Annotated in this window: 36 protein-coding genes and 4 pseudogenes; 25 read left to right on the top strand and 15 right to left on the bottom strand. The window is 46.2% G+C overall.

Annotation, left to right across the window (positions count from 1 at the left end; all coding sequences use genetic code 11):
* Nucleotides 1-714: 714 nt before the first annotated feature.
* The 3 genes from HMPREF0670_RS03075 to HMPREF0670_RS03065 all read right to left on the bottom strand — a co-directional run bounded on the left by HMPREF0670_RS03075 (nucleotide 715) and on the right by HMPREF0670_RS03065 (nucleotide 5,270).
* Entirely contained in the window at nucleotides 715-2,412 is a 1,698-nt protein-coding gene (locus HMPREF0670_RS03075; protein WP_019188362.1) for a putative transporter, read from the bottom strand.
* Nucleotides 2,413-2,466: 54 nt separating this feature from the next.
* Nucleotides 2,467-4,230 carry a DUF349 domain-containing protein gene (locus tag HMPREF0670_RS03070; protein ID WP_009229696.1) on the bottom strand — a complete coding sequence of 588 codons (1,764 nt, stop codon included), beginning with the start codon at nucleotides 4,228-4,230 and terminating at the stop codon, nucleotides 2,467-2,469.
* A 113-nt stretch (nucleotides 4,231-4,343) separates the two neighbouring features.
* Nucleotides 4,344-5,270, bottom strand: a complete 927-nt coding sequence (locus HMPREF0670_RS03065) for a magnesium transporter CorA family protein (protein WP_009229695.1) — start codon at nucleotides 5,268-5,270, stop codon at nucleotides 4,344-4,346.
* A gap of 652 nt (nucleotides 5,271-5,922) precedes the next feature.
* Here HMPREF0670_RS03065 and HMPREF0670_RS03060 point away from each other — a divergent pair.
* The 12 genes from HMPREF0670_RS03060 to menA all read left to right on the top strand — a co-directional run bounded on the left by HMPREF0670_RS03060 (nucleotide 5,923) and on the right by menA (nucleotide 21,930).
* A complete protein-coding gene (locus HMPREF0670_RS03060) occupies nucleotides 5,923-7,482 on the top strand; it encodes a C10 family peptidase (RefSeq protein WP_044077649.1) in 1,560 nt (519 codons plus the stop codon).
* 659 nt (nucleotides 7,483-8,141) lie between these two features.
* Entirely contained in the window at nucleotides 8,142-9,917 is a 1,776-nt protein-coding gene (gene sppA / locus HMPREF0670_RS03055) for a signal peptide peptidase SppA (protein ID WP_009229693.1), read from the top strand.
* Nucleotides 9,918-9,925: 8 nt separating this feature from the next.
* Entirely contained in the window at nucleotides 9,926-11,104 is a 1,179-nt protein-coding gene (gene lpxK, locus HMPREF0670_RS03050; RefSeq protein ID WP_009229692.1) for a tetraacyldisaccharide 4'-kinase, read from the top strand.
* The gene (locus HMPREF0670_RS03045; RefSeq protein ID WP_009229691.1) at nucleotides 11,034-11,798 is read left to right on the top strand and encodes a purine-nucleoside phosphorylase; all 765 of its coding nucleotides are present in this window, start codon (nucleotides 11,034-11,036) and stop codon (nucleotides 11,796-11,798) included. Before lpxK ends, HMPREF0670_RS03045 begins: the two co-directional genes overlap by 71 nt.
* 210 nt (nucleotides 11,799-12,008) lie before the next feature.
* The gene (gene thiL / locus HMPREF0670_RS03040) at nucleotides 12,009-13,082 is read left to right on the top strand and encodes a thiamine-phosphate kinase (RefSeq protein WP_009229690.1); all 1,074 of its coding nucleotides are present in this window, start codon (nucleotides 12,009-12,011) and stop codon (nucleotides 13,080-13,082) included.
* Nucleotides 13,083-14,657: 1,575 nt separating this feature from the next.
* On the top strand, nucleotides 14,658-15,206 hold the full coding sequence (gene rfbC, locus HMPREF0670_RS03035; RefSeq protein ID WP_009229689.1) for a dTDP-4-dehydrorhamnose 3,5-epimerase: 549 nt from the start codon (nucleotides 14,658-14,660) through the stop codon (nucleotides 15,204-15,206).
* 41 nt (nucleotides 15,207-15,247) lie between these two features.
* Entirely contained in the window at nucleotides 15,248-16,564 is a 1,317-nt protein-coding gene (locus tag HMPREF0670_RS03030) for a UDP-glucose dehydrogenase family protein (RefSeq protein WP_009229688.1), read from the top strand.
* Between the two features lie 22 nt (nucleotides 16,565-16,586).
* On the top strand, nucleotides 16,587-17,396 hold the full coding sequence (locus tag HMPREF0670_RS03025) for a DUF4738 domain-containing protein (protein WP_009229687.1): 810 nt from the start codon (nucleotides 16,587-16,589) through the stop codon (nucleotides 17,394-17,396).
* Between the two features lie 52 nt (nucleotides 17,397-17,448).
* Nucleotides 17,449-19,446: an NAD-dependent DNA ligase LigA gene (gene ligA, locus HMPREF0670_RS03020; RefSeq protein WP_009229686.1), complete on the top strand. Its 1,998-nt coding sequence runs from the start codon at nucleotides 17,449-17,451 to the stop codon at nucleotides 19,444-19,446.
* Nucleotides 19,446-20,141: a B3/4 domain-containing protein gene (locus tag HMPREF0670_RS03015; RefSeq protein ID WP_009229685.1), complete on the top strand. Its 696-nt coding sequence runs from the start codon at nucleotides 19,446-19,448 to the stop codon at nucleotides 20,139-20,141. The genes ligA and HMPREF0670_RS03015 overlap by 1 nt, the downstream gene beginning before the upstream one ends.
* A complete protein-coding gene (gene coaW, locus HMPREF0670_RS03010) occupies nucleotides 20,132-21,004 on the top strand; it encodes a type II pantothenate kinase (RefSeq protein WP_009229684.1) in 873 nt (290 codons plus the stop codon). Before HMPREF0670_RS03015 ends, coaW begins: the two co-directional genes overlap by 10 nt.
* Nucleotides 21,004-21,930, top strand: a complete 927-nt coding sequence (menA, locus tag HMPREF0670_RS03005; RefSeq protein ID WP_009229683.1) for a 1,4-dihydroxy-2-naphthoate octaprenyltransferase — start codon at nucleotides 21,004-21,006, stop codon at nucleotides 21,928-21,930. The genes coaW and menA overlap by 1 nt, the downstream gene beginning before the upstream one ends.
* A 345-nt stretch (nucleotides 21,931-22,275) precedes the next feature.
* Here the strand turns inward: menA and HMPREF0670_RS03000 are convergent, their stop codons facing one another.
* The 5 genes from HMPREF0670_RS03000 to cobU form a co-directional block, all read right to left on the bottom strand.
* Nucleotides 22,276-23,832 carry a PAS domain-containing protein gene (locus HMPREF0670_RS03000; protein ID WP_009229682.1) on the bottom strand — a complete coding sequence of 519 codons (1,557 nt, stop codon included), beginning with the start codon at nucleotides 23,830-23,832 and terminating at the stop codon, nucleotides 22,276-22,278.
* A 189-nt stretch (nucleotides 23,833-24,021) separates the two neighbouring features.
* Nucleotides 24,022-24,552: an alpha-ribazole phosphatase gene (cobC, locus tag HMPREF0670_RS02995; protein WP_009229681.1), complete on the bottom strand. Its 531-nt coding sequence runs from the start codon at nucleotides 24,550-24,552 to the stop codon at nucleotides 24,022-24,024.
* Nucleotides 24,553-24,568: 16 nt separating this feature from the next.
* Nucleotides 24,569-25,387: an adenosylcobinamide-GDP ribazoletransferase gene (locus HMPREF0670_RS02990; protein ID WP_009229680.1), complete on the bottom strand. Its 819-nt coding sequence runs from the start codon at nucleotides 25,385-25,387 to the stop codon at nucleotides 24,569-24,571.
* On the bottom strand, nucleotides 25,362-26,408 hold the full coding sequence (gene cobT, locus HMPREF0670_RS02985) for a nicotinate-nucleotide--dimethylbenzimidazole phosphoribosyltransferase (protein ID WP_044077647.1): 1,047 nt from the start codon (nucleotides 26,406-26,408) through the stop codon (nucleotides 25,362-25,364). The genes HMPREF0670_RS02990 and cobT overlap by 26 nt, the downstream gene beginning before the upstream one ends.
* A gap of 66 nt (nucleotides 26,409-26,474) precedes the next feature.
* The gene (gene cobU / locus HMPREF0670_RS02980) at nucleotides 26,475-27,002 is read right to left on the bottom strand and encodes a bifunctional adenosylcobinamide kinase/adenosylcobinamide-phosphate guanylyltransferase (RefSeq protein ID WP_009229678.1); all 528 of its coding nucleotides are present in this window, start codon (nucleotides 27,000-27,002) and stop codon (nucleotides 26,475-26,477) included.
* 217 nt (nucleotides 27,003-27,219) lie between these two features.
* Here cobU and HMPREF0670_RS02975 point away from each other — a divergent pair, with 217 nt between their 5' ends.
* The gene (locus HMPREF0670_RS02975; protein WP_009229677.1) at nucleotides 27,220-28,371 is read left to right on the top strand and encodes an OmpA family protein; all 1,152 of its coding nucleotides are present in this window, start codon (nucleotides 27,220-27,222) and stop codon (nucleotides 28,369-28,371) included.
* 401 nt (nucleotides 28,372-28,772) lie between these two features.
* Entirely contained in the window at nucleotides 28,773-29,537 is a 765-nt protein-coding gene (locus HMPREF0670_RS02970; protein WP_009229676.1) for an acyl-[acyl-carrier-protein] thioesterase, read from the top strand.
* Between the two features lie 118 nt (nucleotides 29,538-29,655).
* Here the strand turns inward: HMPREF0670_RS02970 and HMPREF0670_RS02965 are convergent, their stop codons facing one another.
* Entirely contained in the window at nucleotides 29,656-30,516 is an 861-nt protein-coding gene (locus HMPREF0670_RS02965) for a FimB/Mfa2 family fimbrial subunit (protein WP_009229675.1), read from the bottom strand.
* Between the two features lie 1,726 nt (nucleotides 30,517-32,242).
* Here HMPREF0670_RS02965 and HMPREF0670_RS02960 point away from each other — a divergent pair.
* From HMPREF0670_RS02960 to HMPREF0670_RS02935, 6 genes and pseudogenes are all read left to right on the top strand, one after another.
* A complete protein-coding gene (locus HMPREF0670_RS02960; RefSeq protein ID WP_009229673.1) occupies nucleotides 32,243-32,659 on the top strand; it encodes a hypothetical protein in 417 nt (138 codons plus the stop codon).
* A gap of 51 nt (nucleotides 32,660-32,710) precedes the next feature.
* Nucleotides 32,711-33,109 carry a hypothetical protein gene (locus HMPREF0670_RS02955; protein ID WP_008450566.1) on the top strand — a complete coding sequence of 133 codons (399 nt, stop codon included), beginning with the start codon at nucleotides 32,711-32,713 and terminating at the stop codon, nucleotides 33,107-33,109.
* A pseudogene (locus tag HMPREF0670_RS16175) lies at nucleotides 33,106-35,169 on the top strand (AAA family ATPase). The gene HMPREF0670_RS02955 and the pseudogene HMPREF0670_RS16175 overlap by 4 nt, the downstream one beginning before the upstream one ends.
* Nucleotides 35,157-35,465 carry a helix-turn-helix domain-containing protein gene (locus HMPREF0670_RS02945; RefSeq protein WP_009229671.1) on the top strand — a complete coding sequence of 103 codons (309 nt, stop codon included), beginning with the start codon at nucleotides 35,157-35,159 and terminating at the stop codon, nucleotides 35,463-35,465. The pseudogene HMPREF0670_RS16175 and the gene HMPREF0670_RS02945 overlap by 13 nt, the downstream one beginning before the upstream one ends.
* Before the next feature lie 90 nt (nucleotides 35,466-35,555).
* Nucleotides 35,556-36,263 carry a DUF6088 family protein gene (locus HMPREF0670_RS02940; RefSeq protein WP_044077646.1) on the top strand — a complete coding sequence of 236 codons (708 nt, stop codon included), beginning with the start codon at nucleotides 35,556-35,558 and terminating at the stop codon, nucleotides 36,261-36,263.
* Nucleotides 36,248-37,252, top strand: coding sequence for a nucleotidyl transferase AbiEii/AbiGii toxin family protein (locus HMPREF0670_RS02935; RefSeq protein ID WP_044077645.1), 1,005 nt, complete (start codon nucleotides 36,248-36,250; stop codon nucleotides 37,250-37,252). The genes HMPREF0670_RS02940 and HMPREF0670_RS02935 overlap by 16 nt, the downstream gene beginning before the upstream one ends.
* Nucleotides 37,253-37,362: 110 nt before the next feature.
* On the opposite strand, the pseudogene HMPREF0670_RS02930 reads toward HMPREF0670_RS02935, so the two are convergent.
* From HMPREF0670_RS02930 to HMPREF0670_RS02915, 4 genes and pseudogenes are all read right to left on the bottom strand, one after another.
* Nucleotides 37,363-43,559, bottom strand: a pseudogene (locus HMPREF0670_RS02930) (helicase-related protein).
* A 110-nt stretch (nucleotides 43,560-43,669) separates the two neighbouring features.
* The gene (locus tag HMPREF0670_RS02925; protein WP_009229667.1) at nucleotides 43,670-45,754 is read right to left on the bottom strand and encodes a type IA DNA topoisomerase; all 2,085 of its coding nucleotides are present in this window, start codon (nucleotides 45,752-45,754) and stop codon (nucleotides 43,670-43,672) included.
* A 21-nt stretch (nucleotides 45,755-45,775) separates the two neighbouring features.
* Nucleotides 45,776-47,176, bottom strand: a complete 1,401-nt coding sequence (locus HMPREF0670_RS02920; protein ID WP_009229666.1) for a DUF4099 domain-containing protein — start codon at nucleotides 47,174-47,176, stop codon at nucleotides 45,776-45,778.
* A gap of 186 nt (nucleotides 47,177-47,362) precedes the next feature.
* Nucleotides 47,363-48,391 carry a helix-turn-helix transcriptional regulator gene (locus tag HMPREF0670_RS02915; RefSeq protein WP_009229665.1) on the bottom strand — a complete coding sequence of 343 codons (1,029 nt, stop codon included), beginning with the start codon at nucleotides 48,389-48,391 and terminating at the stop codon, nucleotides 47,363-47,365.
* Between the two features lie 563 nt (nucleotides 48,392-48,954).
* Between HMPREF0670_RS02915 and HMPREF0670_RS02910 the strand changes: the two genes are divergently transcribed.
* From HMPREF0670_RS02910 to HMPREF0670_RS02900, 3 genes and pseudogenes are all read left to right on the top strand, one after another.
* Nucleotides 48,955-50,694: an AraC family transcriptional regulator gene (locus HMPREF0670_RS02910; protein ID WP_009229664.1), complete on the top strand. Its 1,740-nt coding sequence runs from the start codon at nucleotides 48,955-48,957 to the stop codon at nucleotides 50,692-50,694.
* A gap of 127 nt (nucleotides 50,695-50,821) precedes the next feature.
* The gene (locus HMPREF0670_RS02905; protein ID WP_009229663.1) at nucleotides 50,822-51,085 is read left to right on the top strand and encodes a hypothetical protein; all 264 of its coding nucleotides are present in this window, start codon (nucleotides 50,822-50,824) and stop codon (nucleotides 51,083-51,085) included.
* A 61-nt stretch (nucleotides 51,086-51,146) separates the two neighbouring features.
* Nucleotides 51,147-51,755, top strand: a pseudogene (locus tag HMPREF0670_RS02900) (peptidase M26); the annotation flags it as partial.
* On the opposite strand, the gene HMPREF0670_RS15535 reads toward HMPREF0670_RS02900, so the two are convergent.
* Together HMPREF0670_RS15535 and HMPREF0670_RS15530 are read right to left on the bottom strand one after the other, a co-directional pair.
* On the bottom strand, nucleotides 51,746-51,973 hold the full coding sequence (locus HMPREF0670_RS15535; RefSeq protein WP_232213846.1) for a twin-arginine translocase subunit TatC: 228 nt from the start codon (nucleotides 51,971-51,973) through the stop codon (nucleotides 51,746-51,748). The pseudogene HMPREF0670_RS02900 and the gene HMPREF0670_RS15535 sit on opposite strands and share 10 nt — an antisense overlap.
* An 80-nt stretch (nucleotides 51,974-52,053) precedes the next feature.
* Nucleotides 52,054-52,170, bottom strand: a pseudogene (locus HMPREF0670_RS15530) (twin-arginine translocase TatA/TatE family subunit); the annotation flags it as partial.
* 644 nt (nucleotides 52,171-52,814) lie between these two features.
* On the opposite strand from HMPREF0670_RS15530, the gene HMPREF0670_RS02895 reads away from it, so the two are divergent.
* Both HMPREF0670_RS02895 and HMPREF0670_RS02890 read left to right on the top strand, forming a co-directional pair.
* The gene (locus tag HMPREF0670_RS02895) at nucleotides 52,815-53,699 is read left to right on the top strand and encodes a helix-turn-helix transcriptional regulator (protein WP_009229659.1); all 885 of its coding nucleotides are present in this window, start codon (nucleotides 52,815-52,817) and stop codon (nucleotides 53,697-53,699) included.
* 19 nt (nucleotides 53,700-53,718) lie between these two features.
* The coding region (locus HMPREF0670_RS02890) for a rhamnulokinase (RefSeq protein WP_009229658.1) at nucleotides 53,719-55,255 on the top strand (1,537 nt) is incomplete at its 3' end.

Here is a 55,255-nt window from a genome sequence, read left to right as displayed (position 1 = left end):
CGCAGAGTAATATGTACCAAAACGCGAGGTAAAATGCTGCAAAATGCATCAAAAAGCCATAAAAAACACCGTTTTAAGGGATATTTATAGGCATTTTGAATATTTTGAATGAAAAATTGCTTGGTGGCGTTTGGTTGATCACTTCATATCGTTTTGCACCACTAATACATGCTAAAAAGCATGTATTTGGGCCTTATTTATCGTAAACATCGATAAATCAGGAGGTTACAAACTTTAAAAATACGCGTGAAAATCCGACCGATGCCTGGAAATTTTACGGCGAGGGCACTCATAATGTTAAAATTTGGTACAAATGTTTTACAGTCTTGTGGGCGTTATTCTGAGCCAATGCATGACTTTGTTGAATTTAATCCTTGTGCCACCAAAAGAATACTTACATAGAAGAACTTTCGGGAAGAATGATAGTTTGAAAGGGGGCTTACTTTTCGAAAACGAAATCCGCAAAGCCTATTGATGGGCATTATGGATAGAGGAACTGAGCCGATTTGAAGTTTAGCGGACAGCAACAAACAGACTACCACTGCTATCGAAAAAACGAACCCGATGAACTTATCCCGAATTGGCGAAAGCAATGTAAGGCAGCTATGGCTCATTAATGAAAAAGCCTGCAACCAAAGAAGTTGGTTGCAGGCTTTTATTAGCTATAAATGTAGGACTCTTTCGCCCAAACGATGTCGCTATACAACTTTAAATTCATCCGCAGAAGAAAAGTACAATGAGCTGCGCCGTGAAAATACGCAAGAACATACTTAGCGGATAAACCGTGGAGTAGCCAATACCAGGTGCCTCGCGCGAGCAAATCTGGTTGGCGTATGCTAATGCGGGTGGGTCTGTACAGGTACCTGCAAGCATTCCCATGATGGTGAAGTAATTAAACTTGTATACCAATCGGGTGATTGTGCCGACGATGAGGATGGGAATAACTGTTATGATGAAACCAGTGTACACATATTTAATTCCATCACCTTGTATAACAGTGTCCCAAAAATGCGCACCCGCCTTTATTCCAACGCTTGCAAGGAAAAGTGCCAAGCCTATTTCTCGAAGCATTAAGTTGGCTGATGTGGTTGTGTAGGTTATCAGCTTGAATTTATAACCGAAACGCCCAATAAGAATGGCGATAACCAACGGACCGCCAGCGATACCCAACTTGAGGGCGGCAGGGATGCCTTGGATGTGCAAAGGAATGCTTCCGAAAAGTATTCCCACGATGATGCCAATGAAGATTGTGGCCACATTGGGGGCATCCAAACGGCGAGCAGAGTTGCCAAGCACTTCGGCTACACGGTCAACATGGTCTTCGGGACCGACAGCTACTACGCGGTCGCCGATTTGGAAACGGTGGCTTGGACTAGCAAAGAGGTTCATGCCTTGGCGAGTAATACGCGTGATGTTAACGCCATATACGCTAGTAAAGTGCATTTCGCGCAGCAATTTGCCATTGATGGCGGGGCGGGTAACCACAATGCGCTTAGAAACAAGGGGCTGTTCCTTGTCTTCGTAAGCCCATTCTTCTGGCAGCTTTTCGCCGATAAACACCTGAATGGCCTCCGCATCGCTCTCTGCGCAGACAATAAGAGCTTCGTCGCCTACCGAGAACACTGTATCTTGCTGAGGAATGACCACTTTCCCATCGTGATACAATCTGGTGCATACCATATCGCGGTTTAGGAACTCGGAGATTTGGCCAAGCGTTCGTCCGTCAAGATACGAGTTATTCACCCTCACGTGCATGATATGTGGCTTGGCGTGTGGGTCTTCGTTTTCTTGTTCTGCAAGTTTTTCCTCTTCCTCTTGCAGGTCAACACGGCAGATGTACCTAACGGCTATAGTTGCACCGATAATACCTAGCACACCCAAAGGATAGGCACACGCATACCCCGAAGCTATTTGCGGTAGACCATTGGGGAACGATTTCTCCATACTTGATAGAGCTTCGTTGGCTGCACCAAGACCAGGCGTGTTCGTTACTGCACCCGAAAGCGTTCCAACCATCATGGGGAGCGCATTGACGTCCGTAGTGTCGAAGAAGATGAAGTAGCAGGCAAACATCACAGCTACGTTCAACAAGATAAGGCTCACAGAAAGTAAGTTGAGCTTGATGCCGCCTTTCTTGAAACTTTCGAAGAAACCAGGGCCAACCTGCAAACCAATACAGAAGACAAAGAGGATAAGCCCAAAGTCTTGCATAAAGGTTAAAATGTTAATTGGAGCTGTGAACTTGATGTGTCCGGCAAGGATACCAACAAACAAAACGAAAGTTACTCCGAGCGATATTCCGCCAATTTTCACTTTTCCGAGTAACACACCGCCTGCAATGACGACGGAGTAGAGCAACACGATGTGCGCCACTGAGTCGTTGGTGTTAAAAAGAGCAATTAACCAGTCCATTTTTTTCGAGGATAGGGTTGTTTTTAATAGTTAAACATGTTGTTTGAGTGCAATTTAATTTTGTTCTTGTTGGTCGATGGCTTTTATCTTTTGTCGAACGAGTTCCAAGTCGTCTTTAAGTCTCGTCACTTTCCTGTTCATCTCATCAACAAGACTGTTACCTTTCTTGCTTTTGGCGGTAAGGAAGCCCAAGTTGTTTTCGTAAGTCTGGATTTCAGATTTCAAAGCCTCATACCGACGCATCAACTTGCCACGTTCGTTGTCAACCACGTCGGCACCTTTCTTTGCAAGGTTCTTCAAGTTGCTCTTAAAGTCGTCCAGTTTCTGGCTGGCTACCGAAATGTTCAGTTCCTTGTAAAGCTTGTCTACCGTATCGTGGAAATGTGCGTAAACCTTATCTTTCTCGTTGAAAGGCACATGGCCGATAGCGTTGTATTCTTCTATCAGTTGCTTGATGGTTTCGGCGGCATTGTCTGGCGTTGTTCCCATCATCTCTTTCAGCTTTGCGATAACAGCTTTCTTCTTGCTTAGGTTCTCGCGTTCTTCGCCTCTGGTACCAGCATGAGCTGCATTGCGGGCCTCGAAAAAGTGATTGCAGGCCGTGATAAAGTCGTTCCAAAGTTTATCGCCAAGCTTTCTAGGCACCATACCAATAGTTTTCCACTCCTTTTGTAGGGCAATAAGCTTGTCGGCAGTAGACTTCCAATCTGTGCTTTCAGACAATTGGCGTGCCTTTTCCACCAGTTCTTTCTTCTTTTCAGCGTTTTGTGCGTACTTCTCTTTCATGGCTTTGAAGAAGTCGGCTTTACGCGAGAAGAATACATCGCATGCAGTTCTGAAACGTTCGAATATCTTCACATTCATCTTTTGCGGAGCAAACCCGATGGTTTTCCATTCTGCTTGTATGTCGATAATCTCCTTTGTACGCTTTTCCCAGTCGGCAGCGCCTTTGTTTTCTGCTGCAACGATGGTCTCCACCTTTTCGCAAAGAGCAGTCTTTTTAGCAAGATTTTCCTCTTCGTTGGCACGCATCTCTTCGAAATGTTGTTGGTGGCGCTTGTTTATTACCGTAGAGGCAGCCTTGAAACGCGCCCATATCTGCTCGCGTAGTTCTTTGGAAACAGGGCCTATTTCCCTATATTCCTGATGCAATTCTTGTAGTTGGTGGAATGCGCTGATGATGTCTTTCTCATCAGCTAAGCGCTCTGCGTTCTCACAAAGTTTCTCTTTCAACTCCAAGTTTTTTTTGAAGTCGTATTCTCTTGCCTCGTTGTTAAGTTTGAGCAAGTCGTAGAATTGCTCAACATAGAGTTGATAATTGCGCCACAATTCGTTGGCTTTATCTGCTGGAACGGCCTTGATTTCTTTCCATTGCTGTTGCAAATCCTTAAATGCCTGATACGACTTGTTGGCTTCATCTGGCGATGTAGCCATAGCTTTTATCTTCTCTATGATTTCAGTTTTCTTCTGGAGGTTTTCTTGTTTTTCTTGTTCTTGTTCCAGAAAGAGTTTCGCCCTTCTTTCTTTTATAACGCCCATCTGTGCTTTGAACGCCTCTTCAATGGGGTCGGGTGACACTTGATAGGCCTCAGGGTCGCCGCCATTCTCCAAATATGCTTTTTGTTCGGCATCGCGTTCAGCAATGTGCAGTTTGTAGAATGTGGTTTTAAGGTTATCTATTTCCTCTTTGTCTGGTGTCTCGTTCTCGGCCACAATCTCTGTTGCTCGCCTTAGAATTTCTTCTTTAGACTTATAGGTCTTTTTGCTAGTATCGTCTGCTGCGTTCTCTAGCAGGGCTTTCTCTTGAGAGTCCATCATTTATTATGATTTAGTTGATTATAACAATTACACGTTGGTTGATTGCGGTGCAAACTTAAATAAAAAAGTCGAAAGCACCTAATTTTAGTACATCTTTTTTTACTATTCTACTTTTAAAGCAAACGTTTCGCCCGCAAAATCCACCACGACAGCCCCGAAACAAGGAACGAGAGGATGATGGCCACGGCAAATCCCCACTTGCTTTGCTCCATTCCGTTGATGAGGTTCATTCCGAAAAGCGAGGCGATGAGTGTGGGAAACATCATAATGATGCTCACCGAGGTTAGTGTACGCATCACTGTATTCATGTTGTTGTTGATGATGCTCGAATAAGTGTCCATTGTAGATTCGAGAATGTCCGAATATATGCTTGTCGTCTCTCTTGCCTGAGTCATTTCGATGCTCACATCCTCGATGAGGTCGGCATCCAATTCGTCCACTTGCAGTTTGAATTTTAGTTTCGACAGTAGGTTTTCGTTACCGCGAATGGAAGTGTTGAAATAGGTAAGCGAATCTTGTAAGCGGCTCAGTCCGATTAGCGACTCGTTGTTTACGTCTTGGTCTAGGTTATGTTTTGCTTTCTCTATGAGGATGTTTATTTGTTTAAGGCGTTTTAGATACCACACGGCGGACGAGAGAAAGAGACGGAATATCATGTCTACATGGTCGGTGAAGCCCGCTCCTCGTTTCTGCTGATAGCTTACGAAGTCTATCATCATATTGGTTTCGTAATAACAGACAGTGATGGTTACGTCGCGTTTGTGAATGACACCCAAGGGGACGGTGGTGTATGGCGTTCGCGAACGTATCTCCTTAACGTATGGTATGCGAAGGATGATGAGCATCCAGCCGTCGTCGTATTCGTAACGGGCGCGCTCGTCGGTGTCGCTGATGTCTGAAAGGAAATAGTCGGGAATGTTAAAACGTTCTTCAAGAAGGGCTTGGTCTTCTTCTGTTGGACACGTAACCTGTATCCAGCAATTGGGTTGCCACTCGTCAATGACCTTTAATGCAGAATTGAAATTCCAATATGTTCTCATAATGCTAATCTTCAAATAAAACGGAGCAGAAGATTAGCCTGTTTGAGCTTAACCTCCTACAAAAAAGATAAATCTATCCGAATGATAATCGTCCATGTATTGGGTGTTATTATTTCTATGGTGCAAAGGTAATCAAAAATAAGGAAACAACGATTGGGTTTTCTTAAAAAACTTTATCGTAAAGGGTTTGTTTGCATGACGAGGGGCATGCCTGGCTCAATGGTATGGAATTTAATTGTCAATTCATTTTCAATGAGGTTTTTGTTTTTAATATATTTCAGGCTTACCTTACCTAATCTACACCTTATATTATAAGAGGCTGTAGAAAGAGTAGGAGTTAAAGGCCTAACAAACATGATAGGTAACAATAAATGACATGCTTTTCAGAAATGTTCTTGCCATTTGAAAATCAAGTCTTTCCACCTCTCATCTATGTGCCACGGAATAACAGAAAAATAATAGGTAAATAAATGTGAATTGCAAAATAAATGCACTCCAAAGTTTGTAAAGAATAAAACTTTTCCATATCTTTGCATCAGCTAATATCTGAAAGGCAGTGCCCCATGAAACGCACCCAATAAGGGAATAGAAGGCCATGAACATCAATAGAGGGGAAACAACGCCTTGATAACATCTATTTGTACCGTGCATCATGAAAAATAATAACATCAAGAAGGCATATTGCCTCATTGCATTTTTGGTTCATTTCACCTGTGCCAATGCAGTACAGGTGAGCCAAGGAGCAGCGTTCGACATTGCAAGTAAATACTTTAAAAAGCCCGAACTCGTAACAAGAAGTACCTTAAAGCCTGAGGGCGACCCCGCATTCTATATATTCACCAACAGCGGGCACAAGGGGTTTGTTATCGTTTCAGGCGAAAGCGACCTGCCACCAATATTGGGATATGGCAATCGGTTCACGCCAAACGAGGCCAGGCTGCCCGACTATTTCTATTCGTTGCTGCGCCATTACGAGCTGTTGGTAATGGCATATCGCTGCAACAGGGTTGGATTTTCAAAGTCTGTGTTAAATGTGAAGAAAGAAATAAAGCCGCTCTTGTCGTGTACTTGGAACCAAGAAATGCCTTTCAAACTCCATACTCCAAAAGACAACAACGTGAACATGCCAACTGGCTGTGTTGCAACAGCAGTTTCTCAACTGATGTACTACAACAAATGGCCGACTAAACGTCCGCCAAAGTTTGTTGATCAGTCAGGAACGAATGCCCAAAAGAGTAGTGTTTATCTGTGGAATGAGATAAAAGACAATAGCACACAGATGGGCGAGGTGGGCAAAGATGCCGTTGGCGTGCTGCTTAGCGATGTGGGGAAGGCTGTAAACATGAAGTACGAAGCCAAAGGAAGCATATCTAACATGCAGTGGGCATTAGATGCCTTGCGCAAGAATTTTGACTATTCAGTGAAACATATTAGTAAGGAATACATGCCCAAAGGGATGTTTTATGAACTTGTAATTAACGAATTGGCCAATGGCTACCCCGTACTCATTGGCGAAAGCAGTCATTCGTTCTTGCTCGATGGCATCGACAAGCAAGGCTACATCCACGTAAATTGGGGGTGGGCAGGCGAAAACGATGGTTGGTTCGACTTTGCCACGCTCTACACTCCGCTCGACGACGAAGTCTTTGGCACCGATATCTTCGCCTTGGAAATGGAAGCGGTGCTGGCTCATCCTAAGACTGGACGCCATGTCCAATTTAAAAACATTAGGGGATTGGAGGCACAAGCTGTTGATGCATTTAAGTTCTTACAGCACGAGGTACCCAGAAACTTCCCCATCCAAGCCTGCTTGAAGAATATCGGTACATACAACGAAAGCAATGGCGACCTAGGTCTCTTTACAGGTAAGGTGGGATTGGCGGTATATGATATGAAAGGTAAGCTGATTAAAGTTGTGGAATTTAAAGACCCGGCCCTGCAATGGTCGAGCATGTTCATCACCAAGGATCTTCGGTTTAACAACATTAACCTTGCCGAACTGCCCAATGGCACGTACACGGTGAAACCTGTCTCCAACGAATTGGTGGCCAAACCCGATAAGTTTTCTGGCTGGCAACCCATTGCTTACAGCAACACACAAACGCTTGTGGTTTCTAAAAACAAGGTGAGTGTTGAGACGTATGAATGGAAAGACAAACGCATGGACTATACATTTAACGCAAATACAAGGCTAAGCGCTAAGGAAAAATAAGTTTGAAGGCTTGCAGTTGTTGTGAATATCTTTATCCACCGCCGAATAATATGGTCGAAAAACGTTCGTCAGCCTACCACGTCACACCATGTACAAGGTGTGGTGTCGAGCGGACGATGCTACTTTTGGGTACGTCCTGTTTTCACTTGGTCGTGTCAATTTTCGTTTCTCATAGCAGGAAATGCGCGTTTTCTAACCTTTGCAATGGCCAGACAAACATTGGCTTTGTACGTAGGGTATAACGAAAACGCGCCTTCCTTGGTTTAAGAATTAATTCTCCATGTCGGGCCAACTGCTCTAAGCATTTTCCAATTGGTTGTCATGTACAATGAATAACTCATTATTTGGCATTAGGTTATCCCGCATTCTTCAAACACACGCTATTAAACCTACCGCAAGGATAACATTCACAACCTAACAAAACCGATCTTACTTATCACCTCCATTAAAGAGTTGTCTCGGAATGGTTTTTATCTTGAACCCCTTAAAAAACACTAAAAAGATGATGCCTTTCGCTGTAAAATCAATAACTTTGCACAATAGCGCATACAAACACCACCATCAAGGCAATTATGCGCGTATCGCGACATGCTGAACGATAACGCGCAAGACCTTGCACGATGGTGCAACTTTCACATAACCTATTATATCATTGCTGTATGAAAGATTTCTTAAAATCCGCACTTGCATCCGCCCTCGGAGTGCTTATTTTCTGCCTCTGTTGTTTTGCTTTCATGATAATGAGCATCATTGGCATGATTGCTTCGGCCGACACAGAGACAAAACTGAAAGACAATTCCGTATTGACAATCAACCTTTCTGGTACCATCAGCGAGATGGCTGCCCCAGACGTGTTGGGCTTTTTATCGGGCAACACCATCGAAAACAATGGGCTGAACGACATGTTGCTGGCCATCAGAAAAGCAAAAAACAATGACGACATAAAAGGAATATACCTTGAAGCAGGGCCATTGGTGGCAGGATTCTCCACACTGCAAGAGTTGCGCGATGCCTTAGCCGACTTTAAGAAGAGCGGCAAATGGATTGTTGCCTATGGCGACACCTACACCCAAGGCTGCTATTACGTGGCATCCGTGGCCAACCACATTTTCCTTAACCCACAAGGGCAGGTAGATTGGCACGGATTGTCTTCGCAACCCTATTACATTAAGGACCTCGCCGCCAAGTTCGGCGTGAAATATCAAGTTGCGAAGGTGGGCACATTTAAGAGTGCAACGGAGATGTTCACCGAAACGAAGATGAGCGATGCCAACCGCCTACAAGTATCTATGTATCTCAATGGACTATGGGCCAATGTTTGTAAGGCCGTTTCCGAGAGTAGGAAGATAAGTATTCCCGCCCTTAACACATACGCTGACGAATATCAATTGTTTGCCGATGCACAGAGCCTTGTAAAGAAACGTTTCGTAGACAAATTGCTTTATGCCGACCAAGTGAAAGGCGAAGTGAAGAAACTGCTTGGCATCGATTCCGACAAAAGCATCAACCAAGTAGGCGTTACGGCGATGTGCAATGTGTCACAAGACGCTGACACCGACGACGGAACCATCGCCATCTACTACGCTGAGGGCGAAATTGTACAGATTGCACCAGGCGGAATGTTTAACAATAGCACCAATATCGTGTCGAAAGACATTTGCAAGGACCTTGAAGACCTCAAGAATGATGATGACATTAAGGCCGTTGTGCTGCGTGTTAACTCACCCGGAGGCGACGCTTATGCCTCTGAACAAATTTGGCATCAAGTGACTGAACTGCGCAAGAAGAAACCCGTAGTTGTGTCGATGGGCGACTATGCAGCCTCAGGAGGTTATTATATGAGTTGTGGAGCTAACTGGATTGTGGCCGAACCCAACACTTTAACTGGCAGTATCGGCATCTTTGGCGTGTTCCCCGACCTTAGCGGGCTAGTTACTGAAAAGCTTGGAGTGAAGTTCGACGAGGTAAAAACCAACGCCAACAGTGCCTTTGGCAACGTTGCTGCACGCCCTTTCAATACAGCAGAGATGGCTATGCTCCAAGGTTATATCAATCGTGGCTATGCAACTTTCCTTAATCGCGTATCCCAAGGGCGGAAAATGCCTGTTACCAACTTAGACAAGATAGCCCAAGGACGTGTGTGGCTAGGCGCAGATGCTTTGAAAATTAAACTTGTAGACCAACTAGGAGGTATCAAAGATGCCGTAGAAAAGGCTGCACAATTAGCTAAAATCAAGGATTACGGCGTGTCCGAATATCCTGCACCGGCTAGTTGGCAAGACCAATTGTTCAATAGTGTGGTTCCACGCAACACGCTTGACGAACAATTACGATTAACTCTTGGTGCCGCTTACGAGCCTTTCATGCTTATTCGCAAAATCAATCAGCGCGAAGCCATACAAGCTCGTCTGCCGTTAGAACTTAATATCAGATAAAAATAAACATGAGGACAGAAGGCGATTTCATCAAAATCCACGAATGGCTCACGCCTTTAAGCTGGCTCTATGGGTTAGGCGTAGGGTTTCGTAACCTGCTGTTTAGACTTGGTGTGCTCAAGTCCAGAGCGTTCGATATACCCGTAATATCAGTGGGTAACATCACCGTTGGCGGTTCAGGCAAAACCCCACACGTGGAATATCTTGTGTCGCTACTGCTGGATAAGATGAAAGTTGCCGTTCTCTCGCGAGGATATAAGCGAAAGAGTAAGGGCTATGTGTTGGCTAGCAACGAAAGCACGATGTCGCAAATTGGCGATGAACCCTACCAAATGAAGCAGAAATTCCCGACACTGTATGTGGCCGTAGATAAGAAAAGAACGCGGGGCATAGACAGATTAACGAGTGATGAACAAACAAAAGACGTTGATGTGATATTGTTAGACGATGCTTACCAGCACCGTTACGTTAAGCCAGGGGTGAACATACTCCTTGTAGACTATCACCGACTCATCATCTATGACAAGCTTTTACCTGCTGGGTGTTTGCGCGAACCACAAGAAGGCAAGTCGAGAGCCGACATTGTGATTATCACCAAATGCCCCAAAGACCTGCGACCAATGGAGTATCGGGTGCTGATGAAAGCCCTAGACCTCTATCCTTATCAGTCGCTCTACTTCACCACGTTGGTGTACGACGACCTAAAACCTGTCTACGGAAAGGGTTCCATTGCACTGAACAGCTTGCCAAAGGCATGCAATGTGTTGCTGCTCACAGGCATTGCATCGCCAAAGCAAATGCAAACCGACTTAGCTGTGTACAAATTCAACCTGCACCAGCTTGCTTTTCCCGACCATCATAACTTCTCAAAAAAGGATGTTCGCACCATTAACAACAAGTTCGCCGAACTTCCTTCGCCAAAGATAATCATCACCACAGAGAAAGATGCATCGCGCATCAAGTTCATAGAAGGATTCGAACAAGAAGTTAAGGATAACATGTACGCCTTGCCAGTACGCATCCAATTTATGCTGGAACAGGAGGAAAGCTTTAACAATAAAATTATAAACTATGTACGAAAAAATTCAAGAAACAGCATCCTGGTTAAAACAAAGGATGACAACAAGTCCCAAAACGGCAATCATTCTCGGAACGGGGCTGGGCCAATTAGCTTCAGAAATAACTGACAAATACGAGTTCCCCTACAACGAAATACCTAATTTTCCCGTTTCCACTGTCGAAGGACATGCAGGAAAACTTATCTTTGGCAAGCTGGGTGGCAAGGACATCATGGCTATGGAAGGGCGTTTCCACTTCTATGAAGGTTACGATATGAAGGAAGTTACGTTCCCCGAACGTGTGATGTACGAGCTAGGTATCGAGACACTCTTCGTTTCTAACGCATCGGGTGGCATGAATCCCAACTTCGTTATCGGCGATTTGATGATTATCGACGACCATATCAACTTCTTCCCCGAACATCCTTTGCGTGGAAAGAATTTCCCAACTGGTCCGCGTTTCCCCGACATGCACGAGGCTTACGACAAGCAGTTGCGCAACCTGGCCGACCAAATAGCCAAAGAAAAGGGCATAAGAGTGGTTCACGGTGTTTATGTTGGCGTATCTGGTCCAACCTTCGAAACCCCTGCCGAGTATAAGATGTACCACAGATTGGGCGGCGATGCCGTTGGCATGAGTACCGTTCCCGAAGTTATTGTGGCACGTCATTGCGGCATTAAGGTGTTTGGAATGAGCATCATCACCGACCTTGGACTGGAAGACCAGCCCGTGGAAGTAAGCCACGAGGAGGTTCAGGTGGCCGCAAACAAGGCACAACCGCTGATGACCGAGATAATGAGAGAGATTATCAAGCGTAGCTAAGGATTATAGTTACAATTCAATATCTACTGAATAGAGGGGCGGCATCGGCTTTTCCACAACCTTTGTGGCAATCGAGATGCCGTTCCACTCAGTATGGCAAACATCAAAACATGGTGTTTGTCCTGCCATATTGCCAGCCAAAACAAAGCAATTGCTTTTTGTAAATGCAAGTAACGGCTGGCATTCATCCCTAGAAATAAATAACAGACAATGACAGAAATATCCGCCCTTGGCGAGTTTGGACTGATAAAGCGCCTAACAAAAGACCTCAAAACCAACAACGACGCAACCCTATATGGCGTGGGCGACGATTGTGCCGTGCTGCATTATCCCGATAGCGAGGTGCTTGTCAGCACCGACATGTTGATGGAAGGCGTGCATTTCGACCTCACTTACATCGACATGTACCACTTAGGTTTCAAGTCGGCACAAGTAAACATCAGCGACATCTTCGCCATGAACGGCACTCCTCGCCAACTCATCGTAAGCTTGGCACTAAGCAAACGCTTTAAGGTGGAAGACCTTGAAGAGTTTTACGCAGGACTGCGCGCTGCTTGCGAACAATGGAAGGTAGATATTGTTGGCGGCGATACTACATCGTCTTACACGGGCTTAGCCATTAGCATCACTTGTATCGGCGAATCTCCGAGAAATGAAATTGTTTACCGCAACGGCGCAAAAGACACCGACTTGATATGTGTGTCTGGTGATTTAGGAGCGGCTTACATGGGCTTACAACTTCTCGAAAGGGAGAAAACCGTATATTACCAACAAGTAGACGAGGCCAGAAAGAAGAACGACCAACTGGCTCTACAACAGCTAAAAGCCTTCCAACCCGACTTCGCCGGTAAGGAATATCTCTTGCAAAGACAATTAAGGCCAGAGGCCAGAGGCGACATCATTAAGCGATTGCGCGAAGCTAATATCAAGCCTACCGCGATGATGGACATTTCTGATGGGCTTAGTAGCGAACTGTTGCACATCTGCGACCAAAGTAACTGTGGGTGTAGGGTTTTCGAAAAGAACATCCCCATCGACTATCAAACAGCGGTGATGGCCGAAGAGATGAATATGAACGTAACCACTTGCGCCATGAATGGTGGCGAAGACTATGAGTTGCTGTTCACCGTTCCCATTGGCGACCATTCCAAAATCGAGCAAATGGAAGGCGTCAAACTCATTGGACATATCACAAAGCCCGAGTTTGGTAAACAGCTTGTCGCTCGTGATGGTACCGAGTTCGAGATAACAGCCCAAGGTTGGAACCCTTTACAAGGGCAATAGGTCTCTAAGGCATCCCGTATGCCATTCTCTGATGAGAACAAAAGCTTTGAAATACAATTTTCAAACAGCAGGACTACCATTTGCATTCCATGTGATGGTGCTTCTTATTAAGCTCCCGATTTCACGATGAAATCGGGAGTTTTTGTTATATCCCATAGCAAGTGTGCCTTGTTCTAGTGGGTTTGTTCAAGCCGTTGCACATGCACATACATACACACATGATTGTTTTTTTTGTCTAGTTTTTAGTAAGAAATTTAACATTAAGAGTGCCCTTTTTGTCTACCAATCGTCCACCTTGGCACAAAAAATCGATTCTCGCGAAGGTTAGTTTTGATTCAAAAAGGGGGTAGCATGTGCATACGGCAAAATGAATATTTATTTAAAGGAACTGTCATTTGCACCCATTTTGGGGCTATTAGCGGCTAAATGTACCGCAATATGCCGCTAAATGCAGTGCGTTTTGGTGCTAAATGCAGTGCGTTTCGGTGCTAAATGCAAGGCGTTTTGGTGCTAAACGCAAGGCAAAATGGTGCTAAATGCAGTACAAAATGGTGCTAAATGCGATACAATACGCATAAAAATTCACTGCAAAGAGATGGATAATACCTTTTCGAACCATTAAAAACATGGCAGAAAAGGGCGAAATAGTCGCTATAAAGTGGGGTTTTAGGGGTTAAAAGCGGGCAATTGGGATTGAAAAATTACGAGATGTCGACCAAACTAGAAAGGCTAAATGGTGCAAAACGCAGGTCTTATTCTTAAAAGAAGACAAAGCGAAAGGCGTGAAAGACTAGAAATAGTATCATTTTACCTACTTTTTGGCCGATATTTTCGCTAGAATGGAGTTAAATCCTGAGTGTGTTTGTAAAATAAAAGATAATAATTTAAGTTTTGAGTTGCTGATTTTTTGAGTTTGTGACTTGATGAGGTTGTGAGCTGACAAGTTGGTGTTATTTTTGTTTTTTGAGTTGGTGTTGTTTTTTGAGTCGGTGAGTTGAGGGGGTGTGAGGTTGTGAGTTGACAAGTTGTGAGTTGATGAGTAGGTGGGCTTTTGAACTGATGAGTTGATACAATCGGGAGTTGTTGGGTTTTCAGGAGTTTACAAGCCAGTAAATTGATTTGTCAGCACTTTGCATGTGAAAGGGGTGTTTATCTTGTGTTGGCATCACAAAGATAACAAACTACTCTCAATTTATAGACAAGATAAAGATAGAGATGGCAACTTAATACGCTTTTTAAAAGAAAAATATTTTATTATAACTTATTGTTTATCAGTTATATATCTACATATTACTCAATCTGTACTTAACGCCTGTTATTTGCCTAGAAGGAAATTTTCATCTACCAGATATATAGAGAATGCACTAAAACACATCTTGGCAACATGAAGATTAAAAACAAATTGGGTATTGGCCAAGTAAGTGTCGCCACCCATTTTTATGCTTACCTGTTTATGCGTTTGGGCATTCTTTCGGCGGTCAATAGTTAACTTATCGCCAACTAAGGGCTAATTTATCAATTTTCTTTTGTCGTTTCTTTGTTTTGTACTATCTTTGTACATCAAAATAAATCACGATGGAATACATAGCAACAGAACTACAAGGCGTTTTCGTTATCCAACCAAAGGTTTTTAACGATGAGCGCGGTTATTTCTTCGAGTCCTGGAAAAAAGAAGAATTTGAAAAACATGTTGGTAAAGTAGACTTCGTTCAAGACAACGAGTCGAAATCCTCCTTTGGCGTGTTACGTGGCCTTCACTATCAGAAAGGTGAGGCATCGCAAGCCAAATTGGTACGTGTCATTAAGGGAAGGGTTCTCGATGTAGCCGTAGATTTGCGCAAGAGTTCGCCCACTTTTGGCAAATATGTGGCCGTAGAACTGAGCGACGAGAATAAAAAACAATTGTTTATACCTCGCGGTTTTGCCCATGGTTTTCTCGTGTTGAGCCCCGAGGCGGTGTTTACATATAAGGTAGATAACGTTTATTGCCCGCAAAGCGAAACCAGCATTAGGTGGAACGACGAAACATTGGGCATTGAATGGCCCATTGAGTACGACAAGATTGTAACCAGTGCGAAAGACCTAAAAGGCAAAAGCCTGGGCGAGGCAGAAGTCTTTGAGTAACAAAGGCGAACAAACTAACTAAAGAGGAGGAAAGTTAACCTATGAATATAGCTATAGTAGGAACGGGATACGTAGGACTTGTTTCGGGTGCATGCTTTGCAGACACTGGTGCGAGCGTTACTTGTGTAGACGTAGACACCGAGAAAATAGAACGAATAAAGCGCGGCGAGATACCCATCTACGAGCCAGGTCTAGACGAATTGGTGCTTAAAAACGTCAAAGCAGGTCGCCTACGTTTCACTACCTCTTTGGAAAGTGTCCTTAACGAGCAGCAAATCGTTTTTTCGGCTGTTGGAACACCGCCCGACGAAGACGGCAGTGCCGACCTTAAATATGTGTTGCAGGTGGCACGAACCATTGGCCAACACCTCAACAAATACATGGTGGTGGTAACCAAGAGTACCGTTCCGGTAGGCACGGCCAAGCTTGTACGCGAAACCATACAGGCCGAATTAGACAAGCGGCATGCCGACGTAACGTTCGATGTGGCCAGTAACCCGGAGTTCCTTAAAGAGGGAAACGCCATCAAAGACTTCATGAGTCCCGACCGCGTAGTGGTTGGCGTGGAGAGCGAAAAGGCAAAAGAACTGCTCACACGCCTGTACAAGCCTTTCCTCATCAACAATTTCAGAGTTATCTTCATGGACATCCCCAGTGCCGAAATGACAAAATATGCGGCCAACTCCATGTTGGCCACCCGAATATCGTTTATGAACGACATCGCAAACCTATGCGAACGGGTAGGGGCAGACGTGAATATGGTGCGTGCCGGCATAGGAAGTGACACCCGTATTGGCCGAAAATTCCTCTACGCAGGTTGTGGATATGGTGGCAGTTGTTTTCCCAAAGATGTCAAGGCACTTATCAAGACGGCCGACGACATGGGCTATTCTATGGAGGTTCTCAAAGCCGTTGAGCGTGTAAACGAAGCCCAGAAACACGTAGTTTTCAACAAGTTGGCCGCCGCTTTTGCCAAAGAAGGTCTTAACGGCAAGACCATCGCCCTATGGGGACTATCGTTCAAGCCCGAAACCGACGACATGCGCGAGTCTACTGCGTTAGTAACTATCGAGCTGCTTAGGCAAGCTGGTTGCCGTATTAAGGTGTACGACCCCGTGGCTATGCCCGAATGCCAAAGGCGAATTGGTACAACGGTGAACTATGCGAGCGACCTGTACGATGCCGTTAACAATGCCGACGCATTATTGTTGCTCACCGAATGGAACGAATTTAGGTTGCCCAACTGGGAGATTGTGGGCAAAGTGATGAACCGAAAGCTGCTTATCGACGGCAGAAACATATTTGAGAAGAAAGAATTAGAAAGTTACGGCTTTGACTATCACAGCATAGGCCGGTAGAATTACAGATTGTACACATAAGATGATTTTACGAACAAACAACATCCTTGCCTTGTTATGTGCCGCGACGGCTATCGTGGCCTGTGCTCCTAAAACGCCCAAGAATGAAGGGAAAGTGGAAGAAGACAAGGTAGCCAAACAAATGTTGCAAGGCATTTGGATAAATGCCGACGATGAGAGTGTGGCCTTTAAGGTGAAAGGCGACACCATCTACTATCCCGATTCGACTAGCTCTCCTGCTTATTTTCAGATATTCAGGGACACGCTAGTTATTCATGGAGCCGACGATACGGTGAAATACCCCATCGTTAAGCAGGCACCCCACCTCTTTATGTTTAACAATTCGAATGGCGAAACGGTGAAACTCACACTTAGTGAAGATGCACTCGACAAGTTTCAATTCGATAACAACAAGGCGCAAGTGCTAAACCAAAACCAGCTGATAAAAAAAGACACACTTGTTTCGTACGAGGATATGCGTTATCGATGCTACATCCAGGTTAACCCTACCACTTACAAGGTTATCAAGGCTACTTACAACGATGAGGGCGTAGAAGTGGATAACGTTTACCACGACAACATCGTCAATCTCACGGTTTACTCTGGCGCAAACCGCCTTTTCTCTCACGATTTCAGGAAAAACGACTTCAACAAGTTCGTTCCCCAAGATTTCTTGATGCAAGCTATCCTTAGCGACCTCACGCTCTATGGCGTAGATAAGTCTGGTGTGCACTTCAACGCCTTGCTGGCCATGCCCGATTCGCCCAGCTACTATGTGGTAGAAGTTAGTGTTTCGCCCACCGGCAAGCTTAAAATGCAGCTTGGCAAATAGTTAATAGTTATACGCCCACATTCTAATGTCCAACCCTAACACAACAGCGCAAATGGAAGAGATTAAACGAATTGAGGAACTGCGCGAACAGCTCCACCACCACAATTACTTGTACTATGTGCAGAACTCGCCTACGTTGTCCGACCAAGAGTTCGACCGCTTAATGCGCGAGTTACAAGACTTGGAGGCCAAGCATCCCGAAGTGTACGACCCCAATTCGCCCACCCAACGCGTGGGTAGCGACCTCAGCACGGGTTTCACACAAGTGAAACATAAATACGCCATGCTGTCGTTGGCCAACACTTATAATGAACAAGAGGTGGCTAGTTGGTACGCTACCGTCAGCAAAGACCTTGGCGGACAGCCTTTCGAGGTGTGTTGTGAACTGAAATACGACGGGCTTAGCATCTCGTTAACCTACGAGCAGGGGCGTCTTGTTAGGGCCGTTACCCGTGGTGACGGCGAACAAGGCGACGACGTAACGGCTAACGTTCGCACAATTCGTGCCATTCCACTTGTACTTCCCGGCACTGGTTACCCCAACGAATTTGAAATTCGAGGCGAAATACTGATGCCTTGGAAAGTGTTTGAACAGCTGAACGTTAAATTGGAAAAGGCTGGAGAAACATTACTTGCCAACCCACGGAATGCGGCTGTAGGTGCTCTAAAAAGCCATGATCCGAGACTTGTTGCCAAACGCAAGCTAGACGCATACTTGTACTATCTTCTTGGCGATGATTTGCCCTCCGACGGCCATTACGAAAACCTAAAAGCAGCCGAAACATGGGGTTTTAAGGTGAGCCAAGGCATGCATAAGGCCACATCGCTAGAACAAATATACGAATTTATCAACCATTGGGATACCGCACGCCACGATTTGCCCGTTGCCACCGATGGTATCGTACTAAAAGTAAATAGCTTGCGCCAGCAGCAACAGCTAGGCTTTACTGCAAAAAGCCCACGTTGGGCCATCGCTTACAAGTTTAAAGCCGAACGCGTTTGCACTCGCCTGAACGAGGTTACTTTCCAAGTGGGGCGTACAGGTGCCGTAACGCCCGTTGCCAACATGGAACCCGTATTGCTAGCAGGCACAACGGTGAAACGTGCAACCCTTAACAACGAAGACTTCATTCGCAGTCTCGACCTCCATATCGGCGATAACGTCTTCGTAGAAAAAGGTGGCGAAATCATTCCAAAGATTGTTGGCGTAGACGTTAGTCACCGTTCGCCCAATCTCCAACCAGTTCATTTTATCAGTAACTGCCCCGAATGCGGCTCCCCATTGGTGAGATACGCTGGCGAGGCAGCCTATTATTGTCCCAACGACACGGGTTGTCCACCGCAGATTAAAGGCCGTATCGAACACTTCATCGCCCGAAAAGCCATGAATATCGACTCCATCGGTCCTGAAACCGTGGACGATTACTTCCGCAGAGGAATTGTTCGCAACGTGGCCGACCTCTACGAGATACGCACAGAGCAAATAAATGGCGACGGAACACGGCAGAAGTCGGCCCAAAAAATTGTGAAAGGCATTCAAGATTCTGTGTCTACGCCTTTCGAACGTGTGCTTTTCGCACTCGGAATACGTTTCGTTGGCGAAACAACGGCCAAGCTATTGGCTAAGCACTTCAAGTCGATAGATGCGCTGATGGTTGCAACACCCGAGCAACTTGTTGAAGTTGAAGGCGTAGGCACGGTGATAGCAGAAAGCGTTGTGCGCTTTTTCCACGATGAAGTGAACCTCAACATTATCGAACGACTTCGCCAATATGGGCTGCAAATGTCGCAAAGTGTCGACCAACAACAGCCCGCTAGCGAAAAGTTGGCTGGCAAAAACATCGTTATTAGCGGTGTCTTCGAGCAGCATAGCCGCGACGAATATAAGGAGATGATTGAACGTAACGGCGGAAAGAACGTCAGTTCGATAAGCAGCAAAACGTCTTTCATCCTCGCAGGAGCCAATATGGGGCCATCAAAGATGCAGAAAGCACAGCAGTTGGGCATCGACATGATAGACGAAAGCGCCTTTCTTAAAATGTTGGAATAATGATAACCGTTTCTGTTTTGCCCGAAATAGCTGCGGTCTGTCCCAATTTTGTGGGTGCATGTCTTGTGGCTAAGGTGGCTAACACGACCTTCGATGCAAACCTATGGGAGAAGATCGAGGCCACACAAGCACAACTTCGGCAGACTCTCACCACCGAATCGCTGAAACAACAGCCCAGCATTGCCGCCACAAGACAGGTGTATAAGGCCTTGGGAAAAGACCCTTCGCGATACCGCCCAGCATCCGAGTCGCTCATCAGACGACTGTTACAGGGCAAAAATCTCTATCAGGCCAACACCCTGGTAGACCTTATAAACTTGGCTAGCATTGTACATGGATACAGCATAGGCGGTTTCGACGCCTCCAAAATCGCAGGTTCAACGCTGAAATTAGGCGTAGGCAAAGCGGGCGAACCATACGAAGGCATTGGGAGAGGCACATTAAATATCGAGGGCTTGCCCGTATATCGCGACGAACTGGGTGGCATTGGCACCCCCACAAGCGACAACGAACGCACCAAACTGACCTTAGACACCTGCGAATTGTTGATGCTCATCAATGGTTACGACGGCAATGAGGCTCGTGTTCGCGAAAACGCCATCTTCATTTCGGACTTGTTGCGCACTCATTGTCAAAGCGATGGCGGACAATTCTTTATCTTCAAACCAGACACTTCAAACAAAACATGGGAATAGTTATCGGCATAGACGTGGGCATCAGCACCACAAAGATTGTAGGGATAAACAAGGATGGCATTGTTATTTCGCCCTTGCGCATCAAGGCCACCGACCCTGTAACTTCGCTTTATGGAGCATTTGGTAAGTATCTGCACGACAATAAGATTTCTTTGGAAGAAGTTGAACACGTGATGCTAACCGGAGTTGGCGCTGCTTACATCAACGAACCCATCTACGGATTGCCCACCAACAAGGCCGATGAGTTCTTAGCCGACGGACTTGGCGCACGCTATGAAACGGAGATCGACCGTATGATTGTGGTAAGTATGGGCACGGGAACGTCGCTTGTTCAATGCGATGGCGACCGCATTGAACACATCGGCGGTATCGGTATCGGCGGTGGAACGTTGCAAGGCCTGTCGCGTATTTTGCTCAAAACCGACGATATCAAGCAGGTGTCGACACTTGCCCTGCAAGGCGACATCACCAATATCAACCTGCTTATCGGCGATATCAGCGCACAACCCTTGTCAGGTTTGCCAATGGATGCTACTGCAAGTCTTTTTGGTAACGCCAAAAGCAATGCATCTCGCGAAGACATCGCCCTCGGACTAATCTGTATGGTGCTGCAATCCATCGGCAGTGGCACCATCCTTTCGTCGCTAAATACAGGCATAAAAGAATATGTGCTCATTGGCAACCTAACCCTTTTGCCACAATGCAAAGACGTTTTCCCAGCTATGGAAAGGCTTTATCATGTACATTTTCGCATCCCTAAGCACAGCGAGTTCTGCACGGCCATTGGCGCAGCCCTTTATTATTATCAAGGAATACTCGAAAAGAAACAGAAGGGGCAACACCACTACGGCAAATGCAAATAATGAATACAAATAAAACCATAAAAACCAACTCTGCCAAGGCCTGGTTGTTGGCTGCACGGCCTAAAACACTTACTGGTGCTGCTGTTCCCGTATTGCTTGGAGCCATGTCTGCCTATCTAAAAACCGGCAACGAGATAAGGTTGTTACCCATTGTGTTTTGCTTTCTCTTTGCTTTCGTGATGCAGATAGATGCCAACTTTGTTAACGACTACTTTGATTTTCGCAAAGGAAACGACAACGAAAAGCGCCTTGGCCCTAAACGAGCTTGTGCACAAGGCTGGATAACGCCTGCAAAAATGAAGTGTGCCCTGTATCTAACAACCCTTTTGGCTTGCCTCATCGGTCTGCCGCTTATCTTCTTTGGCGGATGGATAACCATCTTGGTAGGATTGGTATGCGTTGTCTTTTGTTTCCTATACACCACTCATCTCTCTTATAAAGGTATGGGCGATGTACTAGTGTTGGTGTTTTTCGGCCTTGTTCCTGTTTATGGCACCTACGTTTTAGCCCTTCCACACTCTGCATTAAGCTTCTCAGCCGAACCTTTCGCCTTAGCTCTTGCCTGCGGTTTTGTGATAGATACCTTATTGATAGTAAACAATTTCCGCGACATCGAAAATGATATTGAGGCAGGCAAACGCACGCTTGCCGTTAGGTTAGGCATAGAACGTACCTTATGGCTTTATCTCTTTGTTGGCCTTTTTGCCATTTTGCTGTCGGGCTTTGCTTTCATCCTTGCAGGACATTACTTCGCTTTTGCCTTCTCGTTATGCTATATCCCCTTGCACATAAAGACATTTAATACGATGAAGGCTATCCGCAAAGGCAAGGCTTTAAACAAAGTATTAGGCAAAACAGCAGCCAACATCACCGCCTATGGGGTAGCCACGGCCATAGGAATGTTGTTTGATACAATGCTAAGATAAAAAAGAACCGTACGTTTCGCCACAACATGAGAAGGATATTCAACAAAGATTTAATGGACTTGCCAAGAACGGGAAGGGAACGCCAGGCTGGTGTTATCATAGAAAACATCAATGAATTGTTGAAGAACAAGACTAACCATACTAATTTTTCTCTAGAAGAAAGGAAGAGAGAAAAGCCAAGATGAATTACGCACTTTTATAGTTAGTGCCTTTCAATTTGATTTTACCGGACAGCAATAATTGGAATTAGATGTATGCAAATAAAAAAGTCCGCCAGCAGAAGTGCATGTTTGCATTCAGCTGGCTGACGGTTGTGTTATCCTGCCTATATACCTAATTGAGATTTTAGCTTATCAGTTTCTTTATCCCTTCGATAAGTTTATCGAGCGGTATTCCAGAGCGTTCGCTCATCATTTGCACGTTAGCTTTGCCCATCATGATTTTGCCTAGCGGCGTGTTGAGCATCTTAAACTTGGGATTGAGCTCGGGTAACCGACTTTTAAGCGTGGGATATTGCTTGAGAAGATCTTTCAGACGAGTTTGAGGAGTAATCTCTGTTACGGGTTCTGTCGTCTCTTCGTCTTCGGTTTCTGTATCTTCAACTCGCGTTTCCTGCGTATTGTGGCTTTGTTCGGCGGTTTCAGACGTGTCGCCATTGCTCCATGTAAGCAGTGTTTGCGAGCCTTCTAATGCACGAATGTGGGTGCAATCTTGCATCATTTCGAGTACGCCACGGAACTTTCCATCCTTATCGCGTACGGCCACATATATAATATAGATGAACAATCCTGGCTTGTTAATCCAAAATTCGGCCTTATCCTGTTCGCCACTCCTTAGTTTGTCTATCACTTCGCGAACAATATGTGCGCTTTTTCGAGGGTGACAGTTCATTACTTCTCGTCCGATGACATTCTTGCTGCGTGGGAAAATGCGGTGGTCGGTGTCTGAGTAGAAACAAACCAGTTCGTTTTCGTCCACGAAGGAGATGTCGATGGGCAGGTGTTTGTAAATGAGGTTCACCTGTTCGAGCGTTAGTTTGCCCGTGGTAACATCCAACTTGTCTCCTCCGCCGGCAGCCGAATACCCATATTTTGTGAGCAAGGCTTGCAAATCGTTGGCAAAGTTATTTTGTTCGTTCGGTTGGGTTCCCACCTTGTTTTCAGTGGTTTTGTGTTCCACTTCGAAGAAGGCAAAGCCAATTTCTTGGTCGCCACTCTTCATGTCTTCAAACTCTTCTTCGCTGATAAGGGCCATCGACGTGGGATAAAGGATAAATTCCTCTTTCTCCATTAGGTCGCGTGCGTAGAGTAGGACGCGTTCTTGTTGTTTGATGAAGGCGTCTTCTTGGTCTTCGCGCAGCAGGCGTTCTGCCTCACGAATTTCATCACGCACCATGTCGTCGAAGGTCCACATTGTTGTTGTGGGGCGTGTAAATCCCTTGCGTTCAAGCATGGGATAAAGTTGGTTTTGTTTGCGTTTGTAGTGTATGGGGTACTGACTAATCTTATCGTATAGCTCAAGCCATTGGTTCTTAATCATCGGGTATTGCACCAAGTCTTCCACCGCTAAGAGCAATCGCTTCATTTCCTCGTTTTCTTTAAGGTAATGCATGATGGGGTGGTCGGCCGGAAGATTGGGCATCGTGTTGTCTATTTGGTCGCCCAGCATGTTGATTATAGCGTGTACATCTTCGCGAATGCATTCGTCGCTGGTCTCTTCGGTCATTGTCTGCTCTATGTAGGCCACGTGGTAGGCACTAACTTTGCCTACACGTTCTTTAATTTGCTGTCGGGCCTCGTCGGCAGATAGCTGTCCGGACTTGAATGCATTCTCTATTTCGAAAAGCGCTTTAAGCTTTTCTGGGTCCATCGGCGGGAGGTAACCTCTCATTTTATGTTCCATATTTGGTCTTATTTTAATTTCGATTACGTTGCAAATTTAGTTATAAAATGTTGTTTGTTTGGTAACAATTGTTACTTCGCGGGTTTAAAAAAGGTTAAGGATTGGGGTGATGGGTTATGATGGTTAGCGGTTATTCGGTTTTATTCTCCTGGTTTTCCATCAGCCTGTTGCGGTGATGGAGTGGGGCATTCAGATAGTTATCCTTAGCAATCCGCCAAAGGGCGTTAAGTGTTCGAAAGCGTTTTCGCGCTTAAATACTCCCGCATATATGCCTGCACAAATCAGCACACCACCATGAGCGAACACCACCACGCGGCGATGGGGTTGGGTTTTCAATTGATTGAGAAAGTCGGAAACGCGTGAATACACGTCGGGGAAACCCTCCCCATTGGTTGTGCGCACGTTCATGTAGTCGGCATACCAACGTTGAAGGTTATCGTCTACTATCTCATCGAAACGTCGCATCTCCCAATCGCCCATGTTCATTTCGCATAATCGTGGGTCGATTATGGGGCTTTCGTAACCGCAGAAGGCCGCAAGACGTGTGGCTCGACTAAGTGGTGAGCTGTATGCCGCATCGAAAGGGGCGTGTGCTGACAAGGCGTTACGGGTGAGGGTGGCCTCTTGTTCGAAGGTTTCTGACAGCGCAACATCGGTGCAACCATAGCATGTGCCCTTGGCAACAGCCACGCTGGTGTGTCTTACAAAGATGATTTCCATATCTAAAAAAAAGATTTTAAAGGGTAAAGTTAGCGGTGAGTAACACTACGGCCGTTAGGTGAAATGCCAACTCGCACAGCAAAAACACGGCTCCACAGCAATCGCCCGTATAGCCTTTGATGCGGCGCAGCATCAGCATGTATAGGAAAAACATGGTGAGACAGGGTGCAGCTACAAGGAAATTCCAATCTAAAAGTCGGCTGCCCCAATGAGCATCGAAATAAAGAAGGCCAATGAATGGCGTAAGACCTTGCACCATGAGCGAGACCCCTGCCGTGAGATTGAACCTGCGATAAATGTTATGAGCCTTGGCTTGCTCTTCGGTTCGGGCGTAAGGAAGTATCTGGGTGATTTGTCCTGCCACCATTTTACAGAACGGATCGGCCGTGAATGCAACGAGTGCGGCGTATAATGGGCCGAGTGAAAGCATACATTCGAAGAACAACGCGAAGTAAACGATGAGCGAAAGAACGCCGAACGTGCCGATATGCGAGTCTTTCATGATGGCGAGAATACGGCTGCGGTCTTTTCCTCCCCCGCCGAAACCATCGAAGAAGTCGGCTAATCCGTCTTCGTGCAGTGCGCCCGTAACCAACAATCGCGCAGCAATGGCCGCTAAAATGGCAATGGAGAAGGGCAAAACCTTTGAGCCAAACCAAATGATGGCACCCATTAGCGCGCCTGTTAACCACCCTGCGAGAGGCCAGAACTCAACAACCGACTCGTAAGCGTCTTTCGGTGGCTGATGAATACGCCAGAAAGGAAGTCGGGTAAAGAAGATGAAGGCCGCCCAAGGACGGTCGTACCATCTAGAAGTATTTGTCGATATTCGCATCTTTGAAGTTGTTCATTTCGTTTATCATTCGTACGGAGCTTTCGATTATGGGGTAAGCGCACAACGCCCCTGTACCTTCGCCCAGGCGCATGCCTAGTTGTAGGATGGGTTGTGCTTGCATCAAGGACAGCAATTGGCGATGTCCGCTCTCGTCGCCACAGTGTCCGAAGACGGCATAATCAAGTGCGGCAGGGTTTAGTTTGCTTGCGGCTAGCATGCTGGCAGACATAATGAAACCATCAACTAGCACTATCATGCGCTGTTCGGCAGCGCGGAGCATCGCCCCGATGGCGGCCACCATCTCGAATCCGCCAAAGTATTGGATGATGGTTGCAGGGTCGTTGTGGGGCAATGGTTGGCGTTTGAAGTGGTTTACGGCCTGTTCGAGTACGGCTAGCTTGTGCTTTTCGCCCTCAGTATTTAGCCCTGAACCACTACCAACGCAACTGCTAAGCGGTAAGTTGCCCCAAAGACTCATCCAAACACTTGATGGCGAGGTGTTGCCAATGCCCATTTCGCCCAGACAAAGCACGTTGCAGCCCTTGGCTTTGCAACTTTCTGCTAGCTCGCTGCCAGTGTTTAGGGCTTGTTGCATTTGCTGCTGGCTCATGGCTGGTTCGTGAAGAAAGTTGCGCGTGCCGTTAGCTATCTTGCGGTTGAGTATTGTTGGATGGGCCGTTAGGTCGTGGTCTACCCCCATATCCACAAGTGTTAGTTCGAAACCATGTTGCTTGCAGAAGAGGTTCACCCCACCTCCACCATGCGTAAAGTTTATCATTTGTTGCCAGGTTACTGCTCTTGGGGATACGCTTACGCCTTCTTGCTCTATGCCGTGGTCGGCGGCGAAGAGCAGATGGCAAGGATGCGACAGGGTGGGCGATAGTGTGTGCTGTATGCGGCATATTCTATAAGCAAGGGTTTCGAGCATCCCCAGCGAACCTTTGGGTTTGTTGAGGTTGTCTATTTTCTGCCAAACGAGAGAGTCGTCTAGCATTAAGGGAGGTATGTTGAAGTGCATCATCGCATAAAAATGAAAGCGTTGAATGGACAGAGATTTGGAAAAACGCTGTGTCGGGTGACAAAGTGACTATTTTATCTTCACCGCAATGCCGCTAACCATCAGGTAAACCTCGTCGGCCCTAGCTGCTACATATTGGTTCATCCATCCTTGTAGGTCGGTAAAGCGGCGTTGTAGGGCGTTGTTGCTTACTCCGCCACTTCCTATCTCGTTGGTAACGAAGATAAAAGTGGCCTCTTGTGCTGTAAGCTTGTCGAACTCGGCCTTCAGCTCTTCAAGTGTTCGGTCTACATCGGGCAGTGTTGACGTGTTGTTGCTTGCGCCGTAGAAGAAGTTGGTGCACCAAAGGGTGATGCAATCTACCACCACCACCTTATTATATAATAGGTGTTTGCTTAGCGTTTTCTCTTCTTCGATGTTGGTCCAGCATGGTCCGCGCCGTTCTTGATGTCGCGCAATACGCTGCTTAAACTCGTCGTCCCAAGCGTGAGCCGTGGCCATATACACTGGTGTTGGCGAGAGATTGAGTGCCATGCGTTCGGCAGTAAGGCTTTTCCCTGAGCGTTGGCCGCCCGTAATTAAGATTACTTTCTTCATGATGCGAAGTTACAAAAAAGACGAAAGAGTGCATTGAAAAGTGTATTTTATTTCGCTTTTAAGGTCATTTTATGTCCCATTCCCATCTTATTTTGGACTATTTAGAGGATAAAATGGTTATTTTTTGATAATTTATTTGGTGCTTACAGCTTTTTTCTTTTCCTTTGCAAGCGTTTAGATTGAGATAACTTAATAAGTCAAATTTAATTATTCAGGAATGAAAAAGTTGTTTACACTTTTCGCTGCCGTTTCTTTGGCAGCCTCTGTTTCCGCGCAAACAGTAACCGAAAGCAAGACTTTCGACAATTTCTACATCGGTGTTAATGGTGGTGTTTCTACTGTTACAACTGGTCATAGCTGGTTGAAAAACCTCAACCCTAACGCTGGCCTGCGCATTGGCCGTTACTTTACCCCTGTATTTGGTGTGGCTGTTGAAGGCAACGCTTACTTCTCTAACAAGCCAGGAACGTCGTATGGCACGTTCGTTCGCTTCATCAACAGCTCTGCTCTGGCAACAATCAACTTCAGTAACTGGGTTGGTGGCTACAAAGGCGAGCCCCGTACGTTCGAGGTTATCGGTTTGTATGGTCTTGGCTGGTTGCACACTTTCAACAACCAAGATTGGAAAAACGTAAACGCTCTTACTTCTAAGGCTGCTATCGACTTTGCTCTGAACTTTGGTTCTAGCAAGCAATTCCAATTCTACGTTGAGCCCGCTATCATATATAGACTTAATGGAGAAGGCAAGGAAGGTTTAGAATACAACATCAACAAGTCGTTCGTTCAACTCAACGGAGGTTTGGTTTATCGCTTTGGAAACTCAAACGGTTCGCACAACTTCACGGTTGCACAAGTTCGCGACCAAGCTGAAATTGATGGCTTGAACGCTCAAATCAACAGCCTTCGTGGTGACCTGAGCAACAAAGACAGTCGTTTGGCTGAAAAGGATCGTCAGATTTCTGACCTCCAAAAGGCTTTGGACGATTGCAACAACCAACCCAAGACCATCGTTAAGAACGTGAAATCGGAAACGGTTACCAACCTGCAACCCACCGTTCTCTTCCGTCAAGGTAAGGCTGTTATCGACCCTGCACAGTATGCTCCGCTGGAACTTATCGCTTCGTACATGAGAAATCACCCAGAAGCTAAGGTTGAAATTCGCGGTTACGCTTCTCCCGAAGGTAGCGCAGAACTGAACCAAAAGCTTTCTAACGCTCGTGCACAAGCCGTTAAGGACGCACTTGTTAAGAGGTACAAGATTGCTGCTAGCCGCCTTACCACTAAGGGTATGGGTGTAACAGACACGCTGTTTGAAGAAGTTTCGTTCAACCGTGTTGCTACTTTCAATGATAGCAGCAAGGGCGAATAATTTTCGTAGCTAAGTTATAAAAATGGTCCCGACATTCTTTTGAGTGTCGGGGCTTTCTTTTTTATGGGCGCACGTATTTTTTTATTTAAATTCTCTTACCCGTCCAGCAAGTCTTTTTAACCGATAGGCCTAACCTACCTAACCTTTCTCTTTTGCTTACCCCAGTTTTTCACCGTCCGCTTTTCGTCCAATAAAATTCCTATAAATGTGTAAAGGCCTTATTTATTGTCAACAAACTTGGGGCGTAACATGTTTTCTAGTTAACTTTGTAGCCGTTAAATGGGGCAGATGGTTTGTTAGTAGCACTCGCCAGCCCTTTCATAGCGCATCACAACTCCTAGATGTTATATATGGAGAAGTTTGATGCTATTTATTATAAGTTTAAACCACTGCATAGTATGATGTTAGATAAGATAGGGAAGTACGAATTCTTAATAGAACCATTCCATTGCGACTTCACGCACCACCTTTTTGTGGGGCATTTAGGTAATCATGTGCTTAATGCAGCTGACTTTCACTCAAATGACAGAGGCTTTGGCATGACCTATCTAAACACTATCCATAAGACCTGGGTGCTATCGAGGCTGGCACTTGAACTAGAAGAACTGCCAAAGGAGTACTCGCGCATGAGCGTAGAAACATGGGTTGACGGCGTAATGCGTTTCTTTACCAACCGAAACTTTCAGATGACCGATGCAGAAACAGGCACTGTTTACGGCTATGGCCGTAGTGTTTGGGCCATGATAGACACGCAAACGCGACAGCCCGCCGACATTTTGGCCATCAACGAAGGCAGTATCGTGAATTATGTTGATAAAGAAAAGGCCTGTCCTATTGCCGTATCTTCGCGCGTTAAGTTGAGCGGACAGGCGATTTTAGAGGGTTCTGTCGAAACTCATTACAGCGATGTAGACATCAATGGGCACATCAACAGCGTGAAGTATCTCGAACACCTTTTCAACTTAAAGCCAGAAACGTGGCATCGCACCTATCGCGTAGGGCGAATAGATGTGGCATACGTGGCTGAAAGTCACTTTGGCGATGTACTGCATTATTATAAGGAGGAGATAACAGAGGTCGAAGAACTTTACCAAATTGTGAAGTGTACGCGAACGGGCGATACGGCTGAGGTTTGTCGCGTAGCAGTGAAATGGGTAGAGAGATAAGCAAGTCGACATACAGCTTACCTATCTTGTAATGGGCAGTGTGTGTAACGCTGCTCAGTATAAGGTGAGTAGTTTTATGCCTGCCTGATTCATGATGATTTTCAGTACTGGCTGAGCCTCACTCTTCCACAATACACCCTTCTTTTGATAAGGCATCGACAAAATCTTTGGGTAGGTTGCATTTATAGCATGTCTTCATGCCAAGTTTCACTTGTACCTCTTCATAATTCTCCTCGTATAGCGTGTTGCCGTTCTTGTCATTAAAACTCACTTTTATCTTCAAGCCCTCACTGTCGGTGCGTGGAAAGGTGTAGATGGCAAATGTTGGTGGAGTGGTTCTCATCATTTCTGTAACTTCGCGCGTTTCTGTTTGTCGTGAATTTACGCACCCTTCAAGGCCTTTGGCATCTAGCGTGCTGCTTCCGCCCGTGTATCTGAACTCCACTTGTGCCACGTTTTGTGGCAACGTGCTGGTAACTGACAGCTGAAACATGGCAGTTACGCGTTTCATAGACAGTGTGAAGGTTGACTTACCCGATACGGTTATCTCTCCACAATATACATAGGTGTCGGTAATTTTGTTCTTGTAAAAAGTTATTCGTTGCGCATTGGTGATTGTTGCGTGTCCCATTCCTGCATGAGCCACAGCCACAACGCTGTATGTACCATCGTCTAGTCGCAAGGATGGTTTCATAAATAAGTCGTTCTCAGCCGACAGGTGCACGCTCTTCACACGCTTACCCCCCTTAAACACACTCACGCTTAACTGAGTTAAGGCCTCATTTTTTGTGGCGTAAGCAGGTCTAGCTTCACCTATTTCGGTGTAGGGCTCAGCAGTTGGGGCTTCGAAAATAAGCGTTATGCCATCGGTCTCCGCTTCTTTTTCAGGCTCGCTGTCAACCACAGGTTTCTCGCACGCTACAAGAAACAAAGCCAAAACGTAAGTAAGTACGTATGCCAATCGTTTGTTGTTTGTCATGATATGTAGGTTTTAGTACCTACAAAAGTAGTAAAAAAAAATGATGAATACCATGTGTCATTATGAAATGTTTTGCTAAACAATCACATTTCCCATACTATCATTCGGTTTGTTATGTAATTTCGTCGTTTTCTCGCACGGAACATCAAGCAATGCTAGTTTGAGATAAGCGGTTGTTTTTCTTGCGTAAGAGAAAGTAGACCAATAGTGGCGGTCATAGGCGTACGTTCTTTCCATACCGTTGCCCACACGCGTTTGTACGGCACAACCATTCTCTTTGTCCAATTTTTAGTAACAATTTTAACATTATAAGTGCCCTTTTAGCCCATCAGTTGCTCACCTTGCCGCAAAAAATCGATTCTCGTGAAGGTTTGTTTTGATGCAAAACGGGGTTTGCATGTGAATGCGACAAAATGAATTTTTATTTAAAAACAGCATCATTTGCACCAACTTCTCGGCGTTTTGCCGCTAAAAGCAGTACGTTTTGATGCTAAACGCAGTGCGTTTTGGTGCTAAACGCAATGCATTTTGGTGCTAAACGTAGTGTGTTTTGGTGCTAAACGAAGTGCATTTTGGTGCTAAACGCAAGGTAAAATGCTACTAAATGCTAGATGAAAAGCATAAAAATTCACTGCAATCGTATAAACAAAACCTTTCTGAATCATTAAAAACTTGGCGCAAAAGGGCAAAATAGCCATTGAAAAGTGGCATTTTAGGGGCTAAAAGTGCGTAATTGGGCATGAAAAAATACGAGCTAGCAGACAAACTAGAAAGGCAAAATGGTACAAAATGTAGGTTTTGTTCTTGAAAATAGACAAAACGTTGGGTGTGATAGGTGATGAATAGTGGCTATTTTCCTACTTTTTAGCTTTTATTTTCGCTAGAACGAAGTGAAAATTAGAACGATATTGTAAAATAAAAACGATAATTTAAGTTTTCGTGTTAGTGGGTTGGAGAGTTGATGAGTTGACTCATTTGGGTGCTGTTGGATTTTCGTGAGTTGATAAACCAATAAGTTGATTTGTCTTGCACTTCGGATATGAAAGGAGTGCTTGTCTTGGCTTTACTACACTAAGTCAATAGAGTTCTCTCTATTTATGTTTCCATAAATTGGTGTTTAATATACAATGATCGATTGAGGGTTAAATGCCCTATGTCGGGTATGCCTTTTTTGCCTATTTCATTTCAATACATAATAAAGGGTGTAAACCAATAAACAGCTGATTTACACCCTTATTAGCGGAGAGAGGGGAAAATGACCATTCCGCTGCAACTCCTTGTATCATAGTCTTTTATTTTTTTATCCTTTTTAATTGTAGCCATATTGTAGCCACAACAGAGTATTTTGAGAGTACACGCAGATACTGCTACCCGAAATGCGCACTTGCATTTCTTGGGTTCAAAAGTACAAAAAAGTAGAACATCCTCCAAATTATTGTGGGAAAATGTTTTAGAAATCTTTTGGCTACAATTTTCAGTGCATGGTGCAAGTCTATATATATAGATAGACCTTGCACCATGCACTGACAGTCCCAAAGGTGTGATTGATTGATATGGCAGGCTCAAGATTTTCGCCTACGCATTGGGCAACACGGCAACAAATAACGCATAATGTAAAAAATGCAAAATGGCAATATAATGCCAACAATGGCAATTTAATATTCTTTCTAAAGCCCTATTTGTCAGGAACTTTGCAGCATTATTTCTAACAAAAAGACGGATACATATGAAGACAAAGAAACAAAACTCTGGAAGGAATGCAAAATACTACGTTGTACTTCCGACGCTTGAAATCATGCTTTCCGCCTGCAAAAACTGCAAGCTAAGGGCAGACTATGCCGACATGGAATATTCCAACTTTATGAAACACTGCAAGATGCAGACCGACCTTCGTATCAACACTTATGCAAGATGTGCCGCAGCCTTCGATATGGACGTGCTGCTGATACATCTCCCAAAGGGAATGATCGATTCCATGATTGCAACCACGCCCCATAAAAGCCTTCGCTTCTCCACAATGGAGCAGGAAGATCTCATCGTTATTCTCAATCGGCTGTGCAAGCTGGACAGTAGAAGATTTAAGCAGCATCTTATGCTGTTATTGCACCAATTGGGGAAGGACTCTGAATTTCCAGACGGATGATAATCCACGGAGAGCAACAATTCAATCCTAAACTGAAAAGAGAAGTGGCATATGACAGAAGAAGACAATTTACAAAAGACGGTAATTGCAGAGTTACGCTCACTAAGGAACGACATGGAGCGAATAGCCGGCTTTATCGTGGAAATGAGACGCGACTATTCCGTTTTGGAGGATAAGATGGAACTCAGTTCCTCCGACGTCATCAGACTCTTGGGCATTTCGCGGGCATCCCTTGCCCGATGGAGGGACACCAACGCAATCCCGTTCAGGTATATATCATGCAACCACGTTGCTTATCCGTTCAAGGGACTTTACGTCGCCGTCAAGAGCGGACGTGCCTCATTCAAGGGTTTCAGACGAGTGGAAGCCCTACAACGGCTCAACGCCTACAAGGATGGTGTCCTTAAAGGATATATGGGTGATGGTCAAACTTTATTTGAGGAGCTATGAACATCAAAGAAGAAATACTGAGCCGAACCAACAAAGGACTGGATGTGTTCTGCTTCTATATGCCCATCGACTTTGTGCCAAAGCGCAATTTCCGAAATCCTTTGTATGACGACAGGCGTGCATCGTGCAATATCTATCTCGACAACAAGTCCGGCTGCTACCGAATGAAGGACTTTGGCAACGATGCCTACTCCGGCGACTGCTTTTGGTTTGCAGCCACAATGCTCGGACTGGACGTGAGGAAAGACTTTGTTAAGGTGCTTGAAACCATAAATCGGGACTTGCAGCTGAATATTTGCATTGAAAGGAAAGAACATAGTAATCCCCACACAATGATGATGAAGCCTTGCAAACCAACCTTAGTACAACCACCTAACCAGCTCAAGAAGATGGAAGGTAAAAAGTGGTACAAGCTAATTGAGCAATCTTTCAATGTCAAAGAACTAGACTATTGGGAGCAATATGGTATTGATACTAAGACTCTGCAACGTTTTCATGTAAAGTCGCTTGCTCGCTATGAGTCTGTCTCCAATCAGGGTAAGCCGTTTACACTTGGTTCAACACATGAAGATCCGATGTTTGCATACAGTATGGGGAAGTTTGTAAAAGTCTATCGCCCTAAGAGTAAGCTGCGCTTTCTTTATGGGGGTGAGAAAGTGAACGACTATGTCTTTGGCTTCCAGCAGCTGCCCAGCAAAGGGGATGTTGTTTTCATCACAGGTGGGGAGAAAGACGTGCTTTCACTTTCGGCTCATGGTTTCAACGCCATCTGTTTCAACAGTGAGACGGCACAGATTCCTGAGAATATCATCGAAGGGTTACAGCTCCGCTTTAGACACATTATTATATTGTACGACTCCGATGAGACTGGCATAAGGGAAGCCAAACGGTAAACGGATGAGCTTGCCCAATATAAGGTCTTGAGTCTGACCTTGCCATTGCAGGGGGGTAAGTCGGAGAAGGATATATCGGACTTCTTTGCCTTGGGCAATGAAGCAAAGGACTTGAAAGTGCTTCTTAATGATATGTTCACCAATATGTATGCACAGACGATGATGATATTGCAATCTTGTGAGATAGACTACGATAATCCGCCAGACGCTTCAAAGTCGGTGGTGGCAGTAAATGGTGTTCCGCTTGGAACGCAGGACAATCTGTTTTGTATCACAGGTGGAGAAGGAACAGGAAAGAGTAACTATATTGCTGCTATCCTTGCCGGCACACTTGGTTCAGAAAGATTACAGGCAGAGCAAACCTTGGGATTGGAGGTAACCGCCAACCCCAAAGGCTTGGCCGTACTTCACTATGATACGGAACAGTCCGAGGCACAACTCTATAAGAACTTGGAGAAGACGCTTCGCAGGGCTGGTATCAAGTCCGTGCCTGAGTTTTATCATTCTCTCTATTTGGCATCACTATCTCGCAAGGACAGACTGAAAATCATTCGTGAGAGTATGGACTTGTTTCATCACAAACACAGTGGAATTCATCTTGTGGTCATTGACGGTATAGCAGACCTGATACGCTCCGCCAACGACGAAACGGAGAGTATAGCCATCGTGGACGAACTCTATCGATTGGCAGGGATTTATAATACTTGCATTATTTGTGTCCTACATTTTGTACCTAACGGCATTAAACTCAGAGGGCATATAGGCTCGGAGCTGCAACGTAAGGCAGCCGGCATTCTCTCCATTGAGAAGGATGACAATCCTGAATACTCAGTCGTCAAGGCTCTGAAAGTGCGTGACGGCAGTCCGCTAGATGTGCCGATGATGCTCTTTGGCTGGGATAAGAAAGCCGATATGCACATTTATCGTGGGGAAAAGTCGAAGGAGGATAAAGAGAGACGCAAGACCGATGAGCTGTTGGCTGTTGTAAAGTCTGCATTCCGTGCCAAACTAAAGTTATCATATCAAGAGTTATGCGACGTGTTGATGCGAGAAATGGAAATCAAGGACCGAACGGCAAAGAAGTACATTGCCTATATGAAGGAGCAGCGTATCTTGTCGCAAGACACAAGTGGTAACTATCAAAAAGGAGAATTATGCCATACATAGAACATACTTCAGAAAAGGATTGGTGCAAGCGATTGTTTGACAGATTGAAAACTGTCGAGAATAAGCTCGATCAACTGCTTATACTGAAAGAGCAGTCTGTTGATACAACTACCCATCCGCCTCTTAAACCGGAGTATCTTGACATCATCGACGTATCGAAAATTCTCAAAGTGGAGCAAAAAACCATCTACAACTGGGTATGGGCTCACAAAATACCATATCTTAAAGCTAACGGAAGACTTCTTTTTCTTCGTGAAGAGATAGACGAAATGCTACGCAAGCGTGATGAATGGTAATCATCTTTCACGATATGAATATATATTTTGTTATGTAAATGCTTGCGTTTACATAACAAAATGTGTATCTTTGCACAAAGATTGAATTGTATGACAAGCAAGGGTATTAAGAAGAAAATATCAGAATTTGAAATGGGAAAAGTCTTTAAGTTAGAAGACTTAGGGCTTTTGCACACCGAGCATCAAGCAGCAGTGATGACTTTACGAAGACTTGTGGAAAAAGGAGAAATAGAGCGGCTTAGTCCGGGTCTCTACTATAAACCTAAAATAACACCTTTCGGAGAAGTCGGACCTACTATGGAAGAAAGATTTCGGGATTTATTATACAAAGATAACCGCCCTATAGGTTATCTGACAGGATTCTACGCCTTCAACTTATTGGGACTTACCACACAGCAATCTACCACCCTCGAAATTGGGACAAACTTCCCTCGTCGAAATAGAAAACGAGGTATGTATGCAGTTCGGTTTGTAATACAAAAGAATGAGATAAACAAGGAGGTTATTGATATGCTACGCCTGTTGGATTGCCTTAAATGGATAAAAAAGATACCCGATACGACTGTTGACCAATCCTATTCTCGTTTGAAGAATTTAATAAATGCCTATTCTAAAAAAGAACAGGAGCGGATAGTGGAACTTTCGATGAAATACTCTCCTTTAACTCGTGCCCTGCTGGGTTCGATGCTTTCTGACAAATCATTGACAGATAAATTATATCAATCGCTTAGTCCGCTAACGCAATTTAGGATTGGACTTTCACCATCACTCGCAAAAAAACAATGGAACATACAATAGCCAAACAACTGCATTTGGAAAAAGAAAATTTCAGAGACCTGCTTCATGCCGCTTCTGAGGAACTCACCATCCCTATCCAACTGGTAGAGAAGGATTACTACATCTCGTCCATACTTCGTGCTCTTTCTGAAAGTAGTTATACCGAACAGATAGTATTCAAAGGTGGTACATCCTTGTCTAAGGCTTATCAACTGATAAACAGATTTTCCGAGGATGTAGATTTTGCTGTCATAAGCGAACACATGAGTGGTAATCAAGTAAAAATGCTACTTTCGCACCTCATGAAAGAAGTTACAGCTAATTTGAAAGGGGATTTAGGTTTCAGCGATATTTCCAAAGGATCAAAATATAGAAAACAAGCTTTTCTCTACGATACTCAAGTAGGATTAGATGAATTATCCAACCCTGTACCAGCAAGAATTATAGTGGAAATCAGTGCATTTGCCAATCCATTTCCCCATGAAATACGAATAATTGAGCCGTTTGTAACTACATTTCTAAGAAAGAAGGGAATGAGTTCCTTTATAGAACAGTATAATCTTACACCCTTTGAGTTAAATGTGTTGTCACTCAGACAAACTTTATGCGAGAAAGTCGTATCGCTTATTCGTTTTTCAATGAGCGACACTCCATTGGCATCATTGACATCCAAAGTACGTCACTTCTATGATTTGGATGCACTCCTAAGCATAGAACAATTACAAAATTATATTTCCAGCGATGCGTTTGTGTCAGATTTGATAACACTGATAAAACACGATCAGCAAGCCTTTGATGAGCCAAGAGGCTGGAAGCTTTTGGACAACCTAAATCAATCTCCCTTGATAAAAGACTTTGAAAATATATGGAGTTCTCTGACACCGAAATATATTGAGAATTTATCTAAAATCGCATACCGTAAGATACCATCACCAGACAATATAAAATCCTCTTTCACCAAGATTCTCCACTCGATAGAAAATATTGATTTAGGACGGCAAGAGAATTAAACATTTAGGAAAGAACGAATATTCATAAAGAAAATCTCTTTTGTTTTACAGAAAAGCCCCAAAAGTTAGAAACAAAACTTTTGGGGCACATTATTTCGGAATTAGATGTTTTAATGCCGCCATTTCGGACGAAAACTCTGTGAGCGATTATCCGCTTCTTTTGTCGGTTCATTCGCATTCTCTATTGATGTAGAAATCTCATTACCGGACAGACTATTTTCCTGTTCCGCTTTATCTTCTTTGTCCGCCGAAAGCGTTAATGCAATCTTCCTGTCCAACTCTGCCGACTGCCCTTTGAGCGAGTGAAGTTCGTCCTCTTTCTTCCACGCTCCATTAGCGATAGCAGTGTAGATCTCCTTATTGGCTGCAACCTTCTCTTTCTCCTTCTCGTGCGATTCTATTACCTTGGGGATACGCCCCAGTGCACCCAAGAAATTCTCACACGCAAGTTTCGGATCCGTAGCCAACTTACCATTATTATAGGTGTAGTTGATGCTCTCCTGCCCTTTAACAAAGAAGCGGTTCACGGAGCAGTCAAACAAATCTTTTGAGGTACTCTCCGTTTTCACCATGATGGAAAAGCCATAAATTTCTCCAATTTTATTGTACTCACCTTTGGTGCGTGCCTTGTCGTTAATCTCCTGCAGGCGTGCGGCAATGACCTTGGTATCCGTACTGCCCTCCACACCTTTTATGAAAAGTTTATTGATAGGATTGCCGTCCTTATCACGCTCGACACGCTTCTCAAAGCATGCCAAGTCCGCCTTGGCTTCCTTAATCTTGTCCGAATGAAAAGATACGGAACTGTCAATCTCCGCCAACTTTCCCGTTGCGGCATCACGCTCACGGAGGAAGTTCTTACGCTCGGATTCCAGCGTGGCAATCTTCTTGTCGAGTTTGGCTTTCTCTAACAAGTCTGTATTACCAGATAGCACGGCAACATACTCTGAAAAGTTCATACCGCTATCCTCGTCCATCGAACCCTCGTCAATGGTACGACTACCGAGCGTATTGGTCTTCAACTGATTGATAAACAATTGCTTGTTATGTAGTAGGTTGAACTTATAACTGTCCAACGACCGCTCCACGGCATAGATAATCACATCGACCTTGTTGTCCGCAAATTCTTTGGCAACCATATTGCCTTTACGGATTGCCCGACCATTGCGCTGTTCTAAATCTGAGGGTCGCCAGGGTGTGTCAAGTTGATGCACCGCCACCGCACGCTGCTGGGCATTAACTCCCGTTCCAAGCATGGATGTAGAACCGAAGATAATGCGGATGTCTCCACGATTCATCGCATCTACCATCGCTTTTTTGGCTTTCTCGTTCTTGCACTCCTGAATGAAGCATATCTCGTAGGACGGGATATGATAGTCCTCCACCAATTTTCGCTTCACTTCAGAATAGATGTTAAAGTCTCCACCGGGCTTGTAAGTACCCAAGTCAGAGAACACAAACTGCGTACCCTTCTGTGCATCATACTTCTGATAGTAGTCATTAAGTAGCTTTGCACAATGGCTTGCCTTGTTGTCGATATGATCCGAGTACCCGTTTTCGTCTATCATGCGTAGATCCAAGCTCATTTTGCGTGCGTAGTCTGTGGCAATGAGCATCTTCGCCCTTTCCTCACTCTCGCTAAGCGGCGCACGACCTAAGATTGTGGCATCCCCTTTCTTGGCAAACTCCATCAACTTACCGATGAATTCTTCCTGTTCAGGTGTCGGCGGAATGTTATGCAGTATCTCGTTCTTCTCCGGTCTGTCAATGCCAATATCCTTTGCCGTGCGAAAGTCGCAAATCTCCGCATAGAACGAGGCAAGTTCCGGCACTTTAATAAAAGTTCTGAAGCGTTCCTTCTGAATAATCTCATTCGTGATGGAAAACTCATAGTCGGTGGACTTCTTGGCAAAGACCGCTGCCCATGCGTCAAAACTGTTGATGCCCTGCTTTTCCAAGGCTTGCGGGCGCAAGTATTTGAACAAAAGATAAAGTTCGGTAAGACTGTTGGAAATAGTTGTTCCCGAAAGAAAGGTTGCTCCCAAATCCTTACCCGACCGCTCCTGTATGGTGCGAATGGCAAAGAGCATATTGAGCGCACGCTGTGATCCGTCAGGATTGCCCAAGCCCGAAACCCTGTCGTGGCGAGTGTTGAACATCAGGTTCTTGAATTGGTGGCTCTCGTCCACAAAAAGATGGTCAATGCCCATCATCTTGAAGTCCACGGCATCGTCCTTGCGCTCGGCTATGCTGTCTTGAATGCCCTGCAACTTCGCTTCCAAGGTCTGTTTCCGCTTCTCCAAACCTTTGAGCATGGCACGGGATATGTCCGCTCCCTGCATACGGAGCACTTCAAGGTTTTCTTCCACCGAGTCTTTCTCTTTCTGTAAGATAGCCTCCTGTATCTCCAAAGCCTGCGGTATCATACCGAACTGCTCATGCGTGAGGATAATGCAGTCCCAATCGTTGTTCTTGATGTCATTAAAGATGCGCTGACGGTTCTGCTTGTTGAAGTCGTTCTTTCCCGGATAGAGTATCTTGGCATTGGGATAAGCCTTGCGAAACGTGTCGGCAATGTCGAAAACATTTGCCTTCAGTCCGATAATCATCGGTTTGTTCGCTAATCCCAACCGCTTCATCTCGTAGGCTGCCGTACACATAATAAGCGTTTTTCCTGCTCCTACTTCATGGTCGCAGATACCCCCGCCATTGGTTTTGAGCATCCATACGGCATCTTTCTGGCTCTTGTAAAGGTCAGGTATGCCCAATCTTTTAAGGTCAAGGTCGGGAAACGACTGATGCGTACCGTCGAAGTTGGGACGCACAAAGCAGTTGAAAAGGCGGTTGTAACGCTCAGAGAGCTGCTCCTTGAACGTGTCAGGTGTCCGTCCCAGCCAATCCACGAAGCCCTGCCTGATTTCCTCAATCTTGGCGTTTGCCTGCTGTATCTTTTCGCCGTCCCTAACCTTGATGGTCTTTATTTCTCCTGTGTTTTTGTCTATAACCTCCCGGGAATGGTGTTGTGAAGCGCGTGCTTCAGCAGGTTGATGCCGTCATATCGGCGAAATTCTCCCTGCACGGCATACTTGTGCCAGATATTGGCATTCTTTCGGTCGCAGACAAGGGAATACTCGTCCATATTGGAATGGTAGGACACGTTGATGTCCGTCTCGAAGAACTCCGAGGCGAACTTGCCATATACTTTGGCAGGTATCCAGCGTTCACCGAGGTTGAAGTCCAAATCGGCAAAGGGAATGGGCGTTGGCGTGGCGGCACGCAGGGCTGTCAGACTCTGTTTAGCTTCCTCATGCTCCGGATGATCCAAGATCCACGACTCGATACGCTCCGCCTTTTCAATCACGTTGCCTGAAATGAACTTGTCGGCTACCTCGTAGCTGTTCTCTTCGGGATTGTAGAAGATGCGTCCCTCCAAGGCGGAAAGCATATCGCTCTCTTCCATGTCGGGAAGCAGGGAACTCATATAGTCAAGTTCCACCGTACCGTATTTGTTGAGTGATGCGCCCAATGCCTCCATCGGGTCTGCGGCAATGGAAAGCTCGGAGGTGGAGAAAGCCGTTGGATGGTCGAAGATATCCGCCTTGATGTACTTGCCGTTCTCGGAGCGTTCCAAAAACAACATCTCCACTCCGGTGGCATCCATCTTAATAATATCGGTGTTTGCCTTCTGGTTAAAGCATCCCCAACGACCCACATAGCTGTCATAAAGCCGATTGAGTTTCTCACGCTCTTCCTTGTCCTCCGCTTGGTTGTTCGCCTCATAATCATAGAGTCGGTGATAACTCTCCCTAATCTCAATGTATGCTTTCAGCCGTGAGAACTGGGCAAAGGGCAAGTCCATCGGATTGAAGGTAGGATGCCGTTTCAAGTCAGAGAGAAAACCGACCTGTCCTTTCTGCACGACAATAGAGCCGTCCCTCAGATGAGAGTCGGGCGATGAGAGAAAGGGACGCGGTGAAGCGTCAAACTCTTTCTTGACTTCTGCTATGGGCTGTGGCTTACGAGGCTCGGCTTCCTCCATAAAGTCAAAGAGCGAGGGCTCTCTGACGGGGGCTGATGCAGTTTTCTTGTTTCTGCGGGGACTAGTGGGTGTACTTCTTGTCGATTTAGGTTGCCTGCTCGCAGAAAGCGGTTGGTTATCTCTGACCTTCTTTTGTTGAGCAGCCTCTTTGATTTCATTATTTACACGGGCTACATCTTGTGTCCAAAGACTATACTCTTCTGGGGCAAACAAGAGTTGCTCCGTTGCTTCGGTCTCTATGGTGCTATCCATAATCGGATGATGGTCTTCATCAAAGAATACCGTCTGTCCGTTCATTTCACGTGGGGTTTCCACGTCCGTGCGAATTTCACGGCTTGCCTGCTCATATTGCCTTTGAAGGTTGATTACGGGGACACCTTCGGGAGCAGGTTCGTTTTCAGGCTCTATTGTTGGAAGTACCTGTGCAGCTTGTGCTTCTTTTTTTGTCTCTGCTTCGTCTCTTGCTTCATCTCCCACTATCTTATTACCATCTTCGACCTTCTCTTGGGGCTGAGTGCCTTCCTGCACGGGTCTCAGAACTTCCTGACGGCTTTCATCCTTGCCTTCCTCAATGATAGGTTCTTTGGTGTATTGTCCTCTGACAATCTCTTCCAGTTCCGCAATCTCGTGCAATTTTGTGGGTTTGAAGTATAAGTCCCGCTCAATACCCAAGCCTTTGACCTTTACTTCCTCCATTTCTTTGAGGGACATATACCCAAGTTCCCAGCCATAGCCCATCGTAACGGCACCGAAGCCGATGCGCTCCTTGGGGTCGTATTCCAGCATATAGGCAGTATAGGCTCCCATCGGAAAGAAATAGCGAGCGTATGCCGTGCGGTCGCCAATGAGCTGTTTTTCCGTTGCATAGAGCTTGGGAAGTTGCTTCTTGGTGCTGTCGGGCATCAAATTGTAGGCATTTTCTTCTTCTTTTTCGTCTTCCTTGTCCTCTTTCTTTTCCTCCTTATCCTTGATTTCCTGTCCTTGAGGTATTCCTTCCGTTTTTATGTTTTCTTGCACTTTTTGCACCATCTTGTCCACGTGTACCTGCCATTCCTCCTCGGTCATGGGTATACCGCTTTCATAGAGTTTACGATCGAAACGCTGCTCTACTTCCAAAGAGAGCTGTGTACGCAGGCTGTCAGCCATATCCTCGATACTGCCGTCAAACGTATATTCCCAAGCAGGCTTGCCGTAAGGGTCTGTACCCATTTGTCTGTCTGTGACAATCGTACGGTGGGAAATATCCTTCCATTCGCCCTCGAATAGTGAGTTATGATTGAACGCAATAGAAAAGCCGTCGCCTTTAGGAACAGAGGCGGTTTGTACAAACTGCTGCTCGATGCCCTCACCAATTTCCTTGCCACTCTGCTTTTGCAGCACAATGAGGTCGCTGCCCACATCCGTACCTGCATTCTCGGAGAACATGCCCGAAGGCAAACGGATAGCGGAGATAAGCCTGCTGTTCTGCATGAGGTAACGACGGATAGCTTCATTTTTAGGACTGTCCAATACGCCCTGCGAGGTAATGAAAGTAAGAAGTCCGCCCTCTTTGATAGTGTCCAGCCCTTTTACAAAGAAATAATTGTGAATGGTTCTGGTGGATTCCCGTTTAAGGATATTCTCCCCCTTGCTATAACTACGGTCATAAACCATAAAGTCGCCAAAGGGGATGTTGCTGGTGATAAGGTCGTACTTGTCCTTGTCTTCCAATTCACCGATAGCTTCAAAGGGTTCTTGCCGAACAAAGATATTATCCTTACCGTAAGGATGAAGGGCTTGTGTGATGCGTGCCGTCAGCAGGTCTTTTTCCATAGCATCGACCATGCCTGCTTGTTTGGCAAAGGTTTCGGTAAAGGCTCCCATACCTGCGGAAGGGTCCAGGCATCGTCTTACTTGCACATCGGTGGCACTTAGGGCATCGGCAATGGCGGAGACGATACGGGTGTCGGTATAGAAAGAGGTCAGTACGCTTGCCTTGATGCTCTCCCAATAGCGTTTGGCGGTGTTGGCATCAACGGCATCACGGTAAATCATCTGTTTGAGTCTTTGGGTCGGCGCGAACAGGTTTTGCTCCGATGCGCTCCAATAACGGAGGTCATCGGGATTATCACATCGGTTCAAGACGCATTTCAGACCACCGAAACCTTGATAACCTCTGAGCAAGACTTTCTCGGCTTCGGTGGCTTCACGGCGTTCTTTCTCTAATCGGAGGACCACACGGATGGCTTCCGTATTGCCCTCCAAGACTGCTTTCTTATTGTATGCCATAATTTTTCTGTTTTAAGATGGAGAGGGAAAATTAGTCGGGAGATCATTTCTGACGTATAGTTTTTTTACTATCTCCTAACTAATTTATTTCCTCTCCGAGCCTGTGTGAACTATCTCCCTCGTACTTTGCCTTTCTTGCCTTCAAACTCAAAGGAGGTGGTATGGTCTTCGCCCAGAACAAGACGTGCGTTGAACTTTTTGCCAGCCTTACTCGTCAATCCTTTGAGAATGGGCGTTCGCCCGGTGGTTATCAAATCACGGATATTGTCTTCTGAAAGGAACGTGCCGCAGATTTCACGGAAGATGTGGAAGTCGCAGCCTTCGTGCCTGCATTTGGCAATCTTGGCATAGATACCCACACTCTCGTTACCACATTTGGGACAGCGGTAAGTAGGGTATGATTTCTGCATCGGTGGAGCAAGGGCGAGGAGTTCCTCGCAAATAGTCTCCACGTAGGAGTTGATGCCTTGCGCGAATTTCTCGGGCGGCATCTGTCCTGCTTCGATGGCGGCAAGGGTCAGTTCCCACGAGCCTGTCATCTCTGCATTGGCAATCCGTTTATCCTTGACAATCTCATAGACTGCCAAGCCTTTCTCTGTCGGGACTACCGTTTTCTTTTCTCTTCGGATATAGTCTCGCAGGATAAGTGTCTCGATGATGTTGGCGCAGGTGGCAGGTGTACCGATGCCACATTCTGCCATTGCTTTTTTGCTTTCTGCATCTGCGACCTCTTTGCCAGCATTCTCCATCGCGGAAAGCAAAGTGGCTTCGGTGTAGAGTGGTTTTGGCTTGGTCTTGTGTTCGGTAATCTCTGAAAAAAGCAGTGGTAACACCTCGTTTTCTGTCAGGGTGGGTAGGACAGATAAAGTCTGTTCTTCATCTTCCTTGCCTTTTTCATCGTTCGTGCCGGTACCTTGCTGTACAGCTTTCCAACCCAAAGAAATGCTTCGGCACGCCTTCCAAATAAAGGTATTTGTACCGTCGGTCAGTTCCACCTGCATCCTCTCTTCCTCCGAGTCGGGAGAAAAGGCTTCGATGAAACGATGGATTACCATTTGGAAGATGGTTGTTTCATCTGCCGATAGTTCCGATGGAGTTTCACCCGTAGGGATGATGGCGTGGTGGTCGGTTACCTTGTCGTTGTCCACAGAGTGACGGTTAAGCGGGCAAGATTGACTTTGTCCAATCTTGCCAAGCAAGGCGGGTACTTCCTCGAAGACGTCTTCGCTGATATATCGGCTGCCAGTGCGGGGATAGGTCGTGATTTTCTTCTCATAGAGGCTTTGGAGGGTTGAGAGGGTCTTGTCTGCTGAAAAGCCGTGCTTTCGGTTGGCTTCCTTTTGTAAGGAGGTAAGGTCGTACAAGAGGGGTGGCGACGTATGTCCCACCTTTCTTGCGACCGAAGTAACGGTAAGCCGGCTCTGTTCGCGAAGCATGGCGAGAGCGGACTGTGCATCGGCTTCATTCTCGAATGCACTATCGCTCACGGCTTTCAGCGATATGCCCTCTTTCTCTGCTGCTACGGAGAGTTTCCAATAAGGGACGGAAGAAAAATCACGATTCTCTATGTACCGACGGCAGACCATTGCGAGTGTCGGGGTCTGCACCCGTCCCAATGAGTAACCGCCTTTGCGTGCAATGGACAGGGCACGGCTGGCATTGATGCCCACAAGCCAATCGGCTTCGCTTCTTGCTTTGGCAGAATGATAGAGATTGTCATACGCAGTTCCTGCCTTGAGATGGGCAAGTCCTTCACGGATGGCTTTGTCCGTGAGTGAGGAAATCCAAAGTCTTTCAAAAGGCTTGTGGCAGTTCAAGTGCTGATAGATATAGCGGAAGATAAGTTCACCTTCACGCCCGGCATCGGTGGCTACGATGATGCGGTCGGCACTGTCGAAGCAACCACGAATGGCTTTGAGCTGCTTGAGTGCTGCGGGGGCTGACGTGTACTCCGTGTCCTTTCGCACTTGTCGCACGATAAGCCTGAAAGGATTTGGACGGATGGGTAGGTCTTCGGCTTTATAGGCTGCAAAACCGTAGGCTTCGGGCATGGCAAGGGTGATGAGGTGTCCCATCGCCCAAGTAACAAGATAGCCGTTACCTTCCAAGTATCCGTCCTGCTTGCCATTTGCCCCTACGATACGGGCTATATCTCTGGCTACCGAGGGTTTCTCGGCAATAATACAAGTAATCATAGTTAGGTTTGGTTTTAAGGGTTACATCTTACGTCCACGGCGCTGCTGTTTCTTCTCGTCCTGCTTCTGCTTTTGGGCGGCAGTGGGCTGTGTCTGCCCGGACTTTAAGGGCTCGTTCACGTTCTTGGTGGCTTCGTTGGTCTTGCCTTGGTTGTTCACTGCAACCTGTGTTTTGTGTTCTTCGGCTACGGCTACCACCTTTTCCTTGCCGGTTTCCTGCTTCTTGTCAGGGTTCCACTTGTAGAAACGTGGGCGGTTCTGTTCCTTGTCCATCTTGACATAGGCATTAAAAGGTTGCCCTTCCTTGTCCACCATATTCTTCAGATAAAGCGTGCGACCGCTGTCTAATGCTTCACGCTGCTTGTCGGAGAGTTCCAAACCACAGAGCTTGCGTGGTGCGCCTTGTTGCTGCGTGTGCTGCTGTCGCTCCTTCAAGCCTTGCTTGTTCTCGAAGATAAACTCGATGCCTTTCTTCTCAGCATTGACTTGCAGAGTGGCATTGAAGGACTTACCACTCTTGGCGGTCATTCCTTCCACTTTCACGGCTTTGCCCTCTACAAGGTCTTTGTACTGCGCATCAGAAAGTGTAACACCCTTGATTTCTTTTGGGATATTCACACGGTCGGCACGCAGGGCAATAAGTTCATTGGTCTGTGGGTCTATGGAAACGTATGCGGCAAATGGGTCACCATTCTTGGGCGTAATCTCGATGGTCTTGCCAAGGTTGCCCGTTGCAAGGAGTAGTTCTTTCTCTTCATTAGAGAACTTGTGTCCCATATAGGGGAAGTCGAGCTGCGGCTCTTTGCGAAGCGGGTGAACTGCCAAGCCGATGTTGCCCTCGCCAGCAGTACGGAATGCCAAACGAGCATCGGTGTAAATGGTAGTATCGTCTATCGGGATAGCAATGGTAACGAGGTTGCTCTTCTGCCAGTTGAGCATTTTTGCCAACTCTCCACTCTGTTCCAATCGCTCACGGGTAAGACCGAGAGTGTCGAGCTGCTTCCAATCAATCTTCGACTCGTCAATAGCGGTGGCGTTCTTCTGTTTGGGTAGAAAGTCCTCAAAGTGCACCTGACTTTCTGCCAACTGCTGCTTGTTCTCCGGTTTCTCACGGTTCTGAAGCATGGTGTGGAGCGATGCCACACCTTGCTCCACATTGTTAGCCACAACCTTGTAGAGTCCGAAGCGGGACGGCTCGTTGAACTGTTTGAGGAAATTGGTCATGAAGTTCTTCAGCAAGCCGTCCTTGTTGTTGAACTTCAAAAAGGCTGCCTGATGCACATCTTTGGCTTCCGTCGTTTGGAGTTTGCCCTTGTCATCAATACCTGAAACTACTGAGAGTTTTCCTGCATCATTCTCGTTCTTCACTTCCGTGCGGTCTTCCAATACCAGCACATAATTGTCGTTGCTGTTTGATTCCATTTTTCTAAATTTTAATATGGTGAATACTGTAATCAAGCAGCTAAATTATAGGTATATGAAGAGATTGAAAAGCTTTTGGGAAAAGCGGGAAATACAGGGAAAAAACAAGAATCCATTATCCGAATCTGTATGGAAAGCGGATAATGGCATGTTATAAATAAATATGAACGTTTCCGGTAGAGGAACTTATTTATTTATTTCCTCCTTTTTCGAATATTCTTTTTCTATCAATAAATTGATGAGAAATTTCTGCAAGTCTTGGTCAGTGGGTACATTGAGTTTCTTGCGGATATGGTTACGCGTCACGTCAACGTTGTTTTCGGTTTTGTCGAGTAGCAGGCCGATTTCGCTCCGCTTCTTTCCTGCGAGAATGAGGCGGCACACATCCGTTTCTGATTTAGTCAGACAGGGAAAGTGGTGCCCCAGATCGCAGTCGTCCATCAAGTGTTTTTTCAGATGCAGGCGCACGGCGTTGATAAGGTTGCGTTGCGATTTCGGTTTGAGCATGGAAAACAGGCGGTCCGTGTCCTCGGGCGGCGGGTGGTCGTTGCCGCTCATGCGCAGATAGACCTCTATCTCCTGCCTGTTCAGCCTGACGGCGTGCATCAGTGCTGTCTCACGGTGATGCAAATCGGTATTTTCCTTCGTTACGCTCATCACATTATATCGTAGCAGTTCGCCCAGCGTGCAGAGGAAAAACTGCACGAAGAGGAAGAAACCGAACAGGCGCCAAAGCGAAGGCTCTTCAAGATATGCTGCCACACAACCATAGCCAATCACGCTGATGGTGGAGACGATAAAGGGGGTAAACCGGACAAAGCTTATCACAAGGAAGAATACCGCCAACAATGACGCTATCTGATTGACGAGGATGAGTTGTAGAAAATGGTCGGGACGCACGGTGGCAAAATAAAAGAAACGCATGACGATGGTACACTGCGCCACGAGCACCGTGAGTGAAAAAGCCTTGGAAAGTGTCAGCCACTGCGTGAGGTAGAGCAACAGCGAAAGAAGGCATACCGCAAGGTGTATACCGCTCATAGAAAGCGGCAGCGGGTCGTTCGAACCACCCAGTCCCAAAAACTGCATCGAGATGATGGTAACAACGAGAAGGGAGTGGAGTAAATACACGATGACGCGGTGCCGCTCGATGGTGTTTTCGGCGCGCGACCGTAGGAATGCCGATACCTTTTCTGTGAGAGAATGAAAGATCATTGTTGCCGTTTTTACTTTTTATAACGACTGCAAAGATACGTTTTTATTTTCTCTTTCCAAGCTTTTTATTAAGTGTTTTTAAGGGGGTGGTTAAGGTTTTTAGGGGTGTAATAAAAGCCTTTAAATGGTCTTTCTGCTAAGAAACTCTGACTTATAACATTTTGTTTGTTATTTTTGTATAGTCTTTTGCTGTTCTCGCAAAAATATTCCTTGCAGAACAGCCAAGAAATGAACTGTCCAGCATGTGAAAATCAGCAGACAGGAATGTGAAATGAGAACATAGAAATATTTTTAATTCATAATCAGCGAAAAGAGTTATTCATAAAGAGAATGAAATTATGGCAAATGAAAAACAACAGGTATCAATCAGAGGATTAGGCTCTGCACCAATCTCTTTGTCCTGGTACCAGTGGTGCCGGCAGAGGTGAGAAACACTTCAAACAGGGCTGTCGTTGCTACAATCAGGAGGGATATACTTTAGATGAAAAGGACGAGAAACCAATTGCGTCCATGAATCTAAGAAACTGAGCATATACTGGAAATATACTATAAATATACTATAAATGAAACATTTTATCACATTACTGTTTGTCATTACACTCTACGCAGGAGAAATGTATGCCGCCACTCCGGCAGACTCCATCCGCAAAGAGATGAAGCACCTCAAAGGAGAAAAACTTTTGCAGGCCTACCATAATCTTTGCCGGTTGGCAGCTGCCGAAGATAATATGGGCTATGAATTACGCTGCATCCGTGAATATCTTGCCGAATCCTTACGCCAAAAAGACAAGGAGGCGGAAGCCCAGGCGCGCGTCACCCAGTTGTATTGCTATTACAACTACGAGATGACCGACAGCATTAGCTACTATTTGCCCGAAATCCTCAGTGCTATGAAAAAGAACGGGACATGGGATTATTACTACAATGCGTGGAACGTGCTGATTGAGAGTTATCTCTACGAAGACAAGGTGCAGACCGCATTGCTTGAAGCGCAAAAGATGTATGCCGACGCGCGAAAAAGAAAGAGCAACTATGGATTAGGCACTTCCACCTACGGCATGGCATGCATCTATCAGACAATGGGACGTTTCCGCGAAGCCGAGAAGACCATCGAGGAGAGCATCGCCGCCCTTTCCAAGGCCGATGAAATCTCACAATTGCTCTCTGCCTACAACGTCTTGGGCGAAACGCTCGACGGACTGCGGAAATATGAAAAGCTAAGAGCGAAATGCACGGAATGGAAAGCGGTCATCGACAAATACAAGAACGAAGCCCTGCGAAAAGGCTACACACCCTCGCTCAACGGACGCTATCTCTACTGCACGCTGGCAACTGCCGTCGCAGAATTGGAAACAGGCCATTACGACCGCGCCAAGGGATTGCTGCAGCTCGCCGATAAATATGCCGAGGGGCGCAAAGCCGTCGCCCGATTCAAGCTCCTTCAAGTGAAAGCCCGCTACTATGCAGCCATCAAGCAGTACGACCGGGCCATTGCCTGCAACAACGAGAACATGGGCATCATGACTGCCGCCGGCGACTCCGTCAGCCTGCTTACCGTGCAGATGCAGCAAGCCGACCTCTACACGCAGGCCGGACGATACAAGGAAGCCGCAGAACTCTACAGCCTTGTCATCCCACACAAAGACAAACTGCGCAACACCGAGCTTGCCAAGCAGCTCGACGAATTGCGCACCATCTTCGAGATTGACAAGCTCACACTCCGGAACGAGGTCATCACAACACGGCTCTATCTCTCACTCATCATCGTGGCATTGCTGCTTGCCACCGTCGTACTTTACATCACCTACACCCGCCGCTTGCGCCGCAAAAACAGGGCTTTGTACGACTCCATTCTATTATACCGCAAGGCGGAAAGCGACATGGAGACTGCGGCAAGGCTCGTTCCCGAGGAAGAACTCGACCGTGAAGGAAAAATCTACCGCCGGTTGTGCGAGCTGATGCAGAAAGAGAAAATCTATAAAGACACGGAGTTGAACCGCGACATACTCTCAAAGCGGATTGGAACAAATGCCGTCTATATCACCAATGCCGTGCGCAAATATGCCGACGGAGCCACAATCAACGAATTTATCAACGGTTACCGGTTGCGACACGCGGCATCGCTGCTCACCAACAATCCCGACTTGAACATCAACGAAGTGGAATGTAGGTCAGGATTCAATTCCAGAGCCACATTTAACCGTTGTTTCCGGGCTTTCTTCGGGATGTCGCCTTCAGAATACAAAGCTGTTTCCAAAGAAAAAAAGAAAACGCAAAAGGGTTCATTCGAAGAGAGGGCATAGGTGTTCCGGACATTTATAAATCGTCAATTCTTAGTGAATTACAAATATGATACAAGTTTTTTCAAATATGAAACGCCCTGTTGGTCTTCGTAGAATAATTTTGCAACAGAATCAACAAGTAGCAAAGATGAAGAAGACCTGTTGGGTATATATTTTAAGAAATGAAAGCGGAGAAATAACCATCGGCTTTTCGATCGATATGGATGAAAAGTTCACCGAAATCTCCATGAGAAAGGAAAAGCTGTATTATCTCCGTCCGTTTGAAGAGCCGTTCGACGGCTTGGCGCACAAGCATCTTTTGGATTCCCTTTCCAAAGACACGATCAACCATCTTGTACGACGTAATCGGGAACAGACAGAAACATACAAGGAAGTCTTCCGGAAAACGTAGTAATTATGCCACGCCCCCCGATAACCAAAAGAATATTTAATTTTTTAATTTCAAATTCAATATGAAACAACAAAACATCATTCAGAGACTATGCCTCTTCCTCTTCGTTCTCGTGCTGGCCCTGCCGGCGTTGGCGACAAATTATGGTCGTGAGGGCTATGAGACATTCCGCTCACGCAACTTAGGCACGCACCAGACAGTAACAACACTCAAACAAGGGAAGGTGGAAATAACATTCAGTAGTTGCACTACTTCAGGCAGCTCGGGCAACGGTGCCATCTATCAGCCCGCAAAGGGCTCTCGCATCACCGTAAAGGCCGACGACGGCTATTCCATCCGCTGGATCATCCTGCGCGATACCGAGGGTGGCGAAAGCTATAGGCACCCCCAAGGCAAATATCGCATCAGCAGCGTTACATCGGGCTATGACTATTACTTCGAGAAGGAAGCCGTGTCGAATTCGCATATAAGCGGAGGCAATCAAAATCAACTCAATGACGACGACAACAACATCATCGTCTACCAGTACGATGCCTCGGCACAAAGCGTTGAGATCCGGCCCCACAACAACCGCAATTGGGAACAGTTCAAGGTGCGCGACATCATCGTGGGTTATGTCAGGGCACCCAAGGTGAGGTTCGAGAAGGACAGGTACGATATCTACTCCGTGAGTTCGGTGTTGATGAGGCTGATGCCGAAAGACTCGGTCCGCAGCATCTTGTAGGTGATGAAACCGTGGTCTTTCGGTGCCAAAACAATCTTGAATATCGGGTCTTTGAAGTAAAAGGCCAGCAGTGTGCACGCTCCGCCCACAATGATGACCTTGAGAATAATGCTCCGCAGAATGTCCAAATGATCCCAAAAGGAGAGTTCTTCGTTCTCAGCCATCACTTGTCATTGGCGTTTGTCGTGTCCTTTTCCGTATCTTTTGTGTTTGGATTCGCTTCATTCTCGATGCCGTTGACTCAGTCCTTGAAACTCTTGACCCCTTTGCCAAGGCCTTTCATCAGTTCTGGAATCTTCTTGCCGCCAAACAAAAGCAGGATAATAAGTGCAATGATAAAAATTTCTTGTGTTCCTAACATGTTCTTTGGGTTAATGGGTTTATTGCATGCAAATATAATGGAATTGGCCGGAATATCAAAGAGAATATGTAAATATTACATGGGTTCGCTGTTAAGAAGATGGGCAGAGCCGTAGGAATAAACAGCCTTCCGTTGGCCCCTTCGGTGCTTTCTGCCAAGAATGCACGACGCTCTGAGGCCCGCCCTTGCCCTTTCTTTATGAGGAGGAGCTCGAACAGCTTGTCCCAAGGGTATACCGTACCTCCAACCAAGGGTATACCGTACCCACGACCAAGGGTATACCGTACCTATGACCAAGGGTATACCGTACCTATGACCATAGGTATACCGTACCCGTGTTCAAGGGTGTTTAACACCTGTCCCTGTAAGTGTTTAACACTTGTGATTGCGAGTGTTCCGTACTCACTGTTGCGAGTGTTTAACACTCACGATCGCAGGAATTAATCCTCCTCCTCTTGAAGAAGGAGAGGGGTGAGGTTTCTGAGGACTTATATCGGACGCATGTTGGTTTCGTAGCCAAAATCGCACATATAATTCACCAATACGTCAAATATCAAGTATTTTATGTCAGAATAGGCACTCAACTGGCATTGAAAATTATTATTTTTGCAACAAGAACCTATTAACTAATATGAATTGACGCTATGGGTCATAACCAGACATTGCAATATCTTATCGACAACGAGCAGGATGCGCGTTGGGGACTGACGGTCAACGGTGTCGGTTTCCAGCATATAGATTCCGACGAGCCCTATCCCCCGAAGAACCATCCGCAAGAATATTCGTTCCTGGCGGACCAAGGCAGGCGGCTGAATGAATATCAATTCATCTATATTACTGCGGGAAGAGGCTTCTTTCAATCCGAGCACTGTGCGCAGACAGAAATCAAGGAAGGAGACATGTTTCTGTTGTTTCCCCGAGAGTGGCACAGTTATCACCCCGACCCCGGAACGGGCTGGAATGAATATTGGATAGGCTTCAGGGGGCAGAACATAGACAGCCGTATTGCGAATGGCTTTTTCTCTCCGCGGGAACCGGTGTTCCACGTCGGGCTGCACGATGAGCTTGTGCAGGTGTTCCGTAACGCCATTGCGATTGCCAAGGAGCAGTATGTCGGCTACCAGCAGATGCTGGCCGGGGCCGCGAACATGGTGATGGGCCATGCTTACGCCTTTAACCGGCACAACGAATTCGAAAACCGTGAGGTGGTCGAGCAGATGAGAAAGGCGAAGGTGATTATGACGGAACGGCTCGCAGAGGGTATCACCCCGATGGAAGTGGCGGAAGAAATCAATATGGGCTATTCAAGGTTCCGTCAGGTGTTCAGGAAATTCACAGGCTATGCGCCGCTCCAATATATTCAGGAGGTGAGGCTGACGAAATGCAAACAACTCTTGGCAAACACCAATCTTTCGCTGACGGAAATTGCCTATCAGGTGGGTTATGAGTCGGTAGACTATTTCGCAACCACTTTCCGCAAGAAGAACGGGGTCACACCGACGGCCTATCGGAAATCAGTAAGACGATAATCACTAAACCATATAACTAATGAAACAACTAAAATCTCAACAAGCAGACAGCGTCTTCTTCGCCGTAGACTTAGGCGCCACGAGTGGCAGGACTATCATCGGTACGATTTCAGGCAAGGGTGCCGATGGCTGTGCGGCTGACAAGCCAACCATCACGTTGGAAGAACTGACCCGCTTCGACAATGCATTGATACAAATCCGCGGGCACGTCTGCTGGGATTTGGCCGCCCTCTATAACAAAATCATCGTCGGACTCCGTCTTGCTGCCCAAAGAAACTACCCTATAGAAAGCATAGGCATTGACACTTGGGGCTGCGACTTTGTGTGCATCGGAGCCGACGGTCTACCGTTGGGTAATCCGTTTGCCTACCGCGACCCGCACACCGTAGGGAAAATGGATGAATATTTCGCTGAGGCGATGCCGAAAGCGCAGGTGTATGAGAAGACGGGCATACAGCTGATGAACTTTAACTCGCTTTTCCAACTCTATGCGATGCGCAAGGCTGGGAGTCCGGCACTGCAAAATGCCGACAGAATCCTGTTCATGCCCGACGCGTTGAGCTATCTCCTGACAGGGGAGATGGTTTGTGAGTATACCATATCCTCTACGTCACAGATGCTGAATGTGCATACGGGAGAAATCGACGAGGCATTGCTTCGGAGTGTGGGACTGCGACGGACACATTTCGGTAGGACGGTCGGGCCCGGTACCGTCGTCGGGACACTGACCGAAGAGGTCCGCAAACTGACAGGACTCGGTCCGCTTCCCGTCGTTGCCGTGGCGGGGCATGACACGGCAAGTGCCGTTGCAGCCGTCCCTGCCGCAGGTCCACACTTTGCCTATCTCAGTTCGGGCACATGGAGCCTGATGGGAATCGAAACGCCGCAGGCCATCGTCAATGAGCAGTCTTTCAGTCGTAACTTCACCAATGAGGGAGGAGTTGCGGGCACCGTCCGCTTCCTGAAGAACATCTGCGGCATGTGGCTGTATGAGTGCTGTCGCCGCGAATGGAAGAAAGAGTCCGGCGACGTGAGTCATGCAACGCTGATCGAAGAAGCCATGAAGGCCGAGGGCTCCAGGAGCCTCATCAATCCCGATGACCCCATGTTTGCCAATCCCGACTCCATGACGGCGGCCATTCAGACTTATTGCCGCAAGCACGACGAGCCTGTTCCCGAGACCCGGGGGCAGTTCTGTCGCTGCATATACGACTCGCTTGCACTGCGCTATCGGCAGGTGTTCGGCTGGCTGAAAGAATTTGCTCCGTTCCCGTTAGATGTACTCCACGTGATAGGTGGCGGTTCGCAAAACAGTTTTCTCAATCAGTTCACGGCCGATTCATGCAACATCACTGTTCTTGCCGGTCCTCAGGAGTGCACCGCCATCGGCAATGTCATGTTGCAGGCAAAGGCTGCCGGATATTTCAAGGATGTGTGGGATATGAGGCAAGTCATCGCAAACAGCATTGCACCGGCAAGATTTATCCCTCGGGATACGGCACCGTGGAAGGCTGCCTATGAGAAATACCTGTATATAACGGGTGGGAGTGAAGAAG

It is taken from the genome of Prevotella sp. oral taxon 317 str. F0108 (genome assembly GCF_000162415.1).
Classification (GTDB): domain Bacteria; phylum Bacteroidota; class Bacteroidia; order Bacteroidales; family Bacteroidaceae; genus Prevotella; species Prevotella conceptionensis.
Note: the sequence above shows the minus strand (reverse complement) of the source record. Positions and strands in the feature narration are given on the sequence as shown.

Excerpts from the sequence above, each read along its gene's own strand:
- HMPREF0670_RS03060 (WP_044077649.1), top strand. The coding sequence starts at position 5,923 with ATGAAAAATAATAACATCAAGAAGGCATATTGCCTCATTGCATTTTTG.
- HMPREF0670_RS02965 (WP_009229675.1), bottom strand. The coding sequence starts at position 30,516 with ATGACAAACAACAAACGATTGGCATACGTACTTACTTACGTTTTGGCT.
- HMPREF0670_RS03030 (WP_009229688.1), top strand. The coding sequence starts at position 15,248 with ATGAATATAGCTATAGTAGGAACGGGATACGTAGGACTTGTTTCGGGT.
- lpxK (WP_009229692.1), top strand. The coding sequence starts at position 9,926 with ATGAGGACAGAAGGCGATTTCATCAAAATCCACGAATGGCTCACGCCT.
- HMPREF0670_RS03025 (WP_009229687.1), top strand. The coding sequence starts at position 16,587 with ATGATTTTACGAACAAACAACATCCTTGCCTTGTTATGTGCCGCGACG.
- cobU (WP_009229678.1), bottom strand. The coding sequence starts at position 27,002 with ATGAAGAAAGTAATCTTAATTACGGGCGGCCAACGCTCAGGGAAAAGC.
- sppA (WP_009229693.1), top strand. The coding sequence starts at position 8,142 with ATGAAAGATTTCTTAAAATCCGCACTTGCATCCGCCCTCGGAGTGCTT.
- HMPREF0670_RS03075 (WP_019188362.1), bottom strand. The coding sequence starts at position 2,412 with ATGGACTGGTTAATTGCTCTTTTTAACACCAACGACTCAGTGGCGCAC.
- thiL (WP_009229690.1), top strand. The coding sequence starts at position 12,009 with ATGACAGAAATATCCGCCCTTGGCGAGTTTGGACTGATAAAGCGCCTA.
- coaW (WP_009229684.1), top strand. The coding sequence starts at position 20,132 with ATGGGAATAGTTATCGGCATAGACGTGGGCATCAGCACCACAAAGATT.
- rfbC (WP_009229689.1), top strand. The coding sequence starts at position 14,658 with ATGGAATACATAGCAACAGAACTACAAGGCGTTTTCGTTATCCAACCA.
- HMPREF0670_RS02920 (WP_009229666.1), bottom strand. The coding sequence starts at position 47,176 with ATGGAATCAAACAGCAACGACAATTATGTGCTGGTATTGGAAGACCGC.
- cobC (WP_009229681.1), bottom strand. The coding sequence starts at position 24,552 with ATGGAAATCATCTTTGTAAGACACACCAGCGTGGCTGTTGCCAAGGGC.
- cobT (WP_044077647.1), bottom strand. The coding sequence starts at position 26,408 with ATGATGCACTTCAACATACCTCCCTTAATGCTAGACGACTCTCTCGTT.
- menA (WP_009229683.1), top strand. The coding sequence starts at position 21,004 with ATGAATACAAATAAAACCATAAAAACCAACTCTGCCAAGGCCTGGTTG.
- ligA (WP_009229686.1), top strand. The coding sequence starts at position 17,449 with ATGGAAGAGATTAAACGAATTGAGGAACTGCGCGAACAGCTCCACCAC.
- HMPREF0670_RS02935 (WP_044077645.1), top strand. The coding sequence starts at position 36,248 with ATGGAACATACAATAGCCAAACAACTGCATTTGGAAAAAGAAAATTTC.
- HMPREF0670_RS03045 (WP_009229691.1), top strand. The coding sequence starts at position 11,034 with ATGACAACAAGTCCCAAAACGGCAATCATTCTCGGAACGGGGCTGGGC.
- HMPREF0670_RS02975 (WP_009229677.1), top strand. The coding sequence starts at position 27,220 with ATGAAAAAGTTGTTTACACTTTTCGCTGCCGTTTCTTTGGCAGCCTCT.
- HMPREF0670_RS15535 (WP_232213846.1), bottom strand. The coding sequence starts at position 51,973 with ATGGCTGAGAACGAAGAACTCTCCTTTTGGGATCATTTGGACATTCTG.
- HMPREF0670_RS02905 (WP_009229663.1), top strand. The coding sequence starts at position 50,822 with ATGAAGAAGACCTGTTGGGTATATATTTTAAGAAATGAAAGCGGAGAA.
- HMPREF0670_RS03000 (WP_009229682.1), bottom strand. The coding sequence starts at position 23,832 with ATGGAACATAAAATGAGAGGTTACCTCCCGCCGATGGACCCAGAAAAG.
- HMPREF0670_RS02925 (WP_009229667.1), bottom strand. The coding sequence starts at position 45,754 with ATGATTACTTGTATTATTGCCGAGAAACCCTCGGTAGCCAGAGATATA.
- HMPREF0670_RS03070 (WP_009229696.1), bottom strand. The coding sequence starts at position 4,230 with ATGATGGACTCTCAAGAGAAAGCCCTGCTAGAGAACGCAGCAGACGAT.
- HMPREF0670_RS02970 (WP_009229676.1), top strand. The coding sequence starts at position 28,773 with ATGTTAGATAAGATAGGGAAGTACGAATTCTTAATAGAACCATTCCAT.
- HMPREF0670_RS02940 (WP_044077646.1), top strand. The coding sequence starts at position 35,556 with ATGACAAGCAAGGGTATTAAGAAGAAAATATCAGAATTTGAAATGGGA.
- HMPREF0670_RS02945 (WP_009229671.1), top strand. The coding sequence starts at position 35,157 with ATGCCATACATAGAACATACTTCAGAAAAGGATTGGTGCAAGCGATTG.
- HMPREF0670_RS02990 (WP_009229680.1), bottom strand. The coding sequence starts at position 25,387 with ATGCGAATATCGACAAATACTTCTAGATGGTACGACCGTCCTTGGGCG.
- HMPREF0670_RS02960 (WP_009229673.1), top strand. The coding sequence starts at position 32,243 with ATGAAGACAAAGAAACAAAACTCTGGAAGGAATGCAAAATACTACGTT.
- HMPREF0670_RS03015 (WP_009229685.1), top strand. The coding sequence starts at position 19,446 with ATGATAACCGTTTCTGTTTTGCCCGAAATAGCTGCGGTCTGTCCCAAT.
- HMPREF0670_RS03065 (WP_009229695.1), bottom strand. The coding sequence starts at position 5,270 with ATGAGAACATATTGGAATTTCAATTCTGCATTAAAGGTCATTGACGAG.
- HMPREF0670_RS02910 (WP_009229664.1), top strand. The coding sequence starts at position 48,955 with ATGAAACATTTTATCACATTACTGTTTGTCATTACACTCTACGCAGGA.
- HMPREF0670_RS02895 (WP_009229659.1), top strand. The coding sequence starts at position 52,815 with ATGGGTCATAACCAGACATTGCAATATCTTATCGACAACGAGCAGGAT.
- HMPREF0670_RS02955 (WP_008450566.1), top strand. The coding sequence starts at position 32,711 with ATGACAGAAGAAGACAATTTACAAAAGACGGTAATTGCAGAGTTACGC.
- HMPREF0670_RS02915 (WP_009229665.1), bottom strand. The coding sequence starts at position 48,391 with ATGATCTTTCATTCTCTCACAGAAAAGGTATCGGCATTCCTACGGTCG.